The sequence below is a fragment of the Bacillus sp. 123MFChir2 genome, from assembly GCF_000383235.1.
Lineage (GTDB): Bacteria > Bacillota > Bacilli > Bacillales > Bacillaceae_G > Bacillus_A.
Genome location: NZ_KB910938.1, coordinates 1 through 57,671, shown reverse-complemented (window position 1 = coordinate 57,671; position 57,671 = coordinate 1). Strand labels below are relative to the sequence as shown.

51 protein-coding genes, 5 pseudogenes and 1 riboswitch (1 of these 57 running past the window's edge) are annotated in these 57,671 nt (G+C 36.7%); of the genes and pseudogenes, 26 read left to right on the top strand and 30 right to left on the bottom strand.

The features are described 5' to 3' along the window. A protein-coding gene (locus H280_RS0110275) for an ABC transporter ATP-binding protein (RefSeq protein WP_020061036.1) crosses the window boundary here: on the bottom strand, positions 1-223 show its 5' end (the start). The gene continues 1,778 nt to the left of window position 1, outside the view; only the first 223 of its 2,001 coding nucleotides appear in the window; it begins with the start codon at positions 221-223; its stop codon lies beyond the left edge, outside the window. Continuing rightward, positions 220-1,974, bottom strand: coding sequence for an ABC transporter ATP-binding protein (locus H280_RS0110270; RefSeq protein WP_020061035.1), 1,755 nt, complete (start codon positions 1,972-1,974; stop codon positions 220-222). Before H280_RS0110270 ends, H280_RS0110275 begins: the two co-directional genes overlap by 4 nt. An 884-nt stretch (positions 1,975-2,858) precedes the next feature. On the opposite strand from H280_RS0110270, the gene H280_RS0110265 reads away from it, so the two are divergent. The 3 genes from H280_RS0110265 (at position 2,859) to H280_RS0110255 (ending at position 5,590) form a co-directional block, all read left to right on the top strand. Then, positions 2,859-4,298, top strand: coding sequence for an NADP-dependent glyceraldehyde-3-phosphate dehydrogenase (locus H280_RS0110265; protein WP_020061034.1), 1,440 nt, complete (start codon positions 2,859-2,861; stop codon positions 4,296-4,298). A gap of 630 nt (positions 4,299-4,928) precedes the next feature. Beyond that, complete coding sequence (locus H280_RS0110260; RefSeq protein WP_020061033.1) at positions 4,929-5,114, top strand: hypothetical protein; 186 nt, start codon at positions 4,929-4,931, stop codon at positions 5,112-5,114. A 290-nt stretch (positions 5,115-5,404) separates the two neighbouring features. Further along, positions 5,405-5,590 (top strand): hypothetical protein, encoded by a 186-nt coding sequence (locus H280_RS0110255; protein WP_020061032.1) that lies wholly within the window; start codon positions 5,405-5,407, stop codon positions 5,588-5,590. 57 nt (positions 5,591-5,647) lie between these two features. Here the strand turns inward: H280_RS0110255 and H280_RS0110250 are convergent, their stop codons facing one another. Beyond that, positions 5,648-5,977 carry a hypothetical protein gene (locus H280_RS0110250; protein WP_155894995.1) on the bottom strand — a complete coding sequence of 110 codons (330 nt, stop codon included), beginning with the start codon at positions 5,975-5,977 and terminating at the stop codon, positions 5,648-5,650. A gap of 269 nt (positions 5,978-6,246) precedes the next feature. Then, positions 6,247-6,426, top strand: a riboswitch (Lysine riboswitch). 132 nt (positions 6,427-6,558) lie between these two features. On the opposite strand from H280_RS0110250, the gene H280_RS0110240 reads away from it, so the two are divergent. Then, complete coding sequence (locus H280_RS0110240) at positions 6,559-7,977, top strand: amino acid permease (protein ID WP_020061029.1); 1,419 nt, start codon at positions 6,559-6,561, stop codon at positions 7,975-7,977. A gap of 640 nt (positions 7,978-8,617) precedes the next feature. After that, positions 8,618-9,718, top strand: a complete 1,101-nt coding sequence (locus H280_RS0110230; RefSeq protein ID WP_020061027.1) for an ABC transporter permease — start codon at positions 8,618-8,620, stop codon at positions 9,716-9,718. Positions 9,719-9,826: 108 nt separating this feature from the next. Here the strand turns inward: H280_RS0110230 and H280_RS0110225 are convergent. The 3 genes and pseudogenes from H280_RS0110225 to H280_RS0110215 form a co-directional block, all read right to left on the bottom strand. Then, a pseudogene (locus H280_RS0110225) lies at positions 9,827-10,033 on the bottom strand (NADH dehydrogenase subunit); the annotation flags it as partial. 165 nt (positions 10,034-10,198) lie between these two features. Further along, positions 10,199-10,516, bottom strand: coding sequence for a PadR family transcriptional regulator (locus H280_RS0110220; RefSeq protein ID WP_020061025.1), 318 nt, complete (start codon positions 10,514-10,516; stop codon positions 10,199-10,201). Between the two features lie 225 nt (positions 10,517-10,741). Then, entirely contained in the window at positions 10,742-12,001 is a 1,260-nt protein-coding gene (locus H280_RS0110215) for an MDR family MFS transporter (RefSeq protein WP_020061024.1), read from the bottom strand. Between the two features lie 105 nt (positions 12,002-12,106). Here H280_RS0110215 and H280_RS0110210 point away from each other — a divergent pair, with 105 nt between their 5' ends. Further along, complete coding sequence (locus tag H280_RS0110210; RefSeq protein WP_020061023.1) at positions 12,107-13,840, top strand: SgrR family transcriptional regulator; 1,734 nt, start codon at positions 12,107-12,109, stop codon at positions 13,838-13,840. Positions 13,841-13,849: 9 nt separating this feature from the next. On the opposite strand, the gene H280_RS0110205 is transcribed toward H280_RS0110210, so the two are convergent. Beyond that, positions 13,850-14,326: an Lrp/AsnC family transcriptional regulator gene (locus tag H280_RS0110205; RefSeq protein WP_020061022.1), complete on the bottom strand. Its 477-nt coding sequence runs from the start codon at positions 14,324-14,326 to the stop codon at positions 13,850-13,852. Positions 14,327-14,798: 472 nt separating this feature from the next. Here H280_RS0110205 and H280_RS0110200 point away from each other — a divergent pair, with 472 nt between their 5' ends. Next, positions 14,799-15,704 (top strand): DMT family transporter, encoded by a 906-nt coding sequence (locus H280_RS0110200; protein ID WP_020061021.1) that lies wholly within the window; start codon positions 14,799-14,801, stop codon positions 15,702-15,704. A gap of 104 nt (positions 15,705-15,808) precedes the next feature. On the opposite strand, the gene H280_RS0110195 is transcribed toward H280_RS0110200, so the two are convergent. Continuing rightward, positions 15,809-16,963: a cation:proton antiporter gene (locus tag H280_RS0110195; RefSeq protein WP_051094771.1), complete on the bottom strand. Its 1,155-nt coding sequence runs from the start codon at positions 16,961-16,963 to the stop codon at positions 15,809-15,811. 264 nt (positions 16,964-17,227) lie between these two features. Between H280_RS0110195 and H280_RS0110190 the strand changes: the two genes are divergently transcribed. Further along, positions 17,228-18,631, top strand: coding sequence for an amino acid permease (locus H280_RS0110190; protein ID WP_020061019.1), 1,404 nt, complete (start codon positions 17,228-17,230; stop codon positions 18,629-18,631). Between the two features lie 41 nt (positions 18,632-18,672). On the opposite strand, the gene H280_RS26095 is transcribed toward H280_RS0110190, so the two are convergent. The 3 genes from H280_RS26095 to H280_RS0110175 all read right to left on the bottom strand — a co-directional run bounded on the left by H280_RS26095 (position 18,673) and on the right by H280_RS0110175 (position 19,927). After that, positions 18,673-18,873, bottom strand: a complete 201-nt coding sequence (locus tag H280_RS26095; RefSeq protein ID WP_020061018.1) for a hypothetical protein — start codon at positions 18,871-18,873, stop codon at positions 18,673-18,675. A 158-nt stretch (positions 18,874-19,031) separates the two neighbouring features. After that, positions 19,032-19,637, bottom strand: a complete 606-nt coding sequence (locus tag H280_RS0110180) for a DedA family protein (protein WP_020061017.1) — start codon at positions 19,635-19,637, stop codon at positions 19,032-19,034. An 11-nt stretch (positions 19,638-19,648) separates the two neighbouring features. After that, complete coding sequence (locus H280_RS0110175; protein WP_020061016.1) at positions 19,649-19,927, bottom strand: YkvA family protein; 279 nt, start codon at positions 19,925-19,927, stop codon at positions 19,649-19,651. 807 nt (positions 19,928-20,734) lie between these two features. Between H280_RS0110175 and H280_RS0110170 the strand changes: the two genes are divergently transcribed. Continuing rightward, complete coding sequence (locus H280_RS0110170; RefSeq protein WP_020061015.1) at positions 20,735-21,196, top strand: hypothetical protein; 462 nt, start codon at positions 20,735-20,737, stop codon at positions 21,194-21,196. Positions 21,197-21,398: 202 nt separating this feature from the next. Here H280_RS0110170 and H280_RS0110165 read toward each other — a convergent pair whose 3' ends face one another. Together H280_RS0110165 and H280_RS0110160 are read right to left on the bottom strand one after the other, a co-directional pair. After that, on the bottom strand, positions 21,399-22,178 hold the full coding sequence (locus tag H280_RS0110165) for a DUF2935 domain-containing protein (protein ID WP_020061014.1): 780 nt from the start codon (positions 22,176-22,178) through the stop codon (positions 21,399-21,401). Between the two features lie 27 nt (positions 22,179-22,205). Continuing rightward, on the bottom strand, positions 22,206-22,592 hold the full coding sequence (locus tag H280_RS0110160; protein ID WP_020061013.1) for a VOC family protein: 387 nt from the start codon (positions 22,590-22,592) through the stop codon (positions 22,206-22,208). 111 nt (positions 22,593-22,703) lie between these two features. Between H280_RS0110160 and H280_RS0110155 the strand changes: the two genes are divergently transcribed. From H280_RS0110155 to cotJC, 3 genes are all read left to right on the top strand, one after another. Continuing rightward, positions 22,704-22,919, top strand: coding sequence for a spore coat associated protein CotJA (locus tag H280_RS0110155; RefSeq protein ID WP_020061012.1), 216 nt, complete (start codon positions 22,704-22,706; stop codon positions 22,917-22,919). Positions 22,920-22,925: 6 nt separating this feature from the next. Beyond that, positions 22,926-23,189 (top strand): spore coat protein CotJB, encoded by a 264-nt coding sequence (locus H280_RS0110150; protein WP_020061011.1) that lies wholly within the window; start codon positions 22,926-22,928, stop codon positions 23,187-23,189. Positions 23,190-23,354: 165 nt separating this feature from the next. Further along, positions 23,355-23,924: a spore coat protein CotJC gene (cotJC, locus tag H280_RS0110145; protein ID WP_020061010.1), complete on the top strand. Its 570-nt coding sequence runs from the start codon at positions 23,355-23,357 to the stop codon at positions 23,922-23,924. 666 nt (positions 23,925-24,590) lie between these two features. Here the strand turns inward: cotJC and H280_RS0110140 are convergent. Together H280_RS0110140 and H280_RS0110135 are read right to left on the bottom strand one after the other, a co-directional pair. Beyond that, positions 24,591-26,024 (bottom strand): ECF-type sigma factor negative effector, encoded by a 1,434-nt coding sequence (locus H280_RS0110140; protein ID WP_020061009.1) that lies wholly within the window; start codon positions 26,022-26,024, stop codon positions 24,591-24,593. Continuing rightward, positions 25,990-26,547 (bottom strand): RNA polymerase sigma factor, encoded by a 558-nt coding sequence (locus tag H280_RS0110135; protein WP_020061008.1) that lies wholly within the window; start codon positions 26,545-26,547, stop codon positions 25,990-25,992. Before H280_RS0110135 ends, H280_RS0110140 begins: the two co-directional genes overlap by 35 nt. A gap of 206 nt (positions 26,548-26,753) precedes the next feature. Between H280_RS0110135 and brnQ2 the strand changes: the two genes are divergently transcribed. Continuing rightward, a complete protein-coding gene (gene brnQ2, locus H280_RS0110130; protein WP_020061007.1) occupies positions 26,754-28,073 on the top strand; it encodes a branched-chain amino acid transport system II carrier protein BrnQ2 in 1,320 nt (439 codons plus the stop codon). Between the two features lie 268 nt (positions 28,074-28,341). Here the strand turns inward: brnQ2 and H280_RS23445 are convergent. From H280_RS23445 to H280_RS0110115, 3 genes and pseudogenes are all read right to left on the bottom strand, one after another. After that, positions 28,342-28,554 (bottom strand): annotated as a pseudogene (locus H280_RS23445) (hypothetical protein); the annotation flags it as partial. 419 nt (positions 28,555-28,973) lie between these two features. Continuing rightward, on the bottom strand, positions 28,974-29,972 hold the full coding sequence (locus tag H280_RS0110120) for an ABC transporter permease (protein WP_020061005.1): 999 nt from the start codon (positions 29,970-29,972) through the stop codon (positions 28,974-28,976). Between the two features lies 1 nt (position 29,973). After that, on the bottom strand, positions 29,974-30,876 hold the full coding sequence (locus H280_RS0110115) for an ABC transporter permease subunit (protein ID WP_020061004.1): 903 nt from the start codon (positions 30,874-30,876) through the stop codon (positions 29,974-29,976). A gap of 241 nt (positions 30,877-31,117) precedes the next feature. Here H280_RS0110115 and H280_RS0110110 point away from each other — a divergent pair, with 241 nt between their 5' ends. From H280_RS0110110 to H280_RS0110095, 4 genes are all read left to right on the top strand, one after another. Beyond that, entirely contained in the window at positions 31,118-32,221 is a 1,104-nt protein-coding gene (locus tag H280_RS0110110) for an efflux RND transporter periplasmic adaptor subunit (RefSeq protein ID WP_020061003.1), read from the top strand. Continuing rightward, entirely contained in the window at positions 32,218-32,892 is a 675-nt protein-coding gene (locus H280_RS0110105; RefSeq protein ID WP_020061002.1) for an ABC transporter ATP-binding protein, read from the top strand. The genes H280_RS0110110 and H280_RS0110105 overlap by 4 nt, the downstream gene beginning before the upstream one ends. 2 nt (positions 32,893-32,894) lie before the next feature. After that, positions 32,895-34,076 (top strand): ABC transporter permease, encoded by a 1,182-nt coding sequence (locus tag H280_RS0110100; protein ID WP_020061001.1) that lies wholly within the window; start codon positions 32,895-32,897, stop codon positions 34,074-34,076. Between the two features lie 231 nt (positions 34,077-34,307). Beyond that, positions 34,308-35,453: an LCP family protein gene (locus tag H280_RS0110095; protein ID WP_020061000.1), complete on the top strand. Its 1,146-nt coding sequence runs from the start codon at positions 34,308-34,310 to the stop codon at positions 35,451-35,453. A 135-nt stretch (positions 35,454-35,588) separates the two neighbouring features. Here the strand turns inward: H280_RS0110095 and H280_RS23440 are convergent. After that, positions 35,589-35,902, bottom strand: a pseudogene (locus H280_RS23440) (rhodanese-like domain-containing protein); the annotation flags it as partial. A gap of 59 nt (positions 35,903-35,961) precedes the next feature. On the opposite strand from H280_RS23440, the gene H280_RS0110085 reads away from it, so the two are divergent. Then, complete coding sequence (locus H280_RS0110085) at positions 35,962-38,163, top strand: MMPL family transporter (RefSeq protein WP_020060998.1); 2,202 nt, start codon at positions 35,962-35,964, stop codon at positions 38,161-38,163. A 127-nt stretch (positions 38,164-38,290) separates the two neighbouring features. Here the strand turns inward: H280_RS0110085 and H280_RS0110080 are convergent, their stop codons facing one another. After that, positions 38,291-38,857 (bottom strand): GNAT family N-acetyltransferase, encoded by a 567-nt coding sequence (locus H280_RS0110080; RefSeq protein WP_020060997.1) that lies wholly within the window; start codon positions 38,855-38,857, stop codon positions 38,291-38,293. A gap of 616 nt (positions 38,858-39,473) precedes the next feature. Between H280_RS0110080 and H280_RS0110070 the strand changes: the two genes are divergently transcribed. From H280_RS0110070 to H280_RS0110055, 5 genes and pseudogenes are all read left to right on the top strand, one after another. After that, a complete protein-coding gene (locus H280_RS0110070; RefSeq protein WP_020060996.1) occupies positions 39,474-40,538 on the top strand; it encodes an ABC transporter permease in 1,065 nt (354 codons plus the stop codon). Then, a complete protein-coding gene (locus H280_RS0110065) occupies positions 40,538-41,251 on the top strand; it encodes an ABC transporter ATP-binding protein (protein WP_020060995.1) in 714 nt (237 codons plus the stop codon). The genes H280_RS0110070 and H280_RS0110065 overlap by 1 nt, the downstream gene beginning before the upstream one ends. A gap of 208 nt (positions 41,252-41,459) precedes the next feature. Further along, positions 41,460-41,555 (top strand): annotated as a pseudogene (locus tag H280_RS26995) (HsmA family protein); the annotation flags it as partial. 57 nt (positions 41,556-41,612) lie between these two features. Then, entirely contained in the window at positions 41,613-42,011 is a 399-nt protein-coding gene (locus H280_RS0110060) for a DUF2871 domain-containing protein (RefSeq protein WP_020060994.1), read from the top strand. 13 nt (positions 42,012-42,024) lie between these two features. Then, positions 42,025-42,507: a CcdC family protein gene (locus H280_RS0110055; protein WP_020060993.1), complete on the top strand. Its 483-nt coding sequence runs from the start codon at positions 42,025-42,027 to the stop codon at positions 42,505-42,507. A gap of 132 nt (positions 42,508-42,639) precedes the next feature. Here H280_RS0110055 and H280_RS0110050 read toward each other — a convergent pair whose 3' ends face one another. Both H280_RS0110050 and H280_RS0110045 read right to left on the bottom strand, forming a co-directional pair. Continuing rightward, entirely contained in the window at positions 42,640-43,617 is a 978-nt protein-coding gene (locus tag H280_RS0110050) for an ABC transporter permease subunit (protein ID WP_020060992.1), read from the bottom strand. Then, a complete protein-coding gene (locus H280_RS0110045; protein WP_020060991.1) occupies positions 43,618-44,484 on the bottom strand; it encodes an ABC transporter permease subunit in 867 nt (288 codons plus the stop codon). Between the two features lie 1,352 nt (positions 44,485-45,836). Here H280_RS0110045 and sdaAB point away from each other — a divergent pair. The 3 genes from sdaAB (at position 45,837) to H280_RS0110030 (ending at position 49,068) form a co-directional block, all read left to right on the top strand. Beyond that, entirely contained in the window at positions 45,837-46,535 is a 699-nt protein-coding gene (sdaAB, locus tag H280_RS0110040; RefSeq protein WP_020060990.1) for an L-serine ammonia-lyase, iron-sulfur-dependent subunit beta, read from the top strand. Between the two features lie 22 nt (positions 46,536-46,557). Continuing rightward, complete coding sequence (gene sdaAA / locus H280_RS0110035; protein WP_020060989.1) at positions 46,558-47,448, top strand: L-serine ammonia-lyase, iron-sulfur-dependent, subunit alpha; 891 nt, start codon at positions 46,558-46,560, stop codon at positions 47,446-47,448. Positions 47,449-47,748: 300 nt separating this feature from the next. After that, on the top strand, positions 47,749-49,068 hold the full coding sequence (locus H280_RS0110030; protein WP_020060988.1) for an amino acid permease: 1,320 nt from the start codon (positions 47,749-47,751) through the stop codon (positions 49,066-49,068). A gap of 209 nt (positions 49,069-49,277) precedes the next feature. On the opposite strand, the pseudogene H280_RS26440 reads toward H280_RS0110030, so the two are convergent. The 8 genes and pseudogenes from H280_RS26440 to H280_RS0109990 form a co-directional block, all read right to left on the bottom strand. Beyond that, a pseudogene (locus H280_RS26440) lies at positions 49,278-49,394 on the bottom strand (IS6 family transposase); the annotation flags it as partial. A 419-nt stretch (positions 49,395-49,813) separates the two neighbouring features. After that, a complete protein-coding gene (locus H280_RS0110020; RefSeq protein ID WP_020060986.1) occupies positions 49,814-51,076 on the bottom strand; it encodes a neutral/alkaline non-lysosomal ceramidase N-terminal domain-containing protein in 1,263 nt (420 codons plus the stop codon). Between the two features lie 146 nt (positions 51,077-51,222). Further along, the gene (locus H280_RS25000; RefSeq protein ID WP_020060985.1) at positions 51,223-51,363 is read right to left on the bottom strand and encodes a hypothetical protein; all 141 of its coding nucleotides are present in this window, start codon (positions 51,361-51,363) and stop codon (positions 51,223-51,225) included. 369 nt (positions 51,364-51,732) lie between these two features. Then, entirely contained in the window at positions 51,733-52,821 is a 1,089-nt protein-coding gene (locus tag H280_RS0110010; protein ID WP_034303702.1) for a GerAB/ArcD/ProY family transporter, read from the bottom strand. 27 nt (positions 52,822-52,848) lie between these two features. Continuing rightward, positions 52,849-54,039 (bottom strand): Ger(x)C family spore germination protein, encoded by a 1,191-nt coding sequence (locus H280_RS0110005; RefSeq protein ID WP_020060983.1) that lies wholly within the window; start codon positions 54,037-54,039, stop codon positions 52,849-52,851. Then, positions 54,036-55,631 (bottom strand): spore germination protein, encoded by a 1,596-nt coding sequence (locus tag H280_RS0110000; RefSeq protein ID WP_028411185.1) that lies wholly within the window; start codon positions 55,629-55,631, stop codon positions 54,036-54,038. Before H280_RS0110000 ends, H280_RS0110005 begins: the two co-directional genes overlap by 4 nt. Positions 55,632-55,939: 308 nt before the next feature. Continuing rightward, positions 55,940-56,149, bottom strand: coding sequence for a hypothetical protein (locus H280_RS23435; RefSeq protein ID WP_020060981.1), 210 nt, complete (start codon positions 56,147-56,149; stop codon positions 55,940-55,942). A 27-nt stretch (positions 56,150-56,176) separates the two neighbouring features. Continuing rightward, positions 56,177-57,595: a SpoVR family protein gene (locus H280_RS0109990; RefSeq protein WP_020060980.1), complete on the bottom strand. Its 1,419-nt coding sequence runs from the start codon at positions 57,593-57,595 to the stop codon at positions 56,177-56,179. Positions 57,596-57,671: the final 76 nt, after the last annotated feature.

Genomic DNA, 57,671 nt, shown 5'->3' with positions numbered 1-57,671 from the left:
CGCTTCGCTTATACCAAGCCTCGTGATAAAAAACGGCATCATCTCCTTTTACTGTTTCATACCAAGGTCTTTCAATGCCAACAATATGTTCATCAATCATCGTTTTTGCAACAAACGGTCCAGCTAATTCCGCAATAACGAAAATAAATAACATCGCTAAAGCAATTCCAATCGTTGCTTTTACTTTCAGCGCATATTGAAATAATCGTTTTCCAACACTCATATTTTCACCTCGCCTTCTATTTCTTCCCCTTGTTGTCTTTCAAACTGTTCTGTATACCAACCGCCCTTTTGAATGAGCATATTATGTGTTCCTTCTTCAATGATTTCCCCATTATCCATCACGAGAATCCAATCTGCATGCTGCGTTGCCGATAAACGATGCGTCGTAATAATCGTCGTTTTTCCGCTGCGTTCTTTCCGGATATTTTCAATAATTGCCGCTTCCGTTCTTGCATCAACCGCTGATAACGAATCGTCTAAAATTAAAATTTCTGGATTTTGAATGACGGCCCGTGCAATGGAAATACGCTGTTTTTGCCCACCAGATAGCGATACGCCTTTTTCTCCAACAAGCGTTTCTAATCCATCTGGCAAAAATTCCAGGTCTTTTGTAAAAGCAGCAATTTCAATTGCCTTTTGCAGCTCTGCTTCACTTGCTTCTCGGTTCCCAAATAAAATATTTTCCCGCGCTGTTTTAGAAAACAGGATGTGTTCTTGCGGGACATATCCAACCCAGCTTAATACTTGATCGATGTGAATATTTTGCATCGGTATACCTGACATTGTAATTTCCCCTGTCCCTAGTGGATACTGGCGCAGAATTTGCCGAACGAGCGTTGTTTTCCCGCTCCCTGTTCTCCCAACAATCCCAAGCGTTTCTCCTCTGTTAAGCGAAAACGAAACGTTTTTTAAATTGAACGTAGAAGATGTCGGATAGGAAAACGTTACATCTTCAAAATCAATACAGTCTGGCTGATGTACGCGTACTGGTTTCTTTACGTTTTGTACATCTTGCTTATACGCTAACGTTTCATTTACACGATCAAGCGAAGCATTCCCGCGCTGCATGACATTAATCAGCTCACCAATCGCAAACATCGGCCAAATCATCATACCAAGGTACACATTAAACGATACAAGCTCCCCAAGAGTTACCTCATTTTGGAATACTAAAAATGCTCCGTACACAAGGCCAATTAAATAACTCATCCCCACAAGCATTTTCACTGTCGGCTGAAAAAGTGAATCAATCTTTGCGACCTTCATATTCTTTTCATACACATCTGTCGCTAACGTATTGAAGCGTTTCTCATCTTCCCTTTCCTGTACATAAGCACGAATCACACGTACACCGGCAATCGACTCCAATACCTTATCGTTCATATCTCCAAAGGCATCTTGCGCAACTGTAAAGCGATCGTGCAATTTATTTCCATAAGTACTCACTGCATACGCCATAATCGGCAATGGTAATAGTGCGGCAAGTGTTAACTTCCAACTAATTGAAATACCCATCATAAGTACAATTGTCAGCATATATAAACTCGAATCAACGAGCGTTAAAATACCAAATCCAGCTGTCATGGCAATTGCTTTCAAATCGTTTGTTGCCCTTGCCATTAAGTCACCTGTGCGATTTTTCTGGTAGAAAGTTGGCGTCATTTTCAGCAAATGTCCCATAAATTTGGAACGCATCGTTTTTTCAAGCACAAATGCACCGCCAAATAACTGATATTGCCACACATAAGAAAGTACATAACCTGCTGCTGCTGCCCCGAGTAACATCCCTACATACTCCATAATCCCTGTGTTTGTTAAATCTCCGGCTTTTATATCATCAATTGCTAATCCAATTAACTTGGGCGGGATTACCTCAATGACATTGACAAAAAGTAAACAAACAATGGCAATGCTATACCTTTTCCAATGCGTTTTAAAAAACCATGTTAATTTTTGTAATACAGAAAACAATGTAACCTCTCCCTTCTCGTTGTTTTGTAAACGTCGACTCGTTATCCGCTATCTAGCGTCTCCGTTTTTACCATACGCACCTCATACTTTTCCATCGTCATTCCTACCTTTCTAAAATGAATTATTGAAACTATACAAATGTATAGGAACAATCTAAAAAAAGGGACAAAAAAAGGCATACCGTCGCTTTGACGATATGCGAAAAACGCATAAAAGCGTACGTTACGGTACACGCAACGTACGCTTTCTTTTCATGCTAACAAGAAGCGTTATTTGTCCGTAGAGGTTGCGTGATGATATTTATTGTGTAAAACACCTAAGCCAGTCATATATACGATTACAATCATCACGCACACCTCCTTCTTCTTTTATTTTCCATTTTTAATTGTATAACTTTAAAGACTTTTCTGTCAATTGTTTTTTATATAAATACTACTTGAAAAACCACTTTTTTTTTAGATGGGCGAGAGCTCCTGGCCATAATTGGAGCGGTCAGGGCCTTTTTCTGCCACGTGCAAAGCTTTAAAACAAAGAGAGGTAGCGAGGTGTAGGTCCATTTTTAGCTTCATGACAACAATCTATATGCTGAAAAATGAAAATAACCTTCTATACGTATTTTCTCTGGAATCATATTCCTTACCAAACTTCGAAATGAAATGTATGACTAAGCGTTACCTCACAGTAACTTAAATGGTAATGATCATATAACGTTTAGCAAAGCAAATTATCCGTTAACAGAGCCTTATTTTCCAACGAAGAAAGCGCATGCAAAAACCATGCCAAAAATATATTTCACAAACATTTCATTTGAATTTTTTTTTCAAACCCCCTACAATCACCATATACTCACTCTTACAAGTCACTAATTTTTAGGAGGACTTACTATGCAAACCAGCAAGACTTATAAATTTTATATAAATGGAGAATGGAAAGAAAGCTCGTCTGGGCAAACAATCGACATTTCATCTCCATATCTTCATGAAGTAATCGGACAAGTACAAGCCATTACTCGCACTGAAGTAGATGAAGCGATTCAATCGGCGAAAGAAGCTCAAAATGACTGGGCTGAAGCGTCTCTTCAAGATCGTGCACAGTATTTATATAAATGGGCTGATGAGCTCGTGAATATGCAAGATGAAATTGCTGACATCATCATGAAAGAAGTCGGCAAAGGATATAAAGATGCACAAAAAGAAGTTGTCCGTACAGCTGATTTCATTCGTTACACAGTAGACGAAGCGATGCATATGCATGGTGAAAGTATGATGGGTGATAGCTTCCCTGGCGGCGCTAAATCTAAACTTGCGATTATTCAGCGTGCTCCGCTTGGCGTTGTTCTTGCAATCTCACCATTTAACTATCCTGTCAACTTAGCAGCTGCCAAGCTTGCACCAGCTCTTATTACAGGAAATGCTGTTATCTTTAAACCAGCTACACAAGGCGCAATTAGCGGTATTAAAATGATTGAAGCTTTGCATAAAGCAGGCCTTCCAAAAGGACTTGTTAATGTAGTAACAGGACGTGGTTCTGTCATTGGTGATTATTTAGTAGAGCATTCTGGAATCGATATGGTATCGTTCACAGGTGGTACACATACAGGAAGACATTTAGCAAAAAAAGCGGCAATGATTCCACTTGTTCTTGAACTCGGCGGAAAAGACCCTGGTATTGTACGCGAAGACGCGGACTTACAAGAAGCTGCTAAACATATTATTAGCGGGGCATTCTCTTACTCCGGTCAGCGCTGCACAGCGATCAAACGCGTGCTTGTACATGAACATGTAGCAGATGAACTTGTTCGCTTATTACAAGAAGAGGTTGCAAAACTATCTGTTGGTTCTCCGGAACAAGACAGCACGATCGTACCATTAATCGATGATAAATCTGCTGATTTCGTTCAAAATTTAGTAGACGATGCCATTCAAAAAGGGGCAACTGTTGTCATCGGCAACAAACGTGAACGTAACTTAATCTATCCGACACTTCTTGATCATGTAACAGAAGATATGAAAGTCGCTTGGGAAGAGCCATTCGGTCCAATTCTCCCAGTTATTCGCATTTCTTCTGATGAACAAGCAATTGAAATTACAAACAAATCTGAGTTTGGTTTACAAGCAAGTGTATTTACAAAAGATATTAACAAAGCATTTCACATCGCAAACAAAATCGAAGTAGGCTCTGTGCAAATTAACGGACGCACAGAACGCGGCCCAGATCACTTCCCATTCATCGGTGTAAAAGGTTCTGGTATGGGCGCACAAGGAATTCGTAAAAGTCTTGAATCAATGACGCGCGAGAAAGTAACAGTATTGAATTTAATGTAAAGACAGAAACCCTCTTTTTTAAGCGGGCGAGTGCACCTGGCCGTGCGTAGTAACGGTCAGGGCTTTTTTTTGCCACTGGCGAGGGTTAAGTCCCGGTCTTGTTAGGTTAAAAAATGATAACTACTCAGCTATACCTTTTAGAAATTTAGAAAAGGGGATAATTCTAGTAAAGATGTGTCTCTCTATTACTTATAAATCCATTTTTCGGCATATAAACTGCTGTCATGCAAACAGGCAATGACCTGCACTTATTGGCTACCTTTGTTTTCAAACCTTGCACGGGGCAGGAAAAGGCACTGACCGCCTCTATGCATGGCCAGTTGCTTTGGGATCTCCTCCCCTAAAAAAAGTGGTTTTTATATAAATACAAGTTGACTTTTTAACATCTAAGTCGCTGCTTGCTGTCTATCTTTGTTTTAAACTTTGCACGGGGCAGGAAAAGGCACTGACCGCCTCTATGCACGGCCAGTTGCTCTCGCCCACCGAAAAAGAAAAGGGTTTTTATGTTAGTTTTTCAACTTGTATTTATATATTTTATAAAAATAGTTACTAGCACTGTATTTTCCCAGCACACACTCTCTATCGTTTTCATATATATATATTAACTTCTGATAGAGAGGAGGCGGTCTCATGGCAATCACATTAAACGGCTTAGTTGAAGGTGACAAAATCCGTGTGTTTTCAGCAGGTCGTGAAATTGACGGTGAAGGTGTTTTCCTTCGCGTAGACAACAACAACTTCTTAATCTGGGTTGATAACCATGCAAATATCAATGTGACAAGCTTAAATACAATTAGCATTCGTAAAATTTCCTAATTGCCTATAAATTTGTTTCATTCTTTCATAAGAAGACGCTGAGTCTATATCAAAAGGAGTAAGAGAAACCCTTTTTGAATAGACTTTTTTTTATGATATATTTTACACTGTTTATATGACTGATGACTCTGTTAAGATTAACGGAACCAAAAGTTATTTGTAAGAATTTAACGTATTTCTATCTACCTTTATATTTATAAAAATGGTTGCTAGAAATACATTTCTCTAGCACACACTCTCTATCGTTTTCATATATATATATTAACTTCTGATAGAGAGGAGGCGGTCACATGGCAATCACATTAAATGGTTTAGTAGAGGGCGACAAAATTCGCGTATTTTCAGCAGGACGTGAAATTGACGGCAGAGGTGTTTTCATCCGCGTAGACAATAACAACTTCTTAGTTTGGGTGGATAGCCACGCAAATATCAACGTTACAAGCTTAGATACAATTAGTATTCGCAAAGTTTCCTAATAATTTTTAAAATGTTTTACCCTCTCACAATAAAATACTGAGTCTATTCAAAAAGAGCTATATTCCCTCTTTTTGAATAGACTCTTTTTTTATAATATGTTTTACACTGTTTATATGACTAATGGTTAAATTATAATCTACGTTAATCCAATATAACCATTCACTCGTACAATCAATAAAAATACCTTCCATATTTATTTCTCCGTCAAATATTTCGATCTTATCTCCCAATGAGAAAAAAGAAGGTAATGCACTCCTTTCTGCTCTTTTACTTACATTCTTTTGTATGTTATAAAGTAGCCTCATACATTGTTCTAAAGAAGCTGCGAGCTCTTCATTTTGTTTTTTCAACGCCTCTATTGGATCCGTGTTTTCACACGTATCCATTCCCTTTCCGCATATAAAGCAGTTCCTCTTAAACCATCTCTCCATCCGCTTATCCCTGCCTCAAAGTTCTGGGGAATTAAATGCGAGCTGCAATTTCCCCTTCTTTTATATACATATTGTATGATGCAAACTTCAAAGTTGTTTCATTATTCCGAACATACCCTATTCTCACAATCATCCGATTATATTCATTTACATTGACGAATAAAAATCCATTTGTTACCCTTGTTAATATTAACTTTATATATAATAAATCCTCATTCGTATCTCGGTGAGGTAGAGGTTGCAATTATTAATAGTATGATTTGGGAGATGTGTGGCATCGCTGAACAAATCAAAAAGGAATAATTGCCGAAGCGAGAAGTATCCACAACGCTTTCTTGCTGGGTCTGCATTGAATAAGTGCAGGACTGTCACAAGCTTTTTGCTTGTGGAGAGCTATCGAGAGATATGTCCGTGGGTTTCTTAATAAGATTGAGAAGCGCGTGAACATATACGCGCTTTTTTGTTTTGTTTGGAACTTCAAACACATACATATCTCCTCGCTTGACTTGGTTATACTAATTTTGGAGGTAGTTTCTATGCAACAAAAAAAATGGGGTTTTTGGGTACTCACTGCATTTGTAGTTGGAAATATGGTCGGAGCTGGTATTTTCATGGTTCCGAGTACATTAGCACAAACAGCTAGCCCTCTTGGTGTTACATTAGCTTGGTTAACAACAGGGTTTGGCGTGTTAATGCTAGCACTTGTTTTTGGTAATTTAGCAATTCGTCGTCCTGACTTAACAACAGGCCCGCAAAGTCATGCTTATGCACTCTTTTCTAAACAAAAAACGAAAAAAATGGCGGGTTTTAGCATCGTGTGGGGCTACTGGGTTGCAAACTGGGCAAGTAACGTCGCTATCATTACATCATTTGCTGGTTATTTATCGCTCTTTTTCCCAATTATGAAAGATACACGTGTATTATTTTCAGTCGGAACGTTAGACATTGCAGTCGGAAAACTGATTACGTTCTCTATTTGTACCCTGTTACTATGGGGAACACACATGATTTTAACGAACGGTGTAAGCGGTGCTGGGAAACTAAACTTCCTAGCAACAACAACGAAAGTAACAGGATTCCTGCTTTTCATCGTTGTTACTTTATTCGCCTTCCAAGCATCTAAACTTGGACAATGGTATACACCGATTATTGATAAAGAAGGCATTTCACACGGACTATTATCACAAGTAAACTTAGCTGCCTTAACAACACTTTGGGCCTTTATCGGCATCGAGTCAGCTGTCTTATTATCAAACCGTGCTGTTTCACCAAAAACAGTAAAACACGCAACTGTTGCTGGTTTATTGTTAACTGTTGGAATTTACTTAGGAATTACAATCTTAACAATGGGCGTTCTTCATCTCGATAAGCTTCAAGCATCTGAACGACCATTAGCAGATGCCTTATCTGCAGCAATGGGACATGGTGGCGGAAAATTAATGGCGCTGCTTGCACTTACTTCTTTATTTGGATCCATCCTAGGCTGGGTTTTATTAAGCTCAGAAGTACCGTATCAAGCAGCAAAAGAAGGGTTTTTCCCCTCTTTCTTTGCAAAAACAAATAAAAAAGGAAGCCCGATTCATTCGCTTCGTATAACAAATATTATGTCACAAGTGTTCCTATTCTCAACACTATCCGGGACAATTGCCGAGGCGTATACATTTGTGATTACCGTTTCAACGCTAGCCTACTTAATTCCATATCTCGTTTCACCAATCTTCCAGCTGAAACTCGTGATGACAGGTGAAACATACGAAAATCAAAAAGGTTCTCGTATCATCGATGGAATCATTGCGGCAATTGCACTCATTTATGCACTATGGGTTATTAAAACCGGATCTTCTGATATGAAAACATTCCTGCTTGGTATTGGATTATTTGTCGTCGGATTTGCATTCTACCCATTAATGAAACGCGATGAGAAAAAGGCGAAACAAAACGAGCAAGTTGCCTAGAAGGTAGCTTGCTTTTTTTGTACATGAAAAAAATAAAAACCCTCTTTTTTAGGGTGGACGAGAGGGTCTGGCCATGTTTAGTAGCGGTCAGGGCCTTTTTTTGCCACAGGCGGCGTTAAATCAATAGATATTTTCCAAATTCACCCATGATGTCGTGGTGTGTATATGATAAAATAACAGAAAAAGGAATAAGGAGTATTAGTAACATGTTACAAATTTCCAAAAAGAGAAGCGTTGTACATATTATAGGGTATTTATTCGGAATTCTTGGATGCACTCTCAATTTAACAGTGTTTATTCACAACTTTTATTTAGATATGGAAATGATGGTATCTCTTTCCTTTCTACTCATATCCATCATGTTAGTCTTCTTCGCAATTATTCTCAATCGCTCATCTCTTATGTGTTTAGCTATTTTCCCTGTCTTACCTATTATGCATTTTTCTTTAATCGTACTAGCAATATCTAATTGCATGTATATTATAGCCAGCCTATGCATGGCAACCGAACACACATCTAAAAGAGGAAAACGTCAAAATAAAAGACTAGAACATTTTCGAAAAAACGGGTATTAAGTCGCTTCGAGAACTTATTCATATATTTCAAATCTTAACAATTCTACACTACAGAGGTGACTGTAATGACAATCGAAACACTTTGGACAAGTCGTGTCCAGCAACATTTACAAAAAATAACGATGTACTTTGCACGCATTGCAAGCAGTCTCATTTATAGCTTCCTTATTCTACTTGGCGTTGGCGGCTATTACTATGCAAAGTTTCTTCGTTCCTTTCCATCTGATTCTGTTGCCTTAACCATTGTGACGATTTTACTTACGGTGATACTCACTCGCTGCCCTATTCGAACTTTTTTACAAAAGCCTGATATGCTATATCTATTGCCGATAGAAGAGAAACTAACCTATTATTTTAAGCGTTCTCTTTTATATAGTTATCTCGTTCAAATCTTTCCCTTATTATGTGCTGTACTCATCATTACACCGCTTACCAAGCAGTCATTACATACAACGCCTGCTTTTTTATGCGGCGCTTTTATCATCCTTACTTTTATAAAGTGGTGGAACATGTACATACATTGGACATATCGAAATACAGAACTTGCTTCATACTGGTTACTCATTCGAATATTTTGCAATGCAGCCCTTACATATACAATGCTTCAATTCACTTCCATTATGATTGTAGGCAGTATACTCCTTGTCATGGCGCTCTTATTTTTATATACGATGAACAAGCAAAAACGGCACATCCATTGGGAATATTTCATAGAGCAAGAAGAAAAAATGGACATGCGCTTTTATCAATTTGTTCATTTCTTTACAGATGTGCCGCAAATCAAACAGCAAGTCAAACAAAGAAAATGGCTCACCATTTGGCTGGAACGGATACTATATAAAAAGCGATCTCCCTTTTTATATTTGTATAGTTTATCCTTCGTACGTACTAACGATTACTTCGGTATGTATATACGATTAACTTTAGTCGGAGGCTTTCTTTCCTACTACATTCCTAGCCTGATTGGAAAAGGAATCACCGCGTTATGTTTCCTATACATATCATTTTTACAACTCCGCGCCCTTTGGAATTATTTTTCGGGAAATAGTATTGTAGCATTGTATCCAGTTTCAGTTGCGGAGCAAAAGCAGGCTTTTATGACGTTTATCTATTTAGTGAGTTTTATGCAGTTTTTGTTCTTTTTTTGGGTTATCTTACTGAAATAGAAAGCATCCATTTTCGTCTAAATGGATGCTTTCTATTATCTTATTCAATAACTTGCTGCTTTTTCGCTTTCCTGTAGAAATAGATTGCTAAAAACACACCTATAACAACACAGACAATTCTTTCCCGATATTCTTCATGTGCTGCTTACGACTTTCCCCAATAATGTGATCTACACTCTGCCCTCTTTTTTCAGCTTCTGTTAAGTGAATTTCTAACTCGTCTACAATTTCATTGATATCTTCATCTTTCTTGCCCCGCTGCAATAAATACATTCTCAGTTCAATTAAAAACTGTTCTGACTTCGTTGATAACATGTTATTGTCCCCCTTTATTTATCCCGCTATTCGTGGGCAGTAAGACTCCCACCTCAAGATTGAGAGAGAAGCGAAGAAGATAGGTGGGAGATAACTGCCCGTAAAAGCCCGATTGGTTCAACTAACCATCGGTGGGTGATGAAGAACCTCCCACCGATGGAAGTTTCACTTTATCACATTTTCAACAGATCGTTTTAAATCGTTCCACCGCTCTTTAAAACTATCCAGTTCCTTCTCCCCTAATTCTGTTAAAAGATAATACTTTCGTTTTGGGCCAGCAGTTGACTCCCTTAACACACTTGTTAGCAAACCTTCTTTTTGCATACGTAATAATAAAGGATAAATAGTTCCTTCACTAAAGGAATGGAACCCATAGCTATGTAACTTCTCCGTTAATTCATAACCGTATATTTTTCCTTCTTGAATAATGGCTAGAATACAGCCTTCCAAAATGCCCTTTAGCATTTGCGTTGAATCAGCCATTGTCTCTCTCCTTTTTGTACATACTCCTTAATACCTTGTAATACAAGGTAAATAATTAAACTAATAACTTGCAATGCAAGTGTTATAACCATAAAATAACACACACTAACTTGTAATACAAGATATACATCAATTAAAAAAGCACTGACCGCTTCTATGCACGGCCAGTCCCTCTCGTCCATCTAAAAAGAAAGGGGTTTTAGATCATTACAAGTAGCCTTCACATTACCCTATCTTCTCTACTTTCTCCTTTTGAAGATGATACATATCTACCGCTTTCTTAAATAAGAGAATACTACTTATTCCGATCAGGCAGTACAAAATGCTCATTCCCCAAGAAGCAATAACAGAACCGATCATAATACCGAGCGTTCCAACCATTTTTGCAATTTGGAAGACCATGCTGGTAATGGCCATATAGGAACTTCTCGCATCGTCCCTTGCCATATCTGCCCGAATCGATTGGCTTACTGGCACATACATCATTTCTCCAATTGTTTGGAACAAACCTGCCAGTAATAAAATCCATAGACTGTTACTTGCTCCAAATATCGTAAACCCAATTGTATAGATAAATAAACCTGCATACAGTACTTTCCGGTCATCAAAGTGATTCATGATTTTTACCATAAGCGCTGAAAATAACACAACTAATACTGTATTTTCAGTGGATATCCAGCTTAGCATCCGAATCCCTGTTAAATCAAAATTATTTCCGTTCCAGAATGAAAATGTTATCGTTTCAAATTCCTTTTGCAGACGAACGCCGATGTAATTATTAATTTGAAATTCTAATGATAATGCACATATACTTCCTAAGCACAATATGATAAACGCCTTATCTTTCATGACAACTCGGTAATTGTTTACCATATCTGTTAATACGTTTTGCTTTTCTACCTTCTTTTGAACGACATATACTTCTTCCATATAAACTGTAATTAAATACAGCGTTAATACGGCAATACCTGTCAGCAGTATAAATAATTGAAAACGATAGTGTTCAAAGAGCAGTCCCCCGAAAATCGCACCGATCGCAATCGATAAATTAATTGCCCAGTAATTAATGCTGTACATCATTTTTCGATTTTCCGGTGTACTTACATCAATTAACATTGCTTCTGTTGCTGGGTTCATCAAGCCTGAACCGATGCTATTGATTAGTAAAAATACAAATGTAAGCCAAGGTGAATCTATATAATCTGAGTTCGCAACTCCCATACATGCAATAGAGACTACTTGAATTACCTGTCCAATAATCATAACTTTTTTCCGTCCTAATGTATCGGCAATATAGCCGCCATATAAACCGACAATGAGTGACGCAATTACGTTCAATAACAATAGGAACCCCGCTAATGCTGCTCCTAACTTTATGGAGAAGTAAATCGCCATAAATGGAAAAATCATCGTTCCTACTGTCCGAGTTAAAAAGGATGTAATAATTCTAATTTTAATGTTGCGATGCATTGACCAAAATCCCATCTGTTTCTCCCTCCTTCTTGTTTCTCCATTTTACTTTGAAAAAGAGGAAGAAAAAGGTTAAAATATTCAGAAGAGTTTCCCCTTTTAGAAAAAGGAGATGATAATATGAAAATTATGGACCACTATATTCGGCTAAGACTTTCCTTTCCAAATAAACAACACATTCAAAATAGTCTCCAAGAACTAGCAACTATTTTATTTTGCAGTACAAAAAATGTGAAGATTTTACTGAAAAAAATGAGTGAAGAAAAACTAATTGACTGGATACCAGGGAGAGGCCGAGGAAATAAAACGGAAATTTACTTTCTGCAAACGTTCGGAGAAGCGATTTTACCACATGTTGAAGAGCTTTTAAAAAATGAAAAATTAAAAGAAGTCTTCCTTTTATTAAAAGAACCGCTTCCTTTCTTACTCCGTGAAAAAATAGAAGAACGATTAAATACTTATTTTGGATATAAAACTTCCGGCGATCTGTATGATGTGCTCAAAATTCCTTATAACCGAAAATTACTCCCCATCGATCCGGCTTTTGCAGCTGTGACAACAGAAAGTCATCTGATTAGCCAAATCGTTGATACATTAGTGAAATATAACGAGAAAACGGACGAAATCGAGCCGCATTTAGCACATACTTGGGAAGTAAGCGCTGATCAACTCACGTGGATATTCTACTTACGTAAAGGTGTTCGCTTTCATCACGGAACAACATTATCAGGAAAAGATGTAATCTTCTCCTTCGAAAGGTTGCAGGCCGTTCAATCTCCTTTTGACTGGCTAACAGAGGGAATTGCGAAAATAGAAAATCCATCTCCTCTGCAAGTTATCTTTCATTTACGAAAACCAAATCGCTTTTTTCTACATTACATAAGCTCTGTACAATTATCCATTTTACCGCATGATGTAATGATTCAAACTCATCAGTATAGTGGTACAGGTCCCTTTAAAATAAAAAGCTTTACCGAAGATAATGTTATTTTAGAAGCATTTCCAGATTATTTTAAAGAGCGGGCACTCCTTGATCAGATTGAATTTTGGTTTATTCCAGAGCAGTCAAAAATACAAACAAATTACGAATTACCAAACACGGGGTGCAACGAAGAAAAGGCAGTGGAAACAGAAGAAATCGGCTGTATATACGCAGCATTTAACTTCCAAAAACATGGCCCGCAGCATGATATCTTTTTCCGAAAAGCGTGGGCAGAAATCATGGATCCCCTATCGTTAATTCAAGACCTTGGTGATAATCGGACCATGCCGGCTTATAGCTTCTTTCCCGATAAAAGCCGTATGATGCATAAAAAAACATCTTTATCGAAAGCGAAAGAATACTTGCAACAAAGTACATATAATGGAGAGATTATACACATCTATTTCTTTGCATTTAAAGGGAGCGAGCGCGATGCGATTTGGTTACAAAAACGCTGTGAACCACTCGGCATACGTCTGCAGCTTCATCCTTTTCTAGTCACTGATTACTTTAACGAAGAAATTGCTAAGCAAGCCGATATCATTTTAACAGGCGAAGTACTCGACGCTAATCTTGAAATGGCTTTTGTACATATCTTTAAAAATAAAAGCTGCTTCGTTCATCGCTTCAGACATCCTCATTATCATGAGAAAATCGAGGGCATGCTTGACCGTTTTATAGCAGAGCCAAATAAAGAAAAACGATACGACTTCATACATGAAATCGAAAAGCTTCTTAGTGACCAGCACCTTCTTATCTTTTACTACCATGTCTTAAAAAGAAGAAGTTTCCCATCTGCCTTGCAAAATGTCACCATCGACTCGTTCGGATGGACTGACTTTGCCAAACTGTGGATTCGTCCTCATGCATAAGAGGCCGAGCTAACTAGCTCCGCCCTCTCCTTGCAACGGCAACACAGTAGAATACTTAATCTCCCTTAGCGCCAAACTCGTTTGAATTCTCGTAATGCCGAGCATATTTAGTTTACGAATAAAACGTTCCAGTTCATTTCGATCGCGGTGCACCACTTTTAAAATATAATCATACTCTCCCGTTAAACAATGACATTCCAATACTTCTGGCATTTCGCGCATCGCTTTCTCTAACACTTCGAGCTTCTCCGCTTGATGAATATTTGTGCTGACAAAAATAAAGCATAATAAGTCAAATCCAAGTTTCTCTTGATTTAAAATGGCGACTTGCCGATTAATAAATCCTTCGTTTTCTAATCGTTTCACCCGCGCATGTGTAGCTGGCGGCGAAAGATTAACGCGGCGCGCAACCTCGGCATTACTTAGTTGCCCTTCTTGTTGCAGCACATTTAAAATTTGAACATCTAAATGATCTAACTGTTCCATTTCCAATCTCCCTTTTCAAAGCAAACGATTATTCGCGAAAACACATAACAACCGCACTTAAAATGAACAAAATTTCGCAAAATAGCATAATCACTTTATATTATTTCGAATTTTACTAATTATACAAAATAATATATATGACAAACAAGAAAAATGCTACAATTTACATAGTTTAAATTATATAAATACAAATTGAAAAAATGACATAAAAACCACTTTTTTTAGGGAAGGAGACCAGAGCAACTGGCCATGCATAGAAGCGGTCAAGGCCTTTCCCTGCCACGTGCAAAGTTTAAAACAAAGGTAGAAAGCAAGTAGCGGCCATGTTTTGTTCTGCATAACAGCGAATTATATGTTAAAAAATCAACTTGTATTTATATATATGTATTACACCACCGTGCACAGTGGCTTTCTTTCATCAAACGGGCAATGCGCAAGCCCTACTTTCTTGTAAAAGGAGCTAACTCGTATTATGCCTTATGTTATTTTATTACTTATCACAAGCCTATTATGGGGCGGAAATTTCGTTGTGGGAAAATCTCTTGTCGGGCACGCTTCGCCGATGACACTTACGACTCTTCGCTGGGGCATTGCAGTCATTTGCCTTTTCCCCATTGTTTGGCTGAAAGAAAAGAAACTATTCCCGCCAAAAGAGGCAATTCTCCCTTTATTTCTAATGGGGGTTACTGGCGTTGTTTTCTTTAACATTTTTCAATTTTGGGCGTTAGAGCACACATCAGCAACAAATGTTGGTCTTATTTCTACGTTAAATACGATTTCGATCGCTGTTTGTTCGGCGCTATTTTTAAAAGAAAAAATGAATATATGGCAAGTCACATCGATGATTATTTCCTTTTTCGGGGTTACGCTTGTTCTTTCAAAAGGAAAAATAGATATGCTGTTTTCTTTACATTTTAATATTGGTGATTGGTGGATGATGGCCGCGGTATGCGTATGGGGCATTTATTCTGTTTGCAGTAGATGGGCAACGAAAAAGACAACGCCAATGATGTCTACTTTATATTCTGGTATCTTTGGTATTATCATATTGATTCCCTTTAATATCTCTGATTTCACTATTTCAAATGTAAACGCTTCGTTCTTAGGATCGATCCTGTACACAGGTGTAATTTCAACTGTGTTATGTATGGTTTTCTGGAATATCGGCGTCCAAAAATTAGGGGCGACTACAGCGGGCATTTTTTTGAATTTCAATCCGATTTTCACTGCTATTTTAGCGTTTCTCTTATTAGGGGAACAAATGACGTGGATTCAAATCGTCGGAAGTATGATTGTGATCGGTGGCTGTTACTTATTTTCGCACTTCAAATCTAGTACGACTTCATATACATCGACCCGCTTGGCAAAGACTCATTAAGAATCGTATCGAACATCGTCGAAAGGTCTTTATTCCGTGTCGAATCGCCGATAATTGATACAAAAATTGAGCTGGCAAAGGCACATAGATGCCTTTGCCAGCTCTCACACAAAATACTTCTTCAATAGTGGCGGCGTAATAATCGTCGTCAAAATAACAACGATGACAATCGATGTAAAACTCTCTTTCGCCAATAAATTTGCAGTTAATCCATTGGAAGCAATAATGAGTGCTACTTCTCCCCTTGATACCATTCCTGCACCAATACTAATAGAGGAACGTAAATCAAATCCTGTTAACCGAGCTCCAAGTCCTGAGCCGATTAATTTTGTTAAGATAGCAATAACAGTCATAATGACAATGAACCATATTTGATTCCCTAATCCGTGAAACGTGATTTCCATCCCAATACTTACGAAAAAGATTGGAACAAAAATAGCATAGGCAATCGGCTCAATTTTATGTTCTACTTCATGCTTATATGTAGTCTGCGAAATGGCAATTCCAGCTGCAAACGCTCCAATAATCCCAGCAATCCCCATCATTTCACTGTAATAAGCAAAGGAAAAACAAATAATGAGCGCTGCGCTAATTAATGACTCCGAAACGCGAAGCGGCGACAAAATTTTCATAATGAACGGAACAGCCTTCCAGCTAATGAGAAAAATTGTAACAAAAAAGATGACTTTCTTCGCAATGACGATCGTTACATTCACATCTTGCGCCCCAAGAAAACTCATTACAAATGCTAGTAATATAACAACAATCACGTCATCAAATACAGCTGCTCCTAAAATCGTTATGCTTTCCCTCGTATTCATTTTTCCTAAATCTCGTAATGTTTGCACGGAAATACTAACAGAAGTAGCGCAAAGAAGTAGCCCCAAAAAAATCGCATGCGCCTGCACCATTCCAAACAAAAGACCCCCAACATATCCGCCGACAAACGGAAAGATAATTCCCCCTATCGCCACAGCAAAGGATGATGTAAGATTACGGCTTAATTCCTCTAAATCTGTTTCAAGACCGGCCATAAACATAAGAAGCAATACACCAATTTCACTTAATTCATCAATGAGCTCAGAACTATTAATAATGCCAAGCATTGCTGGACCAATCACAATACCAATTATTAGCTTTCCTAATACAGACGGTTGTCCAAGCCTTACGCTAATATCACCGGCCAGTTTTGTACAAAGTAAAATGATGACAAGTTCAAAATAAAATAACATGCTATCTTCTCCTACTAAAAAATGCATTCATTTCTTACGATAGTGTTTGCTTAAATGTGTCGTTTTATTTATTATAATTTTAGTTGACAAAATATTCTGAATTATGATAAATTCACAAGTAAAATTACATATTTATTCCAAAAGTGCAACTGCACCACTCTCCATTGTATGTATATACTATACAATCTCCGCTCTCTATTTCATTCTCTTAGGTGCTACGAAACCTCGCAGTTGTATCGATCCCGTTTTAGCGGGAGTAAGACCACCATTTTACGGAGAGGAGATTTAAATTTGAAAACACTTTTACGAAAGAAACCCCTTACGACCGAAGCACCTCGTCAGCTGAATCGAACATTAAGTGCTCTTGATTTAACCTTTTTAGGCATTGGAGCTGTAATCGGGACAGGCATTTTCGTTTTAACCGGGATTGTTGCAGCAAAGCACGCTGGTCCTGCGATTATGCTATCATTTCTCATCGCTGCCTTCACTTGTGCATGCGTTGCTTTTTGTTATGCTGAGTTTTCCTCTTCTATTCCGATTTCAGGAAGCGTTTATACATATGCTTATATGACAGTTGGAGAAATTGTCGCCTTTATCGTCGGTTGGTGTTTAATGCTCGAGTATTTACTCGCTGTTGCTGCTGTTGCCGTTGGTTGGTCTGGTTATTTACAATCACTACTCCTTGGATTTGGAATCAAACTCCCGGCCATCATCGCCTCTGCCCCTGGTATAGGAAAAGGAGGCTTCATTGATTTACCAGCAGTACTCATTATCCTTTTTATTACATTACTTTTAAGTAGAGGCATTCGCGAAAGCGCACGTATCAATAATATTATGGTACTCATTAAACTAGCCGTCATCATTGCTTTTATCGTTGCCGGCGCAAAATATGTAAAACCAGAAAACTGGACACCGTTTCTACCATTTGGTTACGACGGCATTATTGCCGGAGCTGCAACTGTATTCTTTGCTTTTTTAGGCTTTGATGCGATTGCAACTGCTGCCGAAGAAACAAAGAAACCGCAGCGCGACTTGCCAATTGGAATTATCGGTTCTCTTCTTATTTGTACCGTACTATATATCATTGTTTCTTTTGTATTAACAGGGATGGTTTCTTACACACAACTAGACGTATCAGATCCAGTTGCTTATGCATTAAGGTTTGTTGGTGAAGATACAGTTGCTAGTTTCCTAGCTGTAGGGGCAATGACGGGGATGACAACCGTTATTCTTGTCGTTATGTATGGACAAGTACGCGTCTCCTATGCGATGAGCCGTGATGGGCTACTGCCAAAAGCATTATCTCGCGTAAATGAAAAATTTAAAATCCCTTTAGTAAACACGTGGATTATGGGGATTGGCGCTGCAGCACTTGCTGGCTTATTAGATTTACACATACTTGCAAACCTTGTAAGTATCGGTACATTAACAGCATTTACGTTCGTTTGCTTTGCTGTACTCATCCTACGAAAAACGCATCCAAACTTACCGAGAGCATTCCGCGTTCCATTTGTCCCTATTTTGCCAATCATTGCAATTTGCTGTTGTCTATACTTGATGTTCAACCTTTCAAAAGAAACATGGATTGGCTTCGGGATATGGCTAACAATCGGTTTATGTGTATACTTTTTCTACTCAAAACGAAACAGTCATTTAATCCTTTCTAAGCCAAACGATGAAAAAAAAGAAGCGTAAAAAAGCAAGCTCGCTATCCTTAGTGAGCTTGCTTTTTTTTATCATTTTTGCTCTTTCTTCTTTTTCCAAGATTCCATACTATCAAAGAAAAAGTTAATAAACAATGCTCCTAGTCCTCCTAATACAAAGGTTATTAAAAAAAGCATCCACAGGCTTTTATCTCCCAAAAATTTATATCCGACTAGGAGCACGATACCAACCCAGACATACTCAAGAATTTGTTTTATCTTTCGATTCGACACATTATCCGCCCCTTATACACAATCTCTATTCTATTTTAACATATATAAATCCAACCTGACTTTCCAACACACAAGTCGCCGCTACTTGCTGTCTATCTTTGTTTTAAACTTTGTACGTGGTAGGAAAAGGAACTGACCGCCAAAATAAGGCGGCTTTCTTATTCACATTCTCTTCTATTTTTTTTCTTAATAAGCTTGTACATTACAAACCCAATTAAGAAAATAGCTATAACCCCTAACATTGGCAACATATACTGCTCTACCATAGCGCCAGCCTTGTGCCAATGCGGGCCAAGTTTCATTCCAACGTAAATATACAGCGCTGTTAACGGGAACATCGCAACAAATGTATAAATAATAAACTGCCAAATATTCATTTTTGCCATGCCGCATGGAATCGAAATAAGTGTCCGTACACCTGGAACAAATCGCCCTGTAAATGCTACCACCGGACCATACTTTGCAAAGAATTGATCTGCCTTTTGAATCTGTTCTTCTTTTATAAAGAAATACTTTCCATATTTCATTACGAGAGGACGGCCTCCGTAATATCCTAAAGCATACAACGTTAACGGCCCTGTCGTTCCTCCGATTGTTCCCGCTAAAACAGCAACCCAAAAATTCATATCACCTTCATATACCCAATAACCAACGAGCGGCAAGACAACTTCAGCTGGGACAAATTCAAACGTTAAAGCTAACACAACGCCAAAATAAGAAAATTGTTTTAAGTAATGAATAAAATCTAAAATCAGTTGCTCCATCTATCTTTCTCCTATTCTATTAATCCATATTTATCCTGCAAATGAACAGGAGCCATTTTCACAATCCGCTGTAAAATAAACAAAATGACCGCTACATCATCTAGTACACCAAAAAACAATAAAAAATCCGGAATGATGTCAAACGGAAACATGACATATCCACATAAGAATAAGATAGAAAGCATTTTCTTCTTCAATTCAACATCCCTCGATAGAAAGAATTCACCTAAAAACGGAATGAATTTACGTACTTGAACGATGAGACGTACTCTTTTCCACAACTTTCTCATATCCCTTCTCCTCTCTCGGTCTCTTATTACACATACAAAAAGGACCTTTACCGAAATAGTAAAGGTCCTTAAAAGACAAAAAGGGGCCCTTACCATGATTGGTAAAGGTCTCACTAACAACACAATTGTTGCCAACAAAGCCGAGGGTTTCTCCCTGTAATGACGACTTTGCTGCTAGAGCTACTCCCCTTTATATACATGTTTTATACCGCTATGTTAAAAGGTTTCAGGTGAAAAGTCAATGATTTCTATCATGTATGAATGCTAGATTATCATCCAGTGAATAGCCTCTCCCGATGAACTTTACGGTCTGCTTGCAGAAAGAAAGTCTTTATTACAAAAAATGATTGACGGTAACACAGAATATAATTATTCTAATTAAATGTGGTTCTCACACAAAAACTTCAAAGTGGAAACATGATTTTGTTAATAGTCAAAAACTATATAAATACAAATTGAAAATCGACGCAAAGACCTCCTTTCTTTTTAGGGAGGGCGAGAGCATCTGGCCGTGCATAGGAGCGGTCAGTGCCTTTTCCTGCCGCATGCGAGGTTTAAAACAAAGGAAGCAAACCAGTAGCGGTCCTGTTATATTCTGCATAGCAGCAATTTATATGCCGAGAAATAAAAATAGATTTATATAATCATTCCCATGAAGTTAATGAAACACCTATCCAAGGAAAAATCCAGTAGATTCCGACAGAAACAACAAGGCCGCAAAGCAATTTCTCAAGAAAATAGAATATCCGCACCAGAACCACAAAATATAATCGTTTACTTTATTATTTTTTAGAAGAGGAGTACTATATGTTTGTTTATTTCTATTATTTAATTATGTATTTTTTTACAGTAATCTTTGGACTTCAAGTTTCTAATTGGACATCACCATTTCTTTCAATGTTTATGGATCCAGATTCAATAGGAGCATTTCTTTCCATATTAGTAGCGTCTAGTATTTTATCAGCTATATTCTCATTTTTATTACATTTTATTTATATTTGGAAATCCGATTCAGATAGGTTTTTAAAACCATTTTACCGGGCACATTTTTTAGCTACATATATTTCAGGTGCGTTCTCAATCGTAAACATCGGAGAAAAAACTTTAAAGGAATGGAACTTTAAAAATCTTTCAGTTGATAGCGGTATAAAAGTCGCTTGTCTTATATTGCTATTTGTTGCGTTATCAAACAATGCTTTGTATAAGACCTTTGAAAAAGAGATTGTTAATATGCTTCAATCCATCGTAAAGAAAATCAAAGCTAAGTAGAATAAATACCAGAGGTTATTGTCGGAAAAAGAGATATGAGCTACGCTGGATTTAAACACGAGAAAAGATATGATGAATCGCCAAATGATTTTCCTTTTCACCAAAAGATTATATAGTTATCATTTTTTATTGTTTGCTGATTAATTTATTAAATTATAAATAAGTGTGAAAAAAAGCTAGAATAAATCTAGCTTTTTTGTTTTTAAAAAGGTTTACAATTCGGAATCTCTATCCCCGAAGACTGCGCCAGTTTTAATAAATAATAGCACTCTTCCCTTGCCATATGATCTGCCATTCTTGCCGAAAATGAACTTAGCACTTGCTCCGATAACTCTAACTCTTCTAATTCACGAAGAAAACGTGAAAATAAAGTCATTTCCAGCGAAACATCTTTTGTAAACTTCTTTAAAGCAGGGAAAGATGCCAATTCTGTCCGTAAATAACCAGTCATTTCAACAGCTTTTAAATAAAATTGTTCAAAATGCTTTTCATATTCGTCACTCTTTTCCTTTAAACGCTTCTCGACAAGGTCTAATTCGCTTGAAATAGCTCCTGCATGACCAGCAGCATCTGATAGCCAAAGAAGATGATGGTGTAATTCATGAAACAGTGGAGGCACTTTTCCTTCCGTTAAATATTTTAGTACTGTTATGTATTCCTCTACTTCATTAACCATGTGATTCAGAAATGTAGGTGTAAAATGAATGACAATTTTTCCTTCTAATTGTTTACGCATAATATGCAACTTAAACTTTTTAATTTCATTTGCTGCTTCATTCGCCTCTTTTGCAAATGCAATTAAGTCAGTAGTCCCAAGTTTCATTTTCAAATCATCAAACTTTTGTATAAAATACATCGCTCGTTCAATTTCTTCCTTTTCCTTAGGAGCTAAAGCATCCGTTAAAAAATGAGCATGATCTCCCAGTATTCTTAACCAAAATTTATGCTCAAATAACGCATTTTCTTCATAAGCTCGATCCATCATATTTGCCCCCTCATAATTATATATTCACACACCCCTTGCTTTATCGCTCTCATGCGGCAATTGCAACTGAATCACATGCCCATCAGGATCATAAACAGATATCACTTTTTTCTTCTCTATATAATCTTCTATTTCTGTGTACATCACTTGATAGTAAGCTAAATTTTTCAGTAACTTCTCCGCCTTATTGGATTGTATATTCACTTCGATTTTCGGAAGAACTTGTTCACACTGCATAACTTCTTTTTCTTTATTTAAAACACAACAAATCCGCATTTCCCCCGCATCATACCACACCCCGGGTACATCCAATTGCGGCCTCTCTCTACTTGGCCGAAAACCTAATATACCTTCATAAAAGTATAATGTTTTCTTTAAATCTCTTACTTCTAACACAACAGAATGTGCCATCTTATCCTCCTTCCCCTTTTCCATCTATTAGTTTTTGTATATGAGTCATAAATGAGAATTATGTTTGAATACAATACATAATAGCGATGTTTTCCAAAGGAGGTGTATAGGTTGAATAAATCTGTGAGGTCATACACACCGTATCACAGTCCACAAGACCCTTGTCCACCAATCGGAAAGAAATACTATTTTACTCCTCCTCATTTATTTATGGGATTTCAGCCAGCAAACTTACCGCAATTCTCTCCGAGTGAAGCACTAAAAAAAGGGACACTGTGGCCTGCTTTATATGATTATTATGAAAATCCTTACAAAAAAGGACGGTGAGCTATCATGGCGCAGCCACTTCCCGATGAATTTTATAAATGGATGGAAGAAATGCAGGAACTCGATTTTGTACTCGTAGAACTCACCCTATATTTAGATACCCATCCTGATGATGTTACATCCATTAAACAATTTAACGATTTTTCCTATAAACGTAGGTTATTAAAACAGCAAATTGAAGAAAAATACGGACCTCTTCAACAGTTTGGAAATAGTTATTCACAAGCTCCTTGGGAATGGAGCAAAGGGCCTTGGCCATGGCAATTGTAAAGTGAAACTTTAATCAGTGGGGGTTTTCTTCATCCCCCACTGATTATTAGTTGAACCAATCGGGCTTTTACGGGCAGTTTATCTCCCGCCTAACTTCTTTGCTTTTGCTGAATTTTGAGGTGGTAGTATTACTGCCCGTTAATGCGGGATAAAGGTGGGGAAAATATGTGGATCTATGAAAAGAAATTACAATATCCTGTAAAGGTAAGTACTTGTAATCCAACACTTGCAAAATATTTAATTGAACAATACGGCGGTGCTGACGGCGAATTAGCCGCTGCCCTGCGCTACTTAAATCAGCGCTACACCATTCCTGACAAAGTTATCGGTTTATTAACAGACATCGGAACAGAAGAGTTTGCACACCTTGAGATGATTGCGACAATGGTATATAAACTAACAAAAGACGCTACACCTGACCAAATGATAGCCGCTGGTCTTGATGCTCACTACGCTGATCATGATAGCGCCATTTTCTATCACAATGCGGCAGGCGTTCCTTTTACAGCAACTTACATACAAGCAAAAGGAGATCCAATTGCAGATTTATATGAAGACATCGCCGCAGAAGAAAAAGCGAGAGCCACATATCAATGGCTCATTAATATGTCTGATGATCCCGATTTAAACGATGGATTACGTTTTCTTCGAGAACGCGAAATCGTTCACTCCCAGCGCTTTCGAGAAGCAGTCGAAATATTAAAAGAAGAACGAGATCGGCAAGTTTATTTTTAAAATATATGAAAGATCGTAACTACTCAGTCACTCTATGAAAAACCGATAGAAAAACATTTTTTTAAGTGGGCGAGATGAACCGGCTATGTATAGTAGCGGTCAGGGCCTTTTCCTGCCCCGCGCAAAGTTTTAAAACAGAGAAAGGCAGCGAGGTGTAGGTCCGTTTTTATCTTTATGGCAGCAATTATACTCCTTACCAAACTTCTAAATGAAATGTATGGCTGAGTAGTTACGAAAAATCAACATAAAAACCACTTTTTTTAGCTGGGCGAGAGCATCTAGCCATGAATATAAGCGGTCAGGGCCCTTTTCTGCCACAGGCGATGTTCAAACAAAGTGAGCAAATGATTCCATTCCTCGTATGTATTCGAGTCGTTCTATTACTTTTAGAAATTCTTCCCTCCTTCGCTTACTTATAATTTCTAAATCTCGTTTTGAAAAAGTGTAGTAAGTTCCTAGCACCTACTCATCTTCAGAAATTTGTATAAGAGCCTGTCGCTGTTACGGTATAAGCAATTCTCTACCTCTCGCAATTTTCATACAGTATCATTTCATTTCTGTAATTTGTTATTTTCGGAAACAAATTGGATAACTTTAAAAGTTTCTTTGCACTAAAAAAAGCTGCTAAATATAAGCAGCTTTTTTATCTATTTGTTCCTATCATTTTTACTTTTGACGAATATCAATCCACCAACGATCTTTCGCATTCATATTTTCAGTGCCACTAAACCCACTGTAATGGAAAGCATCAAGGAAGATTGAATCCAGCTTATCCTCATCTACAAAATAACCTAAGTTAACCTTCATCGTTTGTCCTGGCGGGATACTGCCAATATTGTAAAAGCTTTTTCCGTTTCCGTGAGGTTCTAGATAATCAACTTCGCTTGTCATAGTACTTTTTTCGTCAATTCCATCTTCTTCAGCATAGTTCCATGCATTTTTTTCAGATTTAAGCACTTTTAGGGATGGAGTCATATAGATTTCTTGTGTTGCCTGTTTACCAATATTTTTCACTGTTGTTGTTAGGTAGACAAATTTAGGAGTAACTAATTTCGACTCTACTAATTTGTCAATTGAATCTTTACCATCTCCAACTTTATATACATCCCGTTTGTACGGTGTCAATTTATTCGTCTGATCTAAAGCCTTATTATCGCTTAGTTTTTCTAGTCCATATTCATTAAAGTTCTCTTGTTTAAAATCTTTGATTGAATCAAAGACTTCAACTTTTTCGATGACATATTCAAGTTTGCTGTTATCCATGCCGAGACTTACGGTTACTGGAACCATTTGACCTACGCTAAATAGTTGTTTGCTGTCTTTTTCCAAAGGAATAACGCTAGGTTTTGTTGATTTATCCGCTTTGCTAAAATGATCTTTATCATAATCTGCTGTATGTGATGCCTTTTCCTTTGATGTGGGCTCAAGTGAAATGTTCCCTAAGACCTTCATCATTTGTTCTTCATTTACATCGGCGCCAATAAAACTTTCTAACATAATCCCCTCTTCCTTAAAAAAGAGAAAGACCTCTCTGTCAAACGGTAATTTGTTGCTTCCGGTATCTCTATGAACAATCACTGCTTTCCTGCCATTTATCTCTTTTTCTTCGTAGCTTTTTGAGTACAGCGTTTGAAAGTTAGAATTTCCCCCTACTCTCCAAAGAAGAAATGAAAACCCACCCTTTGCGTAGTTATCTTTAAATGAATATTTCATAGCATTGTCATCGTCTGCTGCCATATTTTCTGGTAAATAGCCGACTTTCAACTTATACCAATTGTCAATCTTTTTCGCGTCCTTATTTGTCACTGAAACATTTACTTCATAATTATGTTTTTGGACAATCATATCATAAACTTTTACTGCGCCAAAAGCGGTTGTTGGTATGCCGATCAATAAGCAGGCAGCAGCAATTAAAATACGATTCTTTTTACGCTTGGCCTGTGGTTTCCCATCTTTCATCTTAATTTCCTCCATAAACAATTTCTTTTTGTGCGTGTATGTATCTGAAAATTTATGTTGTTCATCCAGTTTATCAAAATCATCTAAAGCGATTTTTTCAGCAAGGTCATACATTTCTTTGGAGTTCTTGGAATTCGTCATTTTGCATACCTCCTATCATATTTTGTACTCGTTTTCGAGCGCGTTCAAATTGCTTGCGGACATTGACCTCCGTTATCCCCATTAGATTTGAAATTTCCTGATAAGTTAAGTTATAGAAGACTTTGTACTTAAAAACCTGTCTGTTAGACTCATTTAAATCTTTTAGCAATGTATCAATTTGAACCTCAGACATTACACTCCGTTCCCACTTTTCAATATTTTCATCTGCTACTTCCGGTAATTCTCTTTGATATTCTTCTAAGAACATTTCCTGTCGTTTATTTTTCCGGTAGTTATCAATCGCTTTGTTTTTCGCAATTCTCAAAATGTAGCGTTTAAGCTCTTGAGTGTTCAAGCCCCGTAGCTTTTCCAAATTCTGATAAAGAGTCATAAACGTCTCTTGAACTGCATCTTCAGCCTGCTGAACATTATTTAAAATAGAATAGGCCACATAATAAATTTTTTGTTCATACAGCTCGTATAGCTCTTCCATCTTTTCATAATCCTTGTTTGTAACTTTCATGTAATCCCTCCTCTCACACTATATAACGAATGGGCGTTATATTTTGTGACACTTCCTTAGAATGATTATTCACCATAGTAAAGCAACAGTTAATTTCTTAAAAATTAACTGTTGCTTTCTAGTTGTCAGACCTTTAAAATAAAAACATTAATTCGACGAATTATTTGAATTTTCGACACAAAATAATCTAGGAGGATTTTTATAGAATGCATAAAACTTTAAAACCATCCCAAATTCTCTCGATTAGCTTATTGCTATTTGCGATTTTCTTTGGTGCTGGTAATATGATTTTCCCGCCCCTACTTGGTCTTTCATCTGGAGAGAATATGTGGGTGTCTATCGCAGGATTTGTAATTACAGATGTCGGCTTATCACTATTAGCAATAGTTGCAGTTGCATTAGCAGGAGGCAGCTTCAAAACACTTGCAAGCCGTGTTCATCCAAAATTCGCGGCAATTTTAGCCATCATTATTTATCTCTCGATTGGACCGCTTTTCGTTATCCCGCGTACAGGATCTGTTTCATACGAAATCGGAATCGTACCACTTTTCCAAGATCACTGGTATTCTATGTTGCTCTTTACAGGAATTTTCTTTACGATTACCTACTTCCTATCGTTAAACCCTTCCAAGCTAGTGGATCACATCGGAAAAATTTTAACACCTATTTTGCTTATTATTATTGCAGTTATGGCAACAAAAGTGATTCTTTCACCAACAAGTTCATTTGCTACTCCGGTTGGTGACTACAAAGACATTCCATTTTTCAAAGGGTTTTTAGAAGGCTTTTTAACATTAGATGCAATCGGAGCACTTGTATTATCTAGCATTGTTGTGAATGCGATTCGTCAAAATGGGGTAAATGATAAAAAAGCAATTACGAAATATACGATTATATGCGGAAGCATTGCGGCGTTATTTTTAACAGTCATTTATTTCGCATTAGGCTATATCGGCGCATCAAATGGACACCTTGGACAATTTGAAAACGGCGGGCAACTATTAGCAACGGTTATGTACCAGTTATTCGGGACCAGCGGCAACATATTATTAAGCCTAGCCATTATTTTCGCTTGTTTAACGACAGCAATTGGTGTTGTGAGTGCATTTGCAAACTACTTTTCGAATGTATTAACAAATGTATCATACAAAAAACTTGTACTATGGGTGTGTATATTTAGCTTTGTTGTCTCTAACTTAGGCTTAAGCTTATTAATTAAACTAACACTACCAGTATTAATTATCCTTTATCCAATTACAATTATCTTAATTTTCGTATCGCTAATTGAAAAATATACGAAAAGAAAACCAAGTGTGTATGTCGGCGCAATGATTGCAGCCTTTATTATAAGCTGTATTCATGCCCTCGATAACATCGGCATGATACCATCTGCCATTTCATCTCTTGCAAGTGCAATTCCATTTTACAACTTAGGAATTGGCTGGATCGTTCCAGCGGTTATCGGCGGCATTGTCGGCTACTTCATTCCGCAAACACAAACAGAAGGTGAAGTTTCTGCAAAATAAGAAGACTAGGGAGCCCTAGTATAGCTTTAAATTAAGGGTTGCTCTAATAACACCTCGCAAATCCGAATTTTACGTTAAATTAAAAGAACCCACTTTGAAAAAGATTGTTCAAAATGGGTTCTTTCTTTATAAAGTATTGTTCAACTTTCATAAAAAAGTTTGATCATTTTCTACTATTAATCCTCCACAATCGCTCAGAAATTTTCCCGCCAATAATGATAACAGACTCTATCCTCGCAATAATTACACCGGTATTCATATTCTTAAACTATGATTTCTCCTTCTTACTATAAATTCCAAAAGCAATAACTCCAAATAAATAGCCTATTCCAGTTCCTAAACTAACTGTAAATGCTAGAAAGATTGGTTTGAAAAACATGCCAAAAATTACACCGATAGCACAACCAAAAATCATTCCTAATGGTATTAAACTATCTATTAAATCTTTAGCATCTTTTGACTTTTTCATACCTAATGTTCCTTTCGGTGTAAATAAAGTATCAAACTTTATTCCAACTCAAAACCTAGTCTTTTTATTTTACTTTTAACATATAAACCACTGCTACACAGAACAAAACATACCCTGCTCTCATTTCCTACCTTTGTTTTAAAACCATGCACGTGGCAGAAAAAGGCACTGACCGCTTCTACACATGACCAGTTCCTCTCATCCACCCTAAAGTGAAAAGGAGTTTTAAATCGTTTTTTCAATTTATATAAACCTATTTTGATTTCTCAACATATAAATCAATGCTACGCAAAACAAAACATCTCCTGCTCTCATTTCCTACCTTTGTTTTAAAACCATGCACGTGGCAGAAAAAAGGCACTGACCGCTCCTACGCACGGCCAGTCCCTCTCGCCCACCTAAAAAAAAGATTTTTTAAGGTTTTTTAGTCCTTACATCGTATGCTTAAATACAAACAATTCTTCCTTCGTTTGCGTTATAGGTTGTGTCGTTTCCATCTCTTCCTGCCCTCTTCTTTCCCCTAACCTTGCTTTCTCCACTGCATCCTGAATACATTTCACAATCATATTCCCTGAAAAAACTGTTAAACAAAAACAGGTAATCGGTACAAGTGGAATCCATGGATGTACTGATAAAGAACGGAAGTATACCCCAATTAATCCTGACCATTCATGAGTAAAAGAATCAGTCTCTTCTCCATAAAACTCTATCGTTCCCCCAAAGAATAAATTTAATAAACCGAGATGCAATAAAATAATAAGTGCCTGGACAAACTGCTGCATAAATACAATGACAAAGGTTGGGTACAAATGTGGAAACACGTGTTTTATAAGAAGGTGTCGTTTACTTCCTCCTAAAATTTTAGCAGCATCAATAAATTCTTCTGTTAATACCTTACGAATTTCATTGGCGACGTATAAGGAAAGGGTAGGAACTGCGAGCGCTGTTAATAAAATAACTTCAAACGAAGCTCGTTCAAAAAAAGTTGACATTTCTTCACCGTTATCAAACTGAATCGCATGTCGTAATGAAAAAGCTGCAATCATAACCATCGGAATAATTGTAAAGCTATCAAAAAAAGCTTCTAATTTGGGAAATCCTCTCTTTACGTACATACCGAGAAAAGCACCGAAGCAAATACCAAATACAATTCGTAACAATGAAATGAGTATGGAGATTCCAATTGTCCATTTTGCTCCTTCAATTACTAAATTTAATAAATCAAATCCCTTTTGATCTGTTCCAAGCAAAAATTGAAACGAAGGTGGAAAGGGAGGTACTTGTGGTGTTCCATCTTCATTATACTGAATGGACACCCTTCGAATATGTCCATCGTTAAAAATTGTATTTCCTATACTTAACAAAATAAATATAGTAATGAATGCACTACTAATCCAAAAGCGCTTATCACGTTTCAAATGTTGCCACATCTTAAACCCTCTCTTTCATCGCATTTGGAACAAGATAATGAAACAGCTTAAAAATAATAAAAATAGGTACATAAAGCAGCAGCAAACTAACTGTAAACAGAGGAATACCTGTTGCGAAATGCTCCGCGGCAGCTACTCTTACAAATACAAACATGCCGTATGTATTAAACATCCATTCAATAATGTACAAATTAGATAACATAAACCAAATGTTCGTTTTTGTAAAAAAAAGCGTACTTAATAACACATTACGTAAAACATGATGATTTAAAATATAAAGCCTATCCAGCCCTTTTGCCTTTGCAAATAGAACATAATCTTTTTCAAGTTCTGTTTCAAAACGCAATAATACTAGTTTCACAAACATAATCGTTGTCGGTACACTTAAACAAATAATTGGTAATCCCCTAACGGATTGCTCCCCTACCCCTGAAATACTTACAGCTAAAATACCTGTTTGTTTAAAAATCCAAATGACGAAAAGCTGCGAACCAATAATAAGAAGAATATCTGGAATAGATTCAAGAAAGAGTAAAAATGATTTAATTTTCTTCTGCACTCTAGCATTACTTCGTAAAACGATATAGACAATTAAAAAGGCAATTAAAAGTGAAATAAAAAAAGCTGCTAAAAAAATAATCATCGTTTCTTTATAGTGGATAAATAGTTGTGGAAATAGTGGTTTTGGTGTTGGTCTTGCACTATTACTAACTGGCATATACGTCATCGATGATAGATGTAGTAAACTATTGCATACCATCTTAATCGTTTCTATATATTTATGAAAATCTACTTTTAGGCCTTGAAACAAACCAGGTAATGCTCCTACACAAATAATTCCGATCACCGATAAGAAAAGTTGCACAATGACTTCCGAACTATGTATAAACACCCTCTTTGCCATATTCTCATGACCCCAATCCTTTTTATACCATTTTATAAAAAGTTTTCTAAATTGTAAATATTTTCTGTAAAATCATCTTTTTCATATGAGTCTCTGCTATAAAAATACGAAAGCATTCACCTTTCATTTAAATCTTACAAAAATGTAATACTTTTGTAAGATAAAACAATTTGCCATATTTAACGCCTCCCTTATACTAGAAATTACAGAGACAAAAACGACACGAAAAGGTGAAAATACAATGAAAAAGAAAACAAAATTATTAATTGTCGGTTTAGCAACAATTGGAATTGGTGCTGGTTCTTACTTTGCTTTAGCTGGCGGATCTTCTACACCGGCTATGGCATACAGCGGTTATAAAGTAACAGAAAAGAAAATTGAAAATGCGCAAAAATTTGGCGGCGAAGTTATTCCAAACGGGATCGAAACAATTGCATTTGATCCAACAAAAGGTAACTATGAGCTTGCAGTTAAAAAAGGAGATCAAGTTAAAAAAGGACAATTACTTTTTAAATATAACAACTCATCTAGCAAACTAGAAAAAAACGAAGCGGAAATGCAAAAGAAGTTAGCTGAGAAAGAAGTTTCACTCCTTCAAAAACAAGTGGATGCTGCAAAACAAAAACTACAAACAGCGAAACAATCTGGTGCTGCAGGTGACATGTTAAAAGCAGTTGAACAAGAAGTGCAAACACAAGAAGCGCAGCTTGAAATGAAAAAGTTTGAAGTCGAAAAAGCGAAGCAAATGATGCAAAACGCTCAAGAAAAAGAAAATGCACTGTCAGTAACAAGTCCTGTAGATGGTATGATTGAAGACATTAACAAAGGTACAGAAGAAAAAGCAGCTATAAGTGGTATGACAATTCGCACTGCTGGGCCATTAAAAGTAAAAGGCCAGTTATCTGAATACGAACTTTCTCAAATGAAAGTTGGCCAAGAGGTTTCTGTTACATCTAAAACAGTATCAGGAAAAACATGGACAGGAAAAGTAACAGAAATTGGAACAACGCCATTAAAGAATATGGATGAAAACAAAACCGTTTCTAATTATCCTTTCGTTATTACATTAGATAATGGTGACGACCTACAACCAGGCTTCCATGTTTATGTAACGGCAAAATCAGGGGAAGCAAACGGTCTTGTTGTTCCAAGAAGCAGTATCGTGAAAAAAGGTGATAAAAACATCGTATTCGTTGTAAAAGACGGAAAAGCAAAAGAAAAAGCCATTACCATTGAGTTTGAAACAGATAGCGAAGCAAAGATTTCTGGCTTACAAACAGGTGAGAAAGTAATCTCAAAACCAGAAAAAGATCTACAAGATGGTATGGAGGTTAGCATGAAATGATTGAATTAAAAGGCATCACGAAGTCTTTTCAAAACGGAGAAGAAATTGTTCAAGTCCTGCATGGAATTGATCTAACACTAAATCAAGGTGAATTTACTTCCATTATGGGACCATCTGGTTCCGGGAAATCAACATTAATGAATATTATCGGTTGCCTAGACAAACCGACAACAGGCACATACACGTTAGCTGGGCAACATATTTCAAACATGTCAGAAACAGAACTAGCGCACATTCGCAATAAAGAAATTGGATTTGTATTCCAAAACTTTATGTTGCTCCCTCGCCTCAATGCGATGCAAAATGTAGAACTGCCACTTATCTATGGTGGCGTAGATAAAAAAGAGCGACGCGAGCGAGCGTTAGCTGCATTAACAAAAGTAGGGCTCGCGGACCGAGCAACTCACTTGCCAAACGAATTGTCTGGTGGACAAAAACAACGTGTTGCTGTCGCTCGTGCGATTGTGAATAACCCAAAATTCATTTTAGCCGACGAACCGACTGGTGCACTTGATACAAAAACAAGTACACAAATTATGGATCTCTTTTACGAATTAAATAAACAAGGCTCTACCATTATAATGATTACCCATGACCGGGAAATTGGAGAAGCGGCAGCACGCCAAATTGTAATTCGTGACGGAAAGATCGTCCAAGATTGGAGAGGTTGAGTTTGAACTTAAATGAAAATATACGTATGGCCCTTTCCTCCATCTTTGCTCATAAAATGCGTTCGATTTTAACAATGCTTGGAATTATTATTGGAGTTAGTGCGATTATTACCATTATCTCTATCGGTGATGGAACCAATGCGAAATTTCGTGAACAAATCGGGAAAGAAAAGAAAGATCAATTTCAAGTAAACTATAACACAGAAGATTTTTCAGATATGGACGGTAAAATTTCAGCAAGTATGTATGACAATGTCTTAAAAATCCCTGGTGTTCAAGATGTTTATCCCAATGTAAGAAATAACGCGAAAGTATATGCAGGAAAAAAAGAATTAGCTCTTGATGTAATTGGTGCTAAAGGTGATTATTTTGAGGATGCCTCTAGATACCAACTTGAACATGGCCGATTTTTAACAGCTACCGATCTAGACAAACCAGAACATACAATTGTTTTAAGTAAAGATGCATTCCATAAATTGTTCTCTTCATGGGAACCAAACTTATATATCGATATAAAAGGGACACCTTACAAAGTAGTCGGTGTATATTCTATCAAAGCAATGATGGGTGGTGCGGACTTTAAAGAAGGAATCATCCCCGCAGAAAACTGGCCTGTTTTATTCGGCAAAAATAATTATGATAGTATCACAGTAAAAATCGCTCCTGGTCAAGATAAGCAAACTGTGCAAGATGCAGTTGTAAAATCATTAAACGACGCAAAAAAACCAGAACACACTGGGAAATTCAAAGTACCAGATCCACAGGAAATGTTAAAAGAGATTGATAACTTTACTGGTATTTTAAAAAGTGTATTTGGTGGTATTGCCGCTATTTCGCTACTTGTTGGTGGTATCGGCGTTATGAACATCATGCTTGTTTCCGTCACAGAGCGTACACGTGAAATCGGAGTCCGCAAAGCACTCGGTGCAACGCGCGGAAAAGTATTAATGCAATTCCTTATTGAATCTTGTATTTTAACAGCTTTAGGTGGCATGATCGGATTTGTACTCGGCATCTTCTTTGCCTGGATCGTATCCATATTTGCAGCATGGCCACTCGTTGTCTCAATAAAATTAGGCTTAATCTCGGTTGGGCTGTCCATGTTAATTGGTATTGCATTTGGCTTACTTCCAGCAAATAAAGCTGCGAAGCTAGATCCAATTGAGTGCTTGCGATATGAATAAAATAAACAAGGTTGCCAAAGGTAACCTTGTTATTTTGTTGCATAGTTTACAATTAGTTTTCGTTCGCAAAAAACAAAAACGCTTTCATTTTTACCAACCCCTTAACACTAAAATAGAAAGAAAATTTAAAAAATGTAAATAACTTGTAATATTCTTTTCTACAATAAAGAATTATAATTAATTGATGCGAGGACTGAATTAGATCTCATTATAGATGAAGGAGTATATAGAATGGAGCAAAAGACGGATTTACGTGAAAATAAGCATAAAAAAAGCTATAAGAAGCTAAAAATTACAATGCTCATTATTACATTCTTTTTAATTTGCGGTGGAGGTTACACATGGTTTTTAGTAAATAAGGCATCTTCTGCTGTTCGAAATGCCTCTCAAAATTTAGAGCGTGGTGAAAAATCTGAATTACGAGAACAAGCGGTCAAACCCGTTACCAATAACGTATCTGTGTTAATTATGGGAATTGATGAAAATAAAGGACGCGAAAAACTATACGCTGGGGCATTCCATCCGGATGCATTGTTACTGGCAACGTTTAATAAAGATAGTAAAACAGTAAAACTAGTAAGTATTCCACGTGATACATACACATACGTTCCAGTAGAGAAGAAAAAAGATAAGATTACACATTCCTATGCATTTGGCGCTACAAAAAATGGAAAAGACGGTGGCCCTCAAGCTACGATTGAAACAGTAGAAAAGCTATTCAACGTCCCCGTCGATTATTTTGTAAGATTTAATTTTAATTCTTTCATAAAAGTTGTCGACGATTTAGGAGGAATTGACTTAGATGTACCTGTTACATTTACAGAACAAGATAGTAACGATACAGCTGGTGCAATTCATCTTGAAAAAGGGTTCCAGCATCTAAACGGAGAACAAGCCCTTGCGCTAGCAAGAACGCGTAAAATTGATAGCGATGCCATGCGTGGCCAACGTCAACAGCTTGTTATTGAAGCGATTGTTAAAAAACTAGCAAGTGCGGGATCCGTTACAAAAGTAGGGAAAGTTATTGATGATATTAATGGGGAATTTAAAACAAACTTCTCATTTGACGACATGTTATCATTCTACAAATATGGTATCAATGCTTCAATCGGAAAACTTCAACTAGCTGGAGAAGACTGCTATATGGCGGAAGATAAAGTTTGTAAACCTACTTACGTGCCGAAACATACGTATTACTACATGCCTGATCAAAAAAATATTGCCGACATCTCAAAGCAGCTCCGCGAACATCTTGGGCTTCCTGCTGATACAAACAATGTAGCGCAAGAAAAAGATACGGATAACAAACAAAACCAAGAGCAGAAACAACAAGCTGTGCATAAGGATACAACGACTAACAAAACAAACGATAATTAATGTGAATATAGCAAAAGCCGCTGATTGTTCAGCGGTTTTTTGTATGAAACTGACTGGAAATTACGCTTCCCGCCTATATATCGGCGCTTCGACACGATTCAAGATCCGCTGCAACTCGAATCCTGAACTCCAAACGTTCATATCGCCTAAAACATTGATAATATGTTTAAACCCCATCTTCTTTAAAATTTTTGTTGCGTGTTTACTTCTTTATTTTCATCTAAACTACTTGCTTGTTGTACGGGTTTATTTAGCGATATATTACGAAAATACGGAACATGGTTACCTCTAAATTCGCCTGGTGTACAAACGTCAATCAATTGCTTATTCTTTTTCTTCATTTCGTCTTTTAGTTCTTTTCCACTTATATTTTTTACTCCCTTAACTGGTAACAAGCGAAAAAAGGATAAACAAGTAAATAATCTTAATTTTCGTAACATTCCGTTCATGTTCTGTTCATATTCTTATTTTAAAATCTTCCTGAACATAAGAAGAGGAGGTTATAGATGTGATTTCGAAACTTGCTCGCTTCATCAGTAGTCCAAAGGGTGCCAAAATCATTTTAGTCGCTTGGATTCTTGCTATTGGCGTTTTAAGTTTTCTCGCACCCGGAGCCAAAAAGTACGCAACAAGCAGTGGTGAAGGAAGCATCCATAAAGATACGCCGTCTGCTGTAGCACAGCAGATATTGGATGAACAATTTCCATCCAAAGATGGAACAGTCGCCTTGCTTGTTTTTCATGGAAAATCCACAATCACTGAGGCCGAACGTGCAAAAATTTCAGAAATTAGCAAATGGCTTTCCTCAGATGATAAACCGAAACATGTTGCAAGCGCCTTACCATTTCACCAACTTCCAAAAGCCACACAAGATAAAATGTTCTCCAAAGATAACACAACTATTCTGTTAAATGTTGCTCTAACAAAAGATTTAGAATCGGATCAAATTTATGACACATTACAGCAAATTCGCAACTATGTGAAACAAATGGATATCGGAGACTTAAAGCTTGAGATTACAGGTCCAGCTGGAATTGCAGCGGATACGATTACACTGTTCAAAAATGCTGACTTCGTATTAATGTTTGCAACAATCGGATTAATTCTCATTATATTAATCATTATTTATCGCTCCCCTTTGCTTGCTGTCATTCCCTTACTCATTTCCGGTATCGTATATGCAGTAGTCGATCGCATTTTAGGATTGGTAGGTCAAAACGGATGGTTCGTCGTTGAAAAACAAGCTCTTTCCATTATGATGATTCTACTCTTTGCTGTTTTGACGGATTATTGTTTATTCATAGTAGCTCGTTATAAAGAAGAGTTAAAAAAGACGAATTCGAAATACGATGCGATGCAAGCCGCGTTAACGCAAGTAATGGAACCAATTCTATTTAGCGGCGGAACCGTTCTGGTCGCAATGCTTACATTGTTCTTTGCTGTTTTTAATGCATATCATAACTTTGCCCCAGTATTTTCAGTTGCTATGGTGTTCATTCTGCTTGGAGGCATCACACTTATTCCAGCTTTATTTGCACTCGTAGGCCAAAAAGCATTTTGGCCTTTCATTCCAAAAGTAGCCGAAAAAGAAGAGAAGCTGGGCGGCTTCTGGACAAATGTAGGCACTTTTGTAAAGAAAAAGCCTTCCATCACAGTAAGTATACTGCTCATTATGCTCATTCTTACTTCGCTGAACGTTGGATCTATGAAATATTCGTTTAATTTAATGAAGTCATTCCCAAATGACATTTCATCCCGGCAAGGCTTTGAAACTTTAGAGGAAAACTTCCCACCAGGACAATTAGCGCCTGTCACTGTCATTTTGAAATCAGACAAAGAAATTGTCTTAGACCAATCCTTTTTTGATAAATTAGCTTTATTATCAAGCGCAATGAAAAAACTAGATGGGGTAAACACCGTCACACCAGAAATCACTTCCGCATTCGCGAATGCGAACTTACCAAAAAACTTCTTATCAGAAGAAAAGCATGCCGTCAAATTGCAATTAACTTTACAAGACAATCCTTACGACCAAGCAGCTTTAAATACAATCAGTCTACTACGTGAAAACAGTAACAGTTTGTTAACAAAGAGCGGCTTTGATTCTCAGCAATATTCCTTGCATTATAGCGGGCAAACCCCGCAGCAATTAGATGTAAAATCTTTGAACGAAAAAGATACAATCGTGACGTTCTCGCTCATTTCTATTTTTATTCTCATTATGCTGACATACCAATCACGCTCGATCATTATCGCGCTAACAATGATGATCACAATGTTACTTTCTTATTCAGCGACGCTAGGGCTAGGTTGGATGATTTTTCATTATATTTTAGGATACGACTCAATTAGCTATCGTCTACCTGTCTACACCTTTGTATTTCTTATTGCATTAGGGATCGACTATAATATTATGCTCGTATCCCGAATCAAAGAAGAGGCGCAAAAATATGAATGGAAAGAAGCGGTAGCACGCGGGGTTTCTTTAACTGGAGGCGTTATTTCATCAGCGGGTATTATACTCGCAGCTACATTCGGCGTGCTCATTACCCAACCACTTCAAGAACTCTTTCTATTCGGTTTAACAATGACAATGGGGATTTTAATTGATACATTTCTTGTTCGTGGTATGCTGCTCCCTTCGATTTTGATTTTTTTCAAACCGCGGCGTTCCAAGCGTATTTCTTCCCTTCCAACAGATTTAAAATAATTGTTCAAAATGAAAAGTGTGCAACCTGGCACACTTTTCGTTTTCTTTGCAATTATAATCACGTGTTCATCTTCTATTCATAAACATTGCTTATTCTACAAACGGAAAACTTCATCAGCTTTTTTTATTAATTGCTTTGTAAGTGTAGATCTTTCCAATCGTCTCTTAATAAACCAAACACATATACGTCATGGAATTTGCCAAATCTAAAAATTTCATTGCGAAAAGTACCTTCTTTTACAAAGTGACATTTTTCGTATGAACGAATCGCATTCGCATTGAAACTAAACACTTGCAGTTTAATTTTATTTATGTGAATGTAATTGAAAATAAACGATATTAAAGTGTTCATCGCGTCCGTACCAAAGCCTTTATTTTGCCACTTTGTTCCGATAGAAATACCGACAAAACAAGTGCTATTTTTCCAATTGATTGCGAAAACACCACATGATCCAATTAGTTCATTCGATTCCTTATCAAAAATACCAAAAATAAACTCTTCCTTTTTGCCGCTAATACCATTGAAAAACGTTTTGTTGTCTTCCAATGTCGTTGGAAACGGAATGTCATCATTTGCGAGTAATAGCGTATGTTTTTCATTTTCAAGTTGAGCAAAGCGCTCAAGGTGATTTTGTTCCATTTGTTTTAACAGAACCGTTTGCCCTGTTAAAAAGTGATTAAAAAACTGTTTCATGTTATTCTCCCTTTATTAAGGGGTGCAGCCTGAGGTACAACCCCTTAGATTTTTTGTTGGTGAAACAAAACGTCTACTGCAATTATCGCAATCATATTCGCAACTCCTTTTGGTTAATACTTCTATTATATCTTATTTGTATATATTTGAAAATTCTGTATTGTATTTTCGAAAAAGGTGTAATGTCAGCTCTATTTCCTGCACTCAGAATGTTAAACATTGTCGAAGCGCCGATATATCAGTGAACATATAAGAAGGAGTTGATTCAAAAGACATCTACATCTCTTTTGAGTCAACTCCTATCTTCTTTTTCTCTTTATAATGGCCACTTTTATCCACAAAACGTATGTCATTTATATATATCCAACTTAACTTTCCAACAGATAAATCATTGCTATGCAGAGTAAAAAGTGCTGTGCTACTCGTTCGCTCCCTTTGTTTTAACATCGCCCGTGGCCAAAAAGTCCCTGACCGCTCCAAAGCATGGCCAGGTGCTCTCGCCTACCTAAAAGAAGAGGTTTTTTTTAACTCGTCTTTTGTAACTTCTTGTTCATATTCCGTTCATATTTCCTCTTTATGATAAAAGCATAGAACGAAACAAGGAGGAACAAACCTAATGTTTTTAGCACTTAAAGAATTAAAACAATCGAAATTACGTTACGGATTAGTTGGTACAATCATGATGTTATTATCATTTCTTGTACTTATCATATCAGGTCTAGCAAATGGTTTATCTCATGATAATGCCTCTTCTATTATTGAAATGAAAGCAAACAAATTTATCTTATCAGATGATGCAGATGGTAAATTGTTACGATCTCAGATTAAGAAAGAAGATGTCGATAAAGTTTTAGCACAAGTTGATGAAAAAGATGCAGTTCCAATGCACATTAAAGTATCAACATTTGAAAAAGAAGGCACTTCAAATAAAGTAGATGTTGCTATTTTCTCAAGTAAACAAGATTCATTCATTGCTCCAAAAGTAATCGAAGGAAAAAATGGTACGTTAGCAGACAATGAAGTTATCGCTGATGAATCAATTAAAGAAAAAGGAATTAAGCTTGGAGATGAACTAGTAGATCCTATTTCTAAAAAAGCTTTCAAAGTTGTTGGATTCTCGCAAAATCAAATGTTTAGTCATACACCAGTTATTCATATGAATGAAAATGTATGGGACGCTATTGCCTTGCCAAATCAAAAAGATTACAGTGTAATCGCTCTAAATACTGATAAAAAAATCGACAATGCAAAAGTTGTTGATAAAAAAGAAGTATTACAAAGTATCCCAGGTTATAAAGAAGAACAAGGAACATTAACAATGATTATTGCGTTTTTACTTGTTATTTCAGCATTGTTAATCGGCGTTTTCTTCTATGTCATTACATTACAAAAAACACACCAATTAGGTGTATTAAAAGCGATCGGTACGAAAAACTCATATTTAGCAAATACGTTAGTTGTACAATCTATATTCTTATCAGGCGTTGCTCTTATTATCGGCATTGGCTTAATCTTTGCGGTAGAAGCTATTTTACCAGCTAGTATGCCGTTCTTATTAACAACAACAACAATCATGCAGTATGCAGGTATCTTTATCTTAATTAGCATATTCGGTACACTTATTTCTCTATATCAAGTATTAAAAGTAGATGCATTAGAAGCAATCGGAGGTGGCATGTAATGGTAACGGAAGTAAAATGGGATAACCCAGCGTCATTATTAAAGCTTGATCAAGTAAGCAAAACATACGGCGAAGGAGAGACAGAAGTAACTGCTCTCCATCCCATTACATTAGATGTAAAAGAGGGCGAATTTATCGGTATTGTTGGTCCATCTGGTTCAGGGAAAAGTACATTGCTTTCCATCGCAGGTGCCCTTCTCTCTCCTTCAAAAGGAGACATTTATATTGCTGGTCAAACCATAACAAATTTATCAGAAAAAGAAATGACGGATATTCGCTTACGAAAAATCGGATTTATATTTCAATTCGCAAACCTTGTACCTTTCTTAACGGTAAAAGAACAACTTCTGTATATCGCTAAGTTAAAAGGAGAAGATAAAAAAGCAGCAAGTCAGTTAGCAGAGCAATTGCTGAAAACATTTGGATTAGCACATCGCATGAATCATTATCCAAATCAACTTTCAGGCGGTGAAAAACAACGTGTAGCGATTGCTCGTGCGTTCATGAATGATCCAAACTTAATTTTAGCTGACGAACCGACTGCGAGTCTTGATTCAAAAAGGGCAAGAGAAGTTGTTGAATTAATGAAACAAGAAGTGAAGAAAAATAAAAAAGCAGCAATTATGATTACACACGATGAAAAAATGCTTGATGTATGCGATCGTATTTTAACACTTCGCGACGGAAAATTATTACGAGAAAACGAAGTGTAAATCACAGTAATCTAAAAAACTTTCTTACCCCTATTTCCACAGGGAATAAGAAAGTTTTTTCTTTATTCACAAGTACCTCTTCATTTTTTGTTTACAGCATAATACAATTTAAATATAATAACTACGCCGATTTTATATGTAATATTGCGTTCATATTCTATTCATAATTCGCATGTAACATTCTTTATATAAAGAATGTTAGAAAGGAATGATGACAACATTCCACAAGCTAAGTATTATCGTCTGGTTCATTTGTCTAATCCCATATATTTCTGGCCTTATATACGGAATGACAAACCACTAATAATCGCAGTCTACTATCCAAAAATAAACATTGCTAATGCTACCTAGGAGGTATATGATGAAAAAGTTATATAATGCAGCATTCACTTATTTAATTATCGGTCTATTATCAGGTGTATTCGCGAGAGAATATTCAAAAGCGCAAGGAATTCAAGGTACTACATCGCTATACAAATTGCACACACATGTGCTAGTTCTTGGATTTATATTCTTCTTGCTTGCCTTTACTCTATCGAAATTATTTGCAGTCCATGAGGCAAAAAGTTTTAACATGTGGTTCATCGTCTATAATGTAGGATTAGTTTTAACAATTGGTTCAATGGCGACCCGCGGACTTCTTCAACTCAATGGAGCTGATTTTAAAGGATTAAGTCATATTGCAGGAATGTCTCATACGATCATTGGTATCGCTCTCGTTTGGTTTATGATTCTATTAAAAAAATCGTTCAAAGGGTAAAAGGAGGTCAAACATGAACTTAGCTGTTCTATCGAGTATTGTTGCTCTTTGTATGGCTGTTGGAATGATGTTCCTTCGCTTAAAATCAGCAAAGAAACCTGTAACACTTAAAAAAATTATTCTCCCGCCATTTTTTATGAGTACGGGAGCATGCATGTACTTCTTACCAGAATTCCGCTTAACATCAACTGAAATTATAGAAGCAGTTATCGTTGGATTATTTTTCTCTATTTTTCTTATTAAAACATCAAAATTTGAAATACGCGGAAAAGACATCTATTTAATACCTTCTAAAGCATTTATCTTTATTTTAGTCGGTTTACTAGCTGTCCGCCTCGGTATGAAAGAGTATTTAAGTCAATCAATTGATTTAGGACAATTAAGCGGTATGTTCTTCTTACTTGCCTTTGCGATGATCGTCTCTTGGAGAATTGGCATGTACCGTTCGTTTATGAAATTACAAAAAGAAATGAACTTTGCGACTAAGAGTGTTTAATCATATCAAAAAGCCCGATACAAAATATTGGGCTTTTTTTATATATAAATCCAAATTAAAAAACGATATAAAACCATCTTTTTTAGGTGGGTGAGAGCAACTGGCCGTGTATAACAGCGACTTATATCAGTCTCAAAAATTAGAAGTCTGTTTTTCTTCCACTAGATCATGTGCTACTTTCTGTACTTTTGAAGTACTTGATTTTTCAAATACATTTTGTAATCCTACTAACATCAAATTAGCTGCAACGACTGTTAAAGAGAAAAAGACAATTGGAACGAGAGCAATACAAGGATGGATAGAAAGCATATGAAACGTATCTCCAATTAACCCTGACCATTCAAATGATAACGTCCGCGGCGGTTCTTTTGCAGGACTGTGATCAATAACTGTTCCGCCAAAGAACATCTTCAATACTCCTAAATGCGCCAAAACGAGAAGAACTTTATTGAATTGCTGAACTAATAAGATGACTAACATAGAGCGAAGCTGCGGGAATATATGTTTACGTAAAATATGAAACTTTGATCCACCTAATACAGAAGCCGCTTCCACAAACTCTGTTGTGAATAGTTTTTTCACTTCGTTCGCTACATAAAAAGACGTTGTAGGAAGTGCAAGAATGGTAAGAATAAACATTTCAAAAAGAGCACGTTGATAAAAAGGCTGCTGAAATCCATCTATCGGCATCGACATCACATTTACTAGCAAGAAGTAAGCGATAATTGTCAGCGGCATAATCGTAAAACTATCAAAAAACGATTCAAGCTTACTGCTCCATCTTTTCAGAAACGTACCGATCCCAACGCCAAACACAATTGCAAACCCTACCTGCAGCATGGCAATACAAGCCGATAAACCAATGGTGAACTTTGCACCTTGTATAATGACATGAAGTAAATCATACCCATGTATATCAGTACCTAGCAAAAAATGAGTAGATGGAGAAAATGGCGGCGCTCCAATCAAGTTCCCGTTCTCATAAAGAGCTGTCACTTGCCTAATTTGCCCATCATTGAAAATTGTATTCGCAATACTAGCAAGTAACAGTATGACTAAAAACAAGAAACTAAACAGAAACTGCTTTTCTCGTACAAGATCTTTGATCACCTACTTCCCCTCCCCTCTCATAACAGCAGGTACAAATAAATCGTACGCTTTATAAATAATGAAAAACGGAATATAAAGCAATAAAAGTGTCACAACAAACACTTCTGGAAACGGATATTTCAAAACAAAATACACAATACCAGGAACATTAAACAAAGACTCAATCATCAACAAATTAGAAAACATAAACCATACAATCGTCTTTGAATAATGGAACATCGTAAACAACACATTGCGGAGCACATGATGACGAAATATGTGATAGAAATTCAAACCTTTCGCACGAGCATACGCAATATAATCTTTTTGCAATTCTGCTTCTACTTGCAACAGGAAAATACGAGTTAACATAATCGTGGGGGGAACACTTAAACAAACAACAGGCATCAAAATGGACTTCTCCTGCCATGTAGTGGCGATATTAAACACCATAATATTCGTTTTTTGAAATAACCACAGCACCAAAATTTGAAAACACATAATGATGAACAAGTCTGGTACTGATTCTAATATAACTAACACAAACTTCATTCTTTTCAATTTCTCATAGAAAAAGCGAATAATCAGATAGGTAAAACAAAAAGCACATACAACCGAAATGAAAAGCGCCAACATAAATAACCACAAAGAATGCCAATAAAACTCAAAAATTTGTGGAAATATCGGCCGTAAACTTTTCCCATATGTCAAATGAGAAAAATTTAATAGCTTTTTACACAACTCCCCAAGAGCTTTGAAATAATTATTTATATCCATTTCCATTCCTTTAAACAAACTCGGTAGTGAACTTAAACAAAGAATGCCCGCTATAGCTAGAATGAGTTGCATAATCGCTGTGGATATTTTTTGGATTGTGATTGTTTTCATACTCCCCGATCCTCCTATAAATATCTTAACCTTCCAAAAATTACTATATAAATTCTATCAACATTTAACTGAATATTCAATCAAATATAGATGCACAAAATTAAATATACCTTGTTTTAAATGAACTATAAGGCCCAATACCCGTGGACAAAGTAATTTGTTTTGTAACAAAATGAACGTTTATATATAGATGCAAATTGAAAAACTAACATAAAAACCCTTTTCTTTTTCGGTGGGCGAGAGCAACTGGCCATGTATAGAAGCGGTCAGGTCCTATTTCTGCCACGTGCGCAGCGAAAACCAAAAGCGCAAACAAGTGCAGGTTCTTTTTCTCATAGTAGCAATCTATATGTAAAAAAATAAATTGGATTTATATATTACATGTAGTTCTAAAAAATAACGCACTCTATGTCTTTTCGGTTCGTTGTAACGAAATACCGTATCAAAAATAATTCGTGACATTATTAATGAAACACCTTTTGTAAAGTACAAAATATCAGCATGTCCAAGATTTATAAAAAGAAATTACTTTTTTCTGAAATATGTATATAAATACTATATGAATAATAAATATTCAAAAATGATTTTATATTCCCTTAATTTATTTCCTTCCATCTACACTAATTATTTATTATAACAGCTTTCACGTCCAAAATAAGATGTTTCAACAAAGGAAAATATAAGTATCTTTATAGTAATTTTCCAATATAATCAACGTGTTAATCAAAGGAATTCTGTGTTATTTTTGCTTTTCTACTAAACTAATACAGCTCCAAACAATGGACACAATTGCTACATGCCAAGTTAAATTTATTTTCTATTCAAGATTCTGTTTATTCAATCTTTCTAAAAACAAAAAAAAATTAAATTTATAAATATACAAGTTATAATGAGGGCGTCGAGAGATAATCTATTACCTCCAGAGAACCTGGTTCTGGTGCAAAAACGCTAAAGAACTTGCAAGTAATCTTCTAAAATTGGACATACTGATACGATTGCTTTACAACAGGTGTACGATCAAAAGGAAAATGTATTCCTCACGAAAATGAAAGCGCTATCAGAAAGATTTTAAAATGTAATTGCAGAAAATAAAAGCTGGAACATATTTTGAATTGGTCATTCTATATAAATCAATTTTAATCTTTCGACATATAAGTTGCTGTTATGCAGACTGCAACACTGCGCCCTTATCGCATGTAGCAGGAAAAGGCCCTGACTGCTTCTATGTACGGCCTGATGTTCTCGTCCTCCCCTAAAAGGAAAGAGGTTTTTATATCGGTTTTTAAATTTGGATATATATAATAACTTAGATTCAGCTGTAATTAAAAACAATAAATTATGGGGGTGCTTATATGAACATGAATGTAGCATCTATTAAAGAAAAAAAGGTTGTTAAATACAAAAGTTGTTTTGATGTGATTGGACCGGTAATGATAGGTCCTTCAAGTTCACATACTGCAGGTGCTTTAGCTATTGGAACAGTTGCCAATAAATTATTTCAAGGTCTTCCAAAAAAGGTCGTAGTAAAGTATTATGAATCATTTGCTGAAACCCATAAAGGACACGGAACTGATTTTGCAATTATTGCTGGGATATTAGGATTTGCTACCGATGACAGCAAAGTACCAGATGCTATTAAAATAGCAGAATCTAAAGGATTGGACATTACCTTTATTGAAAAAGCAGGTGATAGTCCTGCGGGTCATCCAAATACGGCAGATGTATATTTAGAGGATGAAAATCGAAGTATTAGAACGATGGGTATTTCGGTCGGCGGCGGATTAATTGAAGTCAAACATGTTGAAATTGACGGATTTAACTTAGATTTGCAGGGGCCATTGCCAGTTATTATTGCGATTTCCGAAAGAGCTGACTTTGAATTTGTCTTACGCAGGATCTTTAAACAATATGATGTGGAAATTAACGATTTTCATAGTTTAGAAGAAAACGGAAAATATTTATATGCATTCGCTTTGGATTCGCTATTACCTGGTGATGCTCAGAAGGAACTTAGAAGTTTAAGCAATATAGCTAATATCATTATTCTTTAGTTACATTAAGGGGTGAAAAAATATGTATATGTCTATAAAAGAAATTATAGATGCAGCTAATAAAAGACAAAAGTCAATTTATGAATTAGCAATTGAACAAGAAATCGAACAAACTAAAACTTCTTATGAAGAAGTTTGGAGTAAAATGGAAAAGAATTTAACGACTATGGAAAATTCCATAAATAAAAGTATTGAGGGTGACGGGGTATTTTCTCCGACCGGTTTAACCGGAGGCGATGCTGTTAAAATTAAAAAATATCGTGAAAAAGGAAAAACGCTTTCTGGAGACTTGATGGTGCTCGGGATTCAAAGTGCTATCGGTGTTAATGAAGTAAATGCTTCATTAGGGGCTATTTGTGCAACTCCAACAGCAGGTGCAAGTGGGACGATCCCTGGAGTCCTATTTAGTATTAAAGATACGTTACAGTTAAGTCATGAAGATATGATCCATTTTCTATTCACTTCAGCGTTATTTGGAACGATAGTCGCAAATAACGCTTGTATTGCCGGAGCGTACGGAGGATGTCAAGCGGAAGTAGGCAGTGCCTCAGCAATGGCGGCGGCAGCAGCGGTAGAAGCTGGAGGAGGAACACCGCAGCAATCTTCTGAAGCTTTCTCAACCGCATTACAAAATTTACTCGGGTTAGTTTGTGATCCGGTCGCTGGTTTGGTAGAAATTCCTTGTGTAAAGAGAAACGCTATTGGAATGGCAAATGCTTTAGCAGCAGCAGATATCGCATTAGCCGGCGTAAACAATATCATCAATTCTGACGAAGTTATTGAAGCGATGTATAGAGTTGGAAGACAGATGCCTCGCGAATTAAGAGAGACAGGTTTAGGCGGAATTGCGGCCACACCTACAGGGATTGCCATTAAAAGTAAAATATTTGGAGAGAAACAATTAAATACATAAACAGTTATTTGAAATATTGTGAAATAGTTAACAATTCTGTTCTCCTAAGGGAGTCATTGCCACTAAAATAGTGTACTATACTACTATACAATTAAAATATACTACTATATAATTAAAATGCTTTGCAAACGCTAACAAATTCATCGGGTTGATTACTAGCGAATTTTTCGATTTTGATCAACTTAGAAGAAGAACACAAGATGCAATGCATCTTGTAAGCAATTCATTTTTTCAAGAATGGTCTATATTCCTAAGCCTTAAAAAGAGACTTAAGAATAAGATACAAGGAGGAATTATTATATGAATGAAAATACTGCAAAAACAATAGAATTTCAATCTGAAAATACTGCAGTAAAAAATGAGACGTATCCAGACCCTAAAAAGTGGCATAAACAGGATACTACCTGGGCATTGAGCCTTTTTGGAACAGCAATTGGAGCAGGGGTACTCTTTTTACCTATTAATGCAGGTGCAGGTGGTTTATTATCATTACTGTTAATTACCGTACTTGCATATCCTGTAATGTATTACTCACATAGGGCGCTAGCTAAAATGATATACGCTTCCAATTCTGCTGAAGAGGGGATTACAGGTACAATAAGAGAGTATTTCGGAAATAAGGCAAGTATCATTTTTAATATAGTATATTTCGTCTCAATTTATACGATCGTGCTGATGTATTCGGTTGCACTTACAAATACTGCAAGTAGTTTTATCGTAAATCAATTGCACATGCAGGAGCCTCCAAGGGCCATTTTATCGCTTGTATTAGTAATCGGTCTTATAGCTATACTAAATTTTGGTCAAGATATCACTGTAAAGATAATGAGCATGCTAGTATATCCTTTCATAGCTTCTCTACTTTTTATCGCAATATCTTTGATTCCACAGTGGAATACGTCAATGCTTAGTTTTTCAAGTGTTTCTACCGCTTCAACAGGAACAGGATATTTTGGAACGATATTGATGATACTACCAATCATAGTATTCTCGTTCAATCATTCGCCTATGATTTCATCATTTGTTATGAAACAGAGAGCTACCTATGGAATAGAAGCTACTGATGCCAAATGTGCTCAAATACAAAAAGCTTGTTATATCATGACATTCGCTGTTGTTATGTTCTTTGTTTGGAGCAGTACATTGAGTTTAACTCCAAGTGATCTTGCAATGGCAAAAAAAGAGAACTTGTCAATCCTATCATATCTTGCGAATGAGCTTAATTCGCCTATAATCACTATTGCAGCTCCTATCATTGCTTTTGTGGCCATAACAAAGTCGTTCCTTGGTCATTATATAGGAGCATATGAGGTAATGCGTGACATGATTATCAAGTCCAGTAAAAAACGCGGAAAAGATGTAGGAGAAAAAACAGTTAAGACAATGATCCTTACTTTTGTCGTATTAACATGCTGGTATGTTGCTTATGCAAATCCAAGTATTCTTGGAATTATTGATGCCCTTAGTGGTCCGTTAGTTGCTGCTATCTTATGTCTATTACCAATGTATGCGATCTATAAAGTACCAGTACTAGCTAAATACAAAGGGAAAGCGAGCAATGTATTTGTCATTATTATAGGGATACTTACTGTTCTAGCAAGTATTAAGTCATTATTCTAATTCACTATTGAAAGATTCCTAGTGGATAATATATAGATGCAAATTGAAAAATCAACATAAAATCCTTTTCTTTTTCGGTGAGCGAGAGCAACTGGCCATGCATAGAATCGGTCAGGGCCTATTTCTGCCACATGCGCAGCGAAAACCAAAGGTTCCTTTTTTTCATAATAGCAATCTATATGTAAAAAAAATAAAATAGATTTATATATCTATTTTGGGACAGGCTTCTCACCTTGAGGAGTTTGTCCTTTTTTGATTATATGCATAACTTCTATTCGAGCAATCACCTTTTTAGCTGTTTGCAATGATTTTAATCCAAGCATATTGGGGTGCTGTCCCATCGCCATCAAGCTAAGAAATAAAAATACCCAAAACGAAAAAACAACCTAAATTCTTATAAATAACCTTGGTAGTGATATAAATTTTTCGTTTTAGGAATTCTTCAAAATATTAGCTTGATGGGCATGCGGCTGTACCCCTATATTAAGTTAAGTAAATTTTCTACTTTTCCCCTGATTACAGTAACGCTGATATTTGGACTATATAAATACAAGTTGACTTTTTAACATCTAAGTCGCTGCTATGTAGAACAAAACATGGCCGCTACTTGCTGTCTATTTTTGTTTTAAACTTTGCACGTGGCAGGAAAAGGAACTGACCGCCTCTACGCATGGCCAGTTGCTCTCGCCCATTTTAAAAAATGTTTTTCTGTCGGTTTTTCATAAAGTAACTGAGTAGTTACGTTTTAAGAATTATATAGTTCCAAAACTTTTTCCATTACAAGCCTAGCGGTATTCTCTTCTGGAGGCATCCACAAATTTGTAACCTGTCCATATACCACAGGATTGAGTTCTACTTCATACCCTCCGTATCTATATTCTTCTTTTGTAGGTAGGTAACCAATATACCCATTCATGTAGCCACCAAAAAAAGCAAGTTCATTATTCAGTTGCTCTTTAATCTCGAGAGCCGTTTCTGAAAATGGTTCCATTGGTATGCCAGAAAATGAACCTTCATTGATTTGAAATAACTGAATTTCTAAATCAATTGTTAACTGTCTCACATTTTGTTTGTATTTATCTAACATGATCGTAAGCCATTCGTCAGTATTTATGCCCCAATGTGTTTCAGCTAATTGCGCCATCCTTTTTATTCCGTCAGGTTCAGGAATATCCTTTAATTTCATTGATAGAGTGCTCGAAATAGTCTTTAGCTTTGAAATTGAGTTGTAAGTAATAGTTGGCAACATCGTTAAGACATTTCCACTTACTATGTAGGCCATTTGTTTTAATGCTTCCATTGAACCACGATATTTTGCATTCACATTTCCCGCGGCTCCCTGAACAATTGTTACAGAACAATTAAGTGTTTGTTCGAGAATTTCCCTAGTCAAACCTGGATAATCAGCTGATAATCTATCACTATCTCCCTTTAAGACATTTGGATGCGCCGTACAAAATACAATGATTCCGATTAAATCCTTTGTTTGTTCGTTTCTGATTACTAGAACACCAATTCTTTTATCCACAACTCCGTTTACATCAACACCCATTCTTGCTTTGCCATTAGGTGTTTTCTCTCTTCGATTTATCCCTATTTCCCCTAATGTTACGTTCCACCCAACTTCAGATGGTTGCATATTGTCATTCGCAATAACAGCAGCTTTTACTACATTAGTGATTAGGATTGTTTTATAAGACATTACTAACGCATCATCGCCAACTGTTTCCGGCCCAGAATGAGTATGAGTATATACAACCATTATGTTTTCAAATGGAACATTTAACTCATTTGCGATTTGCTCCCGAATTGTTACAGTATCTTCTATTAACATCCCTATGTTATCAATGCTTATAAATACGGTCTTTGTTTCATTACTTTCAAACACATATACTGTTGCATAAATGTGTTCATCAATATTACGAATCCCTGTTTCTCTGTGGTATCCAATGAAGTCGATACCTAAAGGAGGGGTGATATCCACTTTATATATTCCTACTTTACTCATTTGACTCTCTCCAATTATTTATGGCGTTTGTTAGTTCATTTAACTAAACTGTCCAGAACTTTCTTTTACCTTTTTAATTCTACTATAGTATTCATCTTTAGAAATATTATAGACCCAACTATTCACTACTTTATCTCCTAATTGCTTTAAAGTGATATCATGACTAAACTGATAATTAAACCCGCATTTGGGCCAACTCTTTCATCACTTGCATACTCGTACAAGTCTAAATAATCGCTTTCTTGCCAATTTCTTAATATTAATCGATTAGTTTCTAACATTTTCATAAAAAATCCCCCACCTTATTCTTGATTCAATAACGTTTCAAATATTATACAATTAACCATAATATTTAAAATAGTGTAAATCAAAAATCGCAGAAGCATTTCGATTGCTAATAAAAGTAAAAATTAGTTCCCTATGAAAGCACCGCCACCCCTAGAATTTAATCTTCATTTCATAATAAAAAAGCCGCTGATTCCAGCGGCTCTCACACATACTTCCGATGCACCATCTTCCCATCATAAGAAAACACAACATTCTTACTCTCCACAATCGACTCCATATGCACCGTTCTTTTTCATAACTGATAAATGTACAGCAATACTGTCTCTAAATATTTCAATTCCTTTATTCAATCACGCTACCAATTAGGTTTATGCATATTTTCTTCGGATCTTGCCAACCACCAACAACAGCAAGGGAATCCCAATCATGTATACGGGAAATGCAATTGGAATCACGAAAAACATGTAATAATAATAGGTAAATATCTCGATATTTTTAATTGATACAGCCATGATAAACGAAATAGGAGCAAGAAACCAAGCTACTTTTCGCCAATCCTTCAGGTGAAACATTTGTGCTGTTCCATAACAAGCGAGAAACATATATAACGACAGTTTAACAAAAATACTGAAAAACCAAATAATAACAATCAGAATATCCACATTTTGAATGAATTCCGCAACGGATATAAACCGGCTCAAATCGTAAACCGGATACAAAAACCTTGAAGGCAAATTCGGACCGAATGTTAAAATCACCGCTAATGTTCCGATCGTTACCATGAAGACCGCCAGTCCTACTCCCCACATCGCCCGTGATGACGCTTGGTCTGGTTTGTCCATAAAGAAGACGAGCATTGTCATCATGACAGCCTCTCCAAAAAAAGCGGCTACAGGAGTATAGGAACCTTTAAGGATTGGAAGCCATCCAGAATCTTGATAAATAGGGAGCATATTATGCCAATTCATATTGCCAAGATTCAAAATGATTACAAACGTTATCATTAAAAGCACCATAGGTCCAACGATTTCACTTAAGCGTCCAATGCCTTCCACCCCGCCCTGGTAAATGATAAAAATAACCAGTAACATGGCAGTAAAGACAATGATCCACAAAGGTGTATTATGAAACAACGCGGTAATAATGAAGTCACCAAATTCACGGACGGTTATCCCATTAATCCAGTACCATGGAAGTAAATAGGGAATCATCATCAGCTTTCCTAGCCATTTACCGAGAATAGTTTGACTAAATTCAATCATGGTTTGATTCGGATAAAGCGAGCCGAGTTTGGTTGCAAGAAAAGTAATGGCAATTCCAACAAGCCCTGCAATCACCATCGAGATCCATGCATCTTGTTTAGCAGTACGGATCGTCGATGGAATGATCAAAAGAAGTGTTTGTCCCACTTCTAATGTGAACATCATCCAAAAGATTTGCGTGCCAGAGATTTTCATTGAAATTCTCACAATCCATATACCTCCTTATTTTTTTATTTCATTTTTCTTTACCTGCAACGATGGTCCGGTCAGACCTACTCGCCGAATGGTCAGATTTGCATGGATAGAGACCTCTACTTTTCGAAACTGTTTGTCCCAATTTTTCTTTAGTCCTTTCCATTTGGATGGATATTTGTGATGAATGGCCTCACCAAAGCCAAAGATATCGGTTCCGTATTGTTTTTGAACCTTTTTGATGGTTTGGAGAGCTTGTTTTTCGGACTCTTTTTCCAATACATGTTCTAAAAGAATAAGATTTTTAGGCTGCGTAAGATCTAAATTTGTATTGTTCTCCTGAATTGTTCCTTCACCAGAAAGAACAATGTCATACTTGATGGTATTCCCTCGAATAATAGGTTTGATTTTTCTGTCAATTTTCGTCATATATAAACTGGCACTACCATTTCCTTGGGGGACAGTTGCCGTAATAGTCTGTTTACTTAAACGATTAACCAGCCAAAGAGTGGTTAACCATTTCTGTATATTTATATATCCTACCAATTTAAGATTTTTGTTAAAGATAGCACCACCTACAATTTGAAATCCTTTGAAATTGGTTTTATCTTGTTTTTTAGAACTATGGATCAGTTTAATAACGGGCAAGATTGGATTAATTCCGTCACTCGTACCGGCAATAAGAAAATTTAATAAAGACGTATCTCCCAATTCCTCTATTTGCATATGTTCTTTAAGTGCCCCAAGTGCCGGGATAGTTTCTAAAGGGTTGGATGCTTCCAGAAACTGTTTTGCAGTACTCCCCTTTACTACTAGTGTATCTGCTCGTAATCGAATATCAGGATCGCGGCTATAGGCATCTAAAACAGGAGCGAGACCGCGTCTAGCCAATTGTTCTCCAATCACAATCACACGCTGGTGTCCTCGAAAGACTTCTCTTGACAATTTTGTTTGCATCATTAGTCCAGCTTCAAGTATGTCCCTTCCAGTTCCCGATTCTATAAAAACCGACTTTCCTGCATTACTTCTTCCACTCTGTCCCATTCCCATTTTTGAAGGGATGATAAATTGAGCGCTGATTTCAAGCTTGTTATTCTTCGCTTGATCAAGTCCCCAGCCTAATTCTATTGCCAGGTCATTTAACTCCGTACGATCCCAACAGCCCGTCAAGAAAACTAAAGAAAAGACCAGTATCATACAAAGTGCCTTGTGCAGGCTCATTCTGTCTCCCCTCCCCGTTTCGAACCTGGTTGTTGTCCATCTGGAAAACGCATTTTCTCCTCACCAGATACCAATTTTGGGCGGTGGGTCATGTTCCACCGAGGTGTTCGGAGCAAAACGTCCTTCAAATCACGAAGAGTCTGAGGAGCAACCGGGCTTAGATAAGGAATACCAAAAGAACGAATATTGGTTAAATGGATCATAATCGCAAGGGTGCTTATAGCAACGCCATACAGCCCAAGCATTCCCGCCAATAGTAGCATCGGGAAGCGCAGCATCCGATAGGCTGTTCCCAAGTTGTAGCGTGGAAAAGCAAATGACGCAATACCGGTTGTAGCCACAACAATGACTAAAGGTGCCGAGATAATGCCTGCTTGCACAGCAGCTTGTCCGATGACAAGTGCTCCCACGATACTGACTGCTGATCCAATGGGCTTTGGCAATCGAACGCCAGCTTCTCTCAAACCCTCAAACAAAAATTCCATCATCAGCGCTTCTATGACAGCCGGGAAAGGAATGCCTTCTCGCGCCGCTGCAATACTAATAAGCAAATTTGTGGGGATCAATTTCGGATGAAAGGTTGTAATAGCAACATAGAGAGAAGGAAGAAATAATGAAATATTGATTAATACCAAACGTATCCATCGAATAAAGGTTGTGTAGATGGATCGTTCATAATAATCCTCCGCTGCTTGCAGACCTGTCCAGAATGTCATAGGAACGATCAGAACGAAAGGTGTGTTATCCACTAAAATAGCGACTTTCCCTTCTAATAGGCTTGCACACACTACATCCGGCCGTTCGGTATTCTGAATTTGCGGAAAGGGAGAAAAAGGTTGATCCTCGATAAACTCTTCAATGAAGGCTGACTCTAACACCCCATCAATTTGAATTCGCTGGACCCTTTGTTGCACTTCCTCCAAAACCGAATTTGGAGCAATCCCCTCAATGTAGGCAATCACCACATCTGTCTGTGATAAATCCCCAATCGAATAGGGTTCCATTTTTAGCCTTGGGCTCCGAATTCTTCGTCGAACAAGGCTCGTATTGACCCTTAGCGTTTCCGTAAACCCGTCCCGAGGGCCACGAACAGAGATTTCGGCTGCAGGCTCTTCAATACTACGTTTTTCAAACCCTTTTAAATCTGCAACCAGTGCTTGATTCTCCCCATCTGTTAGAACGATCATATTAGCTTTCAATACTCCCTCTATAACCTCACGAATCTTAGAAACCGTCTTTACTTGGGATACAGCAATAAGCAGATCTTGAATAATTTCTCCAATTGTGTCCACACTCTTTAATCCATTAGGCATCCCTTCGTACATCATTGGTTTCAAAACAACCTGTTCCACCATTTTTGTATCCACCAGTCCATCTATATAAATAAAAAGAATTTTAGTTTGACTATTTACGAGAATTGGACGAAAAACAATATCGGAACAATTGTCAAAAACTTGTTTCAAAACCTCTTCATTCACAGATATATTCCGTTCGAGTTCACAATCTTGAACATTTGGTAGCAGCATGTTGGCACTCTCAAGTTCCTGAATATCTTTTTTAAATCGCTTTATCTTACGAAGTTTTTTCATCATACTACCCCATTTATCATATGGTTTATGTTTTTTATAAAAAGTAGATTTTTTATATTTGGACCTTAGTATTAATGATTCCTTGACAGCGAAGGTTTACAAACCTTTCCACCAAATCGTTTTTGAATAAATAATGATTTTCGGAAGGTAAAATCATTTGTCTGAAAAATCCCAATAGGAAAATATACCCTCGACATCCCTCTTAAAATCCCCCTCTACAGAAAAATTATCCAATTATTTTTGTAAGTTAGTTAATCTAAAATAGGGCGACCCATAACGTAACTTTCGAATAACGCTTGGTCAACTTAATACTAATGAAATACCTCTCCAACTAACCTATTCACAATAAGCAACTCAACAACAAGTAAAAACCTCCCTACAATTAAGGAGGTTTTTACTTGTTTGTCAGATTCTTCACGACTCAATTCATTTACATTCATAACAAAAATTTCATCAGACATATCAATTTTATGATAATGAAGCCATTCAAAGAACTTAACTTGCTCCTCAGTTACTTCCATCTTTTTTCTTCATAACGGCTTTTCATGCTATACATACTTCCGATGCACCATCTTCCCATCATAAGAAAACACTACATTCTTATTCTCCACAATCGACTCCATATGCACCGTTCTTCCCCATAACCGATAAATGTATGGCAACACTTTCTCTAAATATTTTAGGTCCAGTTCAATCCCTTCATAACAATGCCTAATGTACAATTCGCCATTCTTTAAATGGTCTCCATTTTCAACAACTAAATACGGAAACCCACCGTTTGTTCTCATGTTGACGAGCTGATCGCGGACATTTTCCCATTCTTTATCGACGATTTTATAATCTTTTCCTTGGCGCTGGAATAAGTACATATCTTCGCGCATGACAAGTTCTTTGTTTAAGTAGTTTCGCAGGAATGATACGTCCCATTCGATTTCGCGCACTTCAAAGATCTTATCTCTTCCTGAGTCTAGTTTTACACCTTGGCGTATCATTTCTTCTGTCGGATTGTTGTAGCGTTCTTCAATGTCTTCGAAAATTTTGATGCCGAGGTAGTACGGGTTAATACTTGTTTTTGATGGCTGTACGACTCCTGCGTTTAGCTTGGCGAATTCGATTGCTTCATCTGAGCTTAAGTCCATTTCGCGGAGGATGCGTTGATGCCAATACGAAGCCCAGCCTTCGTTCATGATTTTCGTTTCAAGCTGCGGCCAGAAATATAACATTTCCTCACGCATCATCGTTAAAATATCGCGCTGCCATTCTTCTAGTTCGCGGCTGTATTGTTCAATGAAAAGAAGTAAGTCTTTTTCTGGTTGCGGTGGAATTTTTCTTTTCTTCCTTGCATTCGGTAATTCACGTTTCTTATTTCGATTCTCTAAGTTCCATAAATCATCGTATGGCGTTGGTGCCCTTCTCGTTTGTTCTTCCTCTTCTTGATCATCTACACTCCAAGAAAGCTTTGGTCTCATCAGTGAAGGATCAATGTGCTCTTGAATTGCTAATACTGCATCTAAAAACGTTTCAACTTCTGCTTTTCCGTATTTATGCTCATAATTTTTTACTCTCTCTGCCGTTGCCGACATACTTTCGACCATATCCCGTTTTGTGTTAGAGAATCGAATATTATTTTTAAAGAAGTCACAATGCGCTAATACGTGAGCGACAATCAATTTATTTTGAATGAGTGAGTTTGTATCTAATAAAAAGGCATAGCACGGATTCGAGTTAATGACGAGCTCATATATTTTACTCAGTCCTAAATCATAGTGAAGTTTCATCTTATAAAATTGTTTTCCAAAACTCCAATGCGAAAAGCGCGTTGGCATCCCGTAGGCACCGAATGTATAAATAATATCTGCTGGACAAATTTCATAACGCATCGGATAAAAATCCAATCCAAATCCTGTCGCGATTTCCGTAATCTCCGCAATTGCATATTGCAATGCTTTATCTTCACTACTTCTCATCTCTTTTCCCTCCTTACACATTCCCTTATGAAAGTGTATGAATAGAAACAAGCTTTCATGAGGATAAAAGAAACTC

What these genes read in the sequence shown, in the direction of transcription:
- sdaAA (WP_020060989.1), top strand. Translation starts at nt 46,558, where the DNA reads ATGTATATGTCTATAAAAGAAATTATAGATGCAGCTAATAAAAGACAA.
- H280_RS0110020 (WP_020060986.1), bottom strand. Translation starts at nt 51,076, where the DNA reads ATGAGTAAAGTAGGAATATATAAAGTGGATATCACCCCTCCTTTAGGT.
- H280_RS0110220 (WP_020061025.1), bottom strand. Translation starts at nt 10,516, where the DNA reads ATGGCTGATTCAACGCAAATGCTAAAGGGCATTTTGGAAGGCTGTATT.
- H280_RS0110260 (WP_020061033.1), top strand. Translation starts at nt 4,929, where the DNA reads ATGGCAATCACATTAAACGGCTTAGTTGAAGGTGACAAAATCCGTGTG.
- H280_RS0110095 (WP_020061000.1), top strand. Translation starts at nt 34,308, where the DNA reads ATGGAGCAAAAGACGGATTTACGTGAAAATAAGCATAAAAAAAGCTAT.
- H280_RS0110170 (WP_020061015.1), top strand. Translation starts at nt 20,735, where the DNA reads ATGTTTGTTTATTTCTATTATTTAATTATGTATTTTTTTACAGTAATC.
- H280_RS0110230 (WP_020061027.1), top strand. Translation starts at nt 8,618, where the DNA reads ATGACAATCGAAACACTTTGGACAAGTCGTGTCCAGCAACATTTACAA.
- H280_RS0110080 (WP_020060997.1), bottom strand. Translation starts at nt 38,857, where the DNA reads ATGAAACAGTTTTTTAATCACTTTTTAACAGGGCAAACGGTTCTGTTA.
- H280_RS0110205 (WP_020061022.1), bottom strand. Translation starts at nt 14,326, where the DNA reads ATGGAACAGTTAGATCATTTAGATGTTCAAATTTTAAATGTGCTGCAA.
- H280_RS0110005 (WP_020060983.1), bottom strand. Translation starts at nt 54,039, where the DNA reads ATGAGCCTGCACAAGGCACTTTGTATGATACTGGTCTTTTCTTTAGTT.
- sdaAB (WP_020060990.1), top strand. Translation starts at nt 45,837, where the DNA reads ATGAACATGAATGTAGCATCTATTAAAGAAAAAAAGGTTGTTAAATAC.
- H280_RS0110150 (WP_020061011.1), top strand. Translation starts at nt 22,926, where the DNA reads ATGGCGCAGCCACTTCCCGATGAATTTTATAAATGGATGGAAGAAATG.
- H280_RS0110175 (WP_020061016.1), bottom strand. Translation starts at nt 19,927, where the DNA reads ATGAGAAAGTTGTGGAAAAGAGTACGTCTCATCGTTCAAGTACGTAAA.
- H280_RS0110195 (WP_051094771.1), bottom strand. Translation starts at nt 16,963, where the DNA reads ATGCATTTTTTAGTAGGAGAAGATAGCATGTTATTTTATTTTGAACTT.
- H280_RS0110030 (WP_020060988.1), top strand. Translation starts at nt 47,749, where the DNA reads ATGAATGAAAATACTGCAAAAACAATAGAATTTCAATCTGAAAATACT.
- H280_RS0110055 (WP_020060993.1), top strand. Translation starts at nt 42,025, where the DNA reads ATGAACTTAGCTGTTCTATCGAGTATTGTTGCTCTTTGTATGGCTGTT.
- brnQ2 (WP_020061007.1), top strand. Translation starts at nt 26,754, where the DNA reads ATGCATAAAACTTTAAAACCATCCCAAATTCTCTCGATTAGCTTATTG.
- H280_RS23435 (WP_020060981.1), bottom strand. Translation starts at nt 56,149, where the DNA reads ATGGAAGTAACTGAGGAGCAAGTTAAGTTCTTTGAATGGCTTCATTAT.
- cotJC (WP_020061010.1), top strand. Translation starts at nt 23,355, where the DNA reads ATGTGGATCTATGAAAAGAAATTACAATATCCTGTAAAGGTAAGTACT.
- H280_RS25000 (WP_020060985.1), bottom strand. Translation starts at nt 51,363, where the DNA reads ATGAAAATGTTAGAAACTAATCGATTAATATTAAGAAATTGGCAAGAA.
- H280_RS0110045 (WP_020060991.1), bottom strand. Translation starts at nt 44,484, where the DNA reads ATGAAAACAATCACAATCCAAAAAATATCCACAGCGATTATGCAACTC.
- H280_RS0110120 (WP_020061005.1), bottom strand. Translation starts at nt 29,972, where the DNA reads ATGTGGCAACATTTGAAACGTGATAAGCGCTTTTGGATTAGTAGTGCA.
- H280_RS0110160 (WP_020061013.1), bottom strand. Translation starts at nt 22,592, where the DNA reads ATGGCACATTCTGTTGTGTTAGAAGTAAGAGATTTAAAGAAAACATTA.
- H280_RS0110255 (WP_020061032.1), top strand. Translation starts at nt 5,405, where the DNA reads ATGGCAATCACATTAAATGGTTTAGTAGAGGGCGACAAAATTCGCGTA.
- H280_RS0110070 (WP_020060996.1), top strand. Translation starts at nt 39,474, where the DNA reads ATGTTTTTAGCACTTAAAGAATTAAAACAATCGAAATTACGTTACGGA.
- H280_RS0110115 (WP_020061004.1), bottom strand. Translation starts at nt 30,876, where the DNA reads ATGGCAAAGAGGGTGTTTATACATAGTTCGGAAGTCATTGTGCAACTT.
- H280_RS0110240 (WP_020061029.1), top strand. Translation starts at nt 6,559, where the DNA reads ATGCAACAAAAAAAATGGGGTTTTTGGGTACTCACTGCATTTGTAGTT.
- H280_RS0110180 (WP_020061017.1), bottom strand. Translation starts at nt 19,637, where the DNA reads ATGGAGCAACTGATTTTAGATTTTATTCATTACTTAAAACAATTTTCT.
- H280_RS0110010 (WP_034303702.1), bottom strand. Translation starts at nt 52,821, where the DNA reads ATGAAAATCTCTGGCACGCAAATCTTTTGGATGATGTTCACATTAGAA.
- H280_RS0110265 (WP_020061034.1), top strand. Translation starts at nt 2,859, where the DNA reads ATGCAAACCAGCAAGACTTATAAATTTTATATAAATGGAGAATGGAAA.
- H280_RS0110140 (WP_020061009.1), bottom strand. Translation starts at nt 26,024, where the DNA reads ATGACGAATTCCAAGAACTCCAAAGAAATGTATGACCTTGCTGAAAAA.
- H280_RS0110135 (WP_020061008.1), bottom strand. Translation starts at nt 26,547, where the DNA reads ATGAAAGTTACAAACAAGGATTATGAAAAGATGGAAGAGCTATACGAG.
- H280_RS0110200 (WP_020061021.1), top strand. Translation starts at nt 14,799, where the DNA reads ATGCCTTATGTTATTTTATTACTTATCACAAGCCTATTATGGGGCGGA.
- H280_RS0110110 (WP_020061003.1), top strand. Translation starts at nt 31,118, where the DNA reads ATGAAAAAGAAAACAAAATTATTAATTGTCGGTTTAGCAACAATTGGA.
- H280_RS0110215 (WP_020061024.1), bottom strand. Translation starts at nt 12,001, where the DNA reads ATGGGATTTTGGTCAATGCATCGCAACATTAAAATTAGAATTATTACA.
- H280_RS0110210 (WP_020061023.1), top strand. Translation starts at nt 12,107, where the DNA reads ATGAAAATTATGGACCACTATATTCGGCTAAGACTTTCCTTTCCAAAT.
- H280_RS0110105 (WP_020061002.1), top strand. Translation starts at nt 32,218, where the DNA reads ATGATTGAATTAAAAGGCATCACGAAGTCTTTTCAAAACGGAGAAGAA.
- H280_RS0110165 (WP_020061014.1), bottom strand. Translation starts at nt 22,178, where the DNA reads ATGGATCGAGCTTATGAAGAAAATGCGTTATTTGAGCATAAATTTTGG.
- H280_RS0110000 (WP_028411185.1), bottom strand. Translation starts at nt 55,631, where the DNA reads ATGATGAAAAAACTTCGTAAGATAAAGCGATTTAAAAAAGATATTCAG.
- H280_RS0109990 (WP_020060980.1), bottom strand. Translation starts at nt 57,595, where the DNA reads ATGAGAAGTAGTGAAGATAAAGCATTGCAATATGCAATTGCGGAGATT.
- H280_RS0110060 (WP_020060994.1), top strand. Translation starts at nt 41,613, where the DNA reads ATGAAAAAGTTATATAATGCAGCATTCACTTATTTAATTATCGGTCTA.
- H280_RS0110250 (WP_155894995.1), bottom strand. Translation starts at nt 5,977, where the DNA reads ATGGATACGTGTGAAAACACGGATCCAATAGAGGCGTTGAAAAAACAA.
- H280_RS0110065 (WP_020060995.1), top strand. Translation starts at nt 40,538, where the DNA reads ATGGTAACGGAAGTAAAATGGGATAACCCAGCGTCATTATTAAAGCTT.